We start from the raw sequence: 57,671 nt of genomic DNA on the forward strand, positions 1-57,671 counted from the left end.
GGTGCCCGCGTACAGCCAGCCGGCGTGCAGGGACAGCGCGGACACCACCCCCATGAGCTCCCCGGCGAAGCCGCCGGAGCCGCCGGAGACGGGCCACACCCCGACGGCGAAGGCGATCGGGACGGAGATCGGCGCCGTGATCAGGTCCGCCGGGCGCACCCACAGGGCGGTCACGGCGGCGACCGGCAGGAAGAGCAGCCCGTACACGAAGAGCGAGGACCCGAAGAGCAGCCAGGAGATCCCGGCGGCCAGCAGCGTGCCGGTGCACGCGAGCAGCCCGCCGCCGAGCCCCGTCAGCCGGGGCCGGGGCATCCGACGTCGGCGACCACCGGCGGGCACCCGGGGCCGGGGGCGCTGCGCCTGCGCGGGTACGCCGCCCACGGGCGCCGGGCGCCGGGGCGCCGGGGACTCCCGAGGCGGCTGGGGCGCCTGAGGGTGACGTACCGAACGCATCCTGTATTGCTCCACCCCACCAAACTAGGCGGGAGGCCCCCTGTCCGGCCGCCCGGACACGCGTACATCGAGTGGCACTCATCTGAAAGTAAACTGTCCGGTGGCCCACCTCCGGGCCGCCGCCCCCTCCAGCTACGGGAAGTCGCCAACGTGTCGCTCACGATCGGAATCGTCGGCCTGCCGAATGTCGGCAAGTCGACCCTGTTCAACGCCCTGACCAAGAACGACGTGCTGGCGGCCAACTACCCGTTCGCCACGATCGAGCCGAACGTCGGCGTCGTCGGCGTCCCGGACACCCGTCTGGCCGTCCTCGCGGGCATCTTCGGCTCGCAGAAGGTCCTCCCGGCGACGGTCGACTTCGTCGACATCGCCGGCATCGTGCGCGGTGCGTCGGAGGGCGAGGGCCTCGGCAACAAGTTCCTCGCGAACATCCGCGAGTCCGACGCCATCTGCCAGGTCATCCGTGCCTTCAAGGACGAGAACGTCGTGCACGTCGACGGCAAGGTCTCGCCCAAGGACGACATCGAGACGATCAACACCGAGCTGATCCTCGCCGACCTCCAGTCCATCGAGAAGGCGGAGCCGCGCCTGACGAAGGAGTCCCGCCTCCAGAAGGAGAAGGTCGCGGTCCTCGCGGCCGTCGTCGAGGCGAAGAAGATCCTCGAAGCCGGCGACACCCTCTTCTCCAAGGGCATCACCAAGGGCACGGAGCGCGGTGACCTCCTCCACGAGCTCCACCTCCTGACGACGAAGCCGTTCCTGTACGTCTTCAACGTCGACGAGGACGAGCTGACGGACGAGGCCTTCAAGGACGAGCAGCGCGCGCTCGTCGCCCCGGCCGAGGCGATCTTCCTGAACGCGAAGCTGGAGCAGGAGCTCATCGAACTGGAGGACGACGAGGCCCTCGAACTCCTCCAGTCGGTCGGCCAGGAGGAGCCCGGCATGGCCACCCTCGGCCGCGTCGGCTTCACCACCCTCGGCCTCCAGACCTACCTGACGGCAGGCCCGAAGGAAACCCGCGCCTGGACCATCAAGAAGGGCGCCACCGCCCCGGAGGCGGCCGGCGTCATCCACACCGACTTCCAGCGCGGCTTCATCAAGGCCGAGGTCATCTCCTTCGCCGACCTGGTCGAATGCGGCTCGGTGGCCGAAGCCCGCTCGAAGGGCAAGGCCCGCATGGAGGGCAAGGAGTACGTCATGCAGGACGGCGACGTGGTGGAGTTCCGCTTCAACGTCTGAGCGGATGAAATAACACCACGTCCTTGACGTGGCAAACATGCAGGTCAGATGGGGTCGGGCTCAGTCGAGTCCGACCCCTTCGTCGTCACCTTGCTGGATGGGTGCTGGATATTCTGACGAGGGGTCAGCGGCAATCAGGTCTCGTAAACGGTGGACCGGTGTCCCACGTGAACGACCCAGACCACCAGCTCCCCGTTGTCGATCGTGTAGACGATGCGGTAGTCGCCGACGCGCAGGCGGCGACGTTCGGGCTGGGACACGAGTGCAGTGGTGTTGAAGCCGAGAGGGTCGGTCTCCAGCTCGGTCAGCTTGGCCAGGATGCGCAGCGCCATGTCGCGAGGGATCTTCAGGAGCTCGGCCTGTGCCTCGGGGCGAAAGACGGTTCGGTACTCACTCACGCTGTGCTCATTCACTGCGTGCCAGCGTCTCCCTCATGATGCCCTCGATCGGGATGCCGGGAGTCGGGTTGGCCATGCGCTCGTCGATGATCCGGTTGATCTCGCGCTCTTCCCATTCCTGGTACTTGCGCAGCACCTCGATGGAGACGATGGCGGCGACTTCCTTGCCTCGGCGTGTGATCACCGTGGGCATGTCGTCGCGGTCTGCGCGCTCCACGACCTCCGCCAGGTGTGCACGCACGTCGCGGATGGACTCTATGGGCAGTGGCTGGGTCATGAGCTCAAGGGTACCGAGTGTCCCATGTGTACACAATGGATGTCGCGGTGGTGGGCAGGCTGCCTCGCCGCGGGTCGCGCGTGCTGGATGTGCTGGATGGATCCGCACCGTGCTGGATGGGTGCTGGATAAGGGCTCCGGAAGCCGCGCTTTCGCAGGTCGGAGCTCTGTGCTGAACGTTCAGCTTCAACGTGTAGTCGTGCGGGCCAGAAGGGGTCGGACTCTGTCGAGTCCGGCCCCTTCGCCGTCACCGTGCACGGCCCCGCCGGGATTGCGGGCGGGTCCAGCCGTCGGCGAAGTCGCAGTGGAGGTCCGTCCAGTGGCGGAGCTCGGCGGGGGAGTGGCTGGGGTGGCCGAGGCGTGCCACGCCTTCGACCCAGTGGTCCCAGAGGCCGTCGGGCTGCGTGAAACGGTCGGCGTGGTGGGTGTCGAGGAGGGCGTCGAGGCGCAGGAGGGCGCCCAGGGCGGCGGGCTGGTCGTAGTGCAGGTCGGTACGGGGGAGGTAGCGGTCGAGGTACGCGGTCAGGATGTCGGCGTCCGCGTGCGTGCCGAAGCGGGCCAGGGCGAAGCAGTAGGCGCCGCCGGAGTAGCAGACCTCGCTCGCCAGGAGCAGGTCGCCGACGCGGGCCCGGAACCGGTCGCGGCGGTCGACGCCGATCAGCCAGGCGGCGGTGAGGCGCGAGCGCCATTCGTACCCGAGGAGGGCTTCCAGTTCCTCGTCGGTGATCGCGGCGGCGTCGTTCAGCAGGTGTCGGGTGAAGCGGGTGGTGTGCCACCACCGGGGGCTCAGGAAGCGCCGGCCGTTCAGTACGAGGTAGCGCGGGAGGCCCGCGTACATCCTCGTCACGTAGCGCTCGACCACATGGCCGTAGCCGATTTCCTCGGGGCGCCGGGACGGCATCGGTCACCTCTCCGGGTGCAGGTCGGTCCGGTCGATCCAGGTGGTGGTCCCGGCGCCGGAAGGCGAAGAGCGGGCGGTCCTCGGCCTCCCCGTCCTCGAAGGCGTCGCGCGCCGGGTCGATGGGGTGCGGCGTCCAGCGCGAGGTGCCTGCGGCAGGGGGCCGGGGCAGGAGTCGCTCACCCGCGCAGTCTCGCCGCATGTCCCGTCGGCGTGCCACGGGTTTCTCCGACTCCGATCCGGTTGATCTCGTGCTCCTCCCCTTCCGGGTGCCGGCGCAGCACCTCGACGGAGACGACGGCGGCGACTTGCCGGAGTCATCGCGTGATGAGCGTGGGCACGTCGTGGCCCATGCGTGCACCGCAGCTCACGTCGTGCGGGTGTGAGAACCGTCGGGGGTCTTCGATCCCGGCGTTGGCGTCACCGGTCCGTCGGCGCAAGGGTGCTGACGTAAAGTCAGCGGGAGTCGGGCGGAAGGTGGGGGAAGGCGTGGTGGCGGGAAGGGTCGTGTCGGGGCGGGCCGCGAGGAAGTGCGAGCAGGCGTGGGTTCAGGGGGTCGGCCTCCTCGGCCGGGGGGACCGGGTGGCGGCCGGGGAGGCCTTCCGGGTGGCCGTCGGGCACGATCCGGGGGCCGCCGACGCGTGGCTGGGCCTGCACGCCGCGGGTCTGGGGCGGGGTGAGGCCGTCGAGGCGATGTACGGCCAGTCGCACGCCTTCGGCGCGCTGCGCGCGCAACTCCGTACGCCGTTGGTCTCGCGGTTCCAGATCGGCGGGTACGTCGACTTCCGCCTGGAGTCGCGCCGGGACCTGTGGCTCGCGAAGGCGGCGAAGCTGCTGGACGAGGAGCGGCCCGACGAGGCGTGGCAGATGCTGTCGTCCGCGCTGCTCGACTGCGACGAGACCCGCTTCGTGCTGGCCCGGTACGCCTTCGTCAAGCGGGACTGGCCGCTGCTGCTGCGGTTCGCGCCGGGCATCGGCGACGCCTTCCTGCTGGACGAGTCCCAGCTGTACGTCGCCGCCGGCCTGGTGGCGCAGGGCGTCCACCACGAGGCGCTCAACGTGCTGCGCCCGTTGCCGCACGCGCTGCGGGAGAACGCCGGCTTCCTCGGCGAGGTCTGCTACCTGCGCGGCCGTGCGTACGAGGAGCTCGGGCGGGCCGAGGAGGCGCTCAAGCAGTTCCAGACGGCTTTCCGCCACAGCCCCGGGCTGGCCGACGTCGCCCAGCGGGCCCGGGCGGTCACCCCGCCGCCGGCCCCTCCCGCCACGGCCCCGGCGGTTCGGCCCGTCCCCGCCCAGGCCGGCCCCCCGCCGGCGCGACCGGACGGGGTGGCGGAGCTGAGCGAGCAGGACCGTACGGCGATGCTCGACGCGGCGATGGCCGAGCTGGACGCGATGGTGGGCCTGGCCCCCGTCAAGCGGCAGGTGCGTACCCTGTCCGCCCAGCTCAGGATGGCCGCGGTGCGCCGGGCGCAGGGGATCGGCGCGGCGCCGGAGCCCGTGCACCTGGTGTTCGCGGGACCGCCCGGCACCGGCAAGACGACGGTGGCCAGGATCGTCGGCCAGATCTTCGCCGGGCTCGGCATGCTGGAGCGCGGTCACGTCGTCGAGGTCCAACGGGTGGACCTCGTGGGGCAGCACCTCGGCTCCACGGCGCTGAAGACCACCGGGGCCATCGACCGGGCGCTGGGCGGGGTCCTGTTCGTCGACGAGGCGTACGCGCTGGTCAACGACGGGTACAGCGGCGGGGACGCCTTCGGCAACGAGGCGCTCCAGGTGCTGCTGAAGCGGGCCGAGGACGACCGGCACCGCCTGGTCGTCGTGCTCGCCGGATACCCGCAGGAGATCAGGGAGCTGCTGTCCGCCAATCCCGGTCTCATCTCCCGGTTCCACACGCGGGTCGACTTCCCGGCCTACTCGGCCGAGGAGCTGGTCCTGATCGCCGAGTCCTTCTTCCGCCGGCAGAACGACGTCCTCAGCGACGACGCGGCGGCGGCGCTGCGCGGTTGCTGCGAACGCGTCGTGCTCGACGCGCTCATCGACCGGCTCGGCAACGGCCGCTTCGCCCGGGAGCTGGCGTCGAAGGCGGCCAAGGCGCGGGACCTGAGGGTCATCGACATGCTCGACGGCTCCCGGGACCCGTCGATCGACGAGGCGACCACCGTCCACGTCCACGACGTCGCGCAGGCGTACCGGGAGCTCGCGGAGGGCGCCGAGCCGGACTGGTGACGGCGGGCCCCGCCGGTCAGAAGCCGCGGACCGAGGCGATCGTGAACGTCGTCGGCGCGCCGGTGGAAGGGGTCAGCGGGCCGTCCTTGTCGAACTGCGAGCGGACCACCAGGGTGCGGCCCGGGCGGTGGGTCAGGGTCGTGGGGATCTGGAGGGAGGGGTCCGTCAGGGTGCCGGTCAGGCGGCCCCGGGTGCCGTCCGCGGAGAGCTTCCAGCGGGTCAGGGTGTTGGGCACGTTCTGGGCGACCCGCAGGGTCCCGTCGGCGGCGAGGTCCAGCCCGTCGGGGGAGGTGAGGGTCCCGCCGGTCAGGGCGACGCGGCTGACGGCGCCCGTGCGGAGGTCGACGCGCAGCAGCTCGCCCTCGGGCATGTCGACGGTGAGCAGGTAGCGGCCCGCCGGGTCCGCGACGATGCCGTTGAGGCTGAAGCCGCCGGCCGGACGGGGCCGCAGGGCGGCGGTCAGGTCGTACGCGGCGAGCAGCGGGCCGCCGCCGGAGGCCAACTGCCCCGGGGTGACCCGGTAGATCACCCCGCGCAGGCTGTCCGTGAGGTGGGCGGAGCCGTCGGGAGCGATGGCGAGGTCGTTGACGAAGCGGGGGGCGTCCCCGGGGACGTCGAAGCGGGCCAACCGGGCGCCGGTCCGGGTGTCGTACACGGTGACGCCCTTGGTGGAGTCCGTGACCCAGAGGCGGCCGCTCGCGTCGACGCGCAGGCCGTTCGCGGTGGTGCGGCCGTCGGCGCCCGCCGGCAGGAACACCTCGGCGCGGCGGGCTCCCGGCCGGGCGCGGTAGACGGTGCCGTCCGCGTACGAGCCGACGTAGACCGTGCCCGTACGGCCGTCGGTCGCTATCCCCTCGGGGTAGACCTTCGCGCCGGGCAGCGTGAAGGCGGTGGTGACGCGGACGTCGGCCCCGGACGGCGCGGGAGCCGCCCCCAGCGACAGCGCGGCGGCCAGCACGAGGGGCACGGGCAGGAGCTTCGACCACATGGGCATGGGTGTCCTCTTTCGATCAGGTGTAGGCGCACAGTAGTTAGAACCCTAATGATTGGCAAGGGTCGTAGGATGCCCCCATGACTTCCATGCCCGCCGAGGAGCGCATCGGCTCGCACGTCAAGCGCGCCGAGCAGGCGCTCCTCGGGGCGAAGAACGCCGCCCTCAAGCCGGCCGCAGTAACGGTTCCGCAGTACGCCGCCCTCTACTGGCTCGGCGAGAACGCCGGCATCTCGGCGGCCGCCCTGTCCCGGCTCTGCGGGGTCACCCCGCCGACCATGAACACGGTGCTGAAGAACCTCCAGGAACGCGGTCTCATCGAACGCACCCCCCACGCGTGGCACCGCAACGTCCTGGAGACCCGCCTCACGGAGGAGGGCCGCGCCGTACTGGACCAGGCCGACGAGGCCGCCGTACGGGTCGAGCGGGCGCTCGCCGCCGCCTTCTCCGCGGAGGAACGGGCGCAGATCGTGGTGTTGCTGGGCCGCTGCGCCGAGGTGCTCGACACCCTGAGGTAACCGCCGGGCCCCGGAGCTTCGGGGCAAGTTCTCGCCGTGTTGTGGAACTCTCCCGGGCGTTCGCCCATCTGAGCCAACGGGATGTCCAGCCGCTCTGTCCCGCCCGGGACAGCCATGATCGTTCGGAGCGAAGTTCGTGCACCAGTACCCGCAGCAGCCGCCGTCCAGCCGCGAGCCCGAGCGCGCGCCCCGGCGGTCCCGGCGCGCGATATGGATCGGCGCGGGCGTCGCCTGCGCGCTGGTCCTCGGCGGCGGCGGCTTCGCCGCCTGGAAGTACGAGTGGTTCTCCGGCAACGGCGAGGCCGTCAGCTTCGGCAAGAACAACCAGGGCGGCGCGGCCGACGCCGGGGCCAAGACCAAGTCCCCCGGCGCCTCCGCCCCGGCCACCCCGAGCGGCGACCCGGACGTCCTCATGCCCTCCGGCCCCAAGGCCGCCTTCAAGCAGACCGCCAAGCTCGACGACGGCACGGTCATCGCCAAGACCCGGCTCGCCGGAGCCAAGTCGGGCTTCGAGGGCGACGTCTGGGTCTGGGCCCCCAAGGAGTACGACGACCCGAAGTACGCCAAGAGCGCCTTCCCGGTCCTCATCGCGCTCCCCGGCGGCAACGGCTACCCGGCCAACTACTGGTCCGACCGCAGCCTCGGCCTCCAGAAGGCCGTCAGCGAGGGAGTCAAGGCCGGCACCAGCCTGCCCTTCATCCTCGTCATGCCCGTCCTCAACCCGGACGCCAAGTACTACTACGACGGCTCCGACATACCCGGGCAGCCGAAGATGGGCACCTGGATATCCGAGGACGTACCGGACTTCGCCCGCGCCAACTTCCGTACGTACAAGTCCCGCGACGGCTGGGCCTTCATGGGCAACTCCTCCGGCGCCTTCGTCGGCCTCAAGCACGTCATGCAGCACCCGGACAAGTTCAAGGCCGTGATCGCCAACGGCGGCGAGATCGTTCCCGACTCCCCGCTGTGGAAGGGCCACCAGGCGGACATGGACGCCAACAATCCGGAGAAGCTGGCGCAGAAGCTGATCGACACCAAGGGCCCCGAGGTCCTCGTCGCCTTCCAGTACGGGACCAAGGAGGGCGGTCGCGCCCGCCTCGACAAGTTCCAGCAGCAGTTCGGCAAGGGCCCCGTCAAGGTCACCATCCACGAGATCGTGGGCGGGGACCACAACGGCTGGGACTACGTCCGGGGCATGAAGGAGAGCGCCCTGGCCGAGGTCAGCAAGGTCCTGAAGGCCCCGAAGCCCGACGCGGGCTGATCGGCCCGGCCGTCCGCACCGCCCGGCCCCGCGTCGCCCGGCGAGCCGCGTCGCCCGGCCGTCCGCACCGCCGGGCGCCCCCGTTCCGGCTCCCGCTCCCGTCTCCGCCCGCCCCGTTCCCGTCCTCCCCGCGTGGCCCTCGCCACGTCGCCCCGGTCCCAGGCAACCCATACGGTCGTTCACACCTCTGTCAGGTGTGTAAGGGGGACCTATCGGTCCGACTCGCGCCCAACCAGGGCGCCGCAGAAGGAACGGGAACAATCCGTGCAGCAAGACCAGCAAGGCGACGACAGCCCCAGGGCCGACAGCCCCAAGGCCGGGGGCCCCACGACCGGGGGCCGTCGTGGCCGCCCGAAGCGCCGGCGTCGGCTCGTGATCGGCACGCTCGCGCTCCTCCTCGTCGCCGGGGGCGGCGGGGCGGCGTACATGGCCGGCCTCTTCTCCGACATAGGGGAACCGGTGTCCTTCGGGAAGATCCAGGAGTCGGCCGCCGCCGAGGACATCCGGCCGGGGGTGCTGATGCCCACCGGCCCGAAGGCCCGGTTCAGCCGCGCCAGCCGGCTGCCGGACGGCACGCAGATCGCCGTGACCACCCTGACCGGGGCGAAGTCGGGGTTCACCGGGGACGTGTGGGTGTGGGTCCCCAAGGAGTACGACGAGCCGCGGTACGCCAAGAGCGCCTTCCCGGTGCTGATCTCCCTGCCCGGAGGCCGCGGCTACCCCAAGAACTACTGGGGCACCGGCCCCGGCCTCGGCCTCCAGCAGGCCGTGATCGACGGGGCGAGGGAGGGCACCAGCCTGCCCTTCATCCTCGTCATGCCGGTGATCAACGCCGACACCAAGAACCACTTCGACGGCTCGGACATCCCCGGGCAGCCGAAGATGGGCACCTGGATGGCCGATGACGTCCCGGATTTCACGAAGGCCAATTTCCGCACCTTCACCTCCCGCGACGGCTGGGCCTTCATGGGTTCTTCCTCGGGCGGCTTCGGGGCCTTCAAGCACGTCCTGAAGTACCCGGAACGCTTCAAGGCGGTCATCGCCAGCGGCGTCGACTTCGTCCCCGATTCCCCGCTCTGGAAGGGAAACCGGCAGGCCATGGACGAGAACAACCCGGAGAAGCTCGCCGACAAGCTGATCAAGGCGGGCGGTCCGGACGTCTACATCAACTTCCAGATCGGCACCAAGGAGAGCGGCCGCGACCTGGCCGAGAAGTTCATGAAGCAGTACGGCAAGGGCCCCGTGCACACCCGGCTCCAGGTGATCCAGGATGGTGAGCACAACGGAAAGTCGTACGTACGCGGCATGAGGGAGGGTTCGCTGGCGTGGATCAGCAAGGTGTTGCGAGCGCCGACACCCGAGCCCGCCGTGGGCTGAGCCCGGTGGTGCGGAGCGTGTCGGCCGCCGCCGTCGCGGGGATCGCGGCGGTGGCCGCCGTCGTCCTCCTCAAGGCGTCCGAGGACCGGTCGGTGCACCCCTTCCCCACCGTGGGCGTGCTCATGGCGGGCGGGGAGCACTGGTGCACGGCGAGCGTCGTCGACAGCCCCCGGGGCAACGTCGTCGCCACCGCCGCGCACTGCGTGGCGCCGGCGGGCGAGGACGGACAGCCGGGCGAGGTCGCCCACGACGGCCTCGCCATCGGCGAGCTCTCCTTCGCCCCCGCCTTCTCCGGGGAGGGCGAGGGCACCCAGCCGCTCGGCGTGTGGAAGGTCAGCTCGATCCACGTGGACGAACGCTGGACGAAGTGGGGCGACGACACCGCCGACTTCGCCTTCCTCACCGTCGAGCCGGACGAGGACGGACGCAGCCTCCAGCAGCGCGTCGGCGCCGGTGAGGCCCCCCGACCCGACTGGACCTCCGGCTACGAGCGCGAGGTGACCGTGATCGGCTATCCGGAGTCCGAGCACAACCCGCAGAACAAGCCGGTCTCCTGCACCACCCGGACCCGCCACGACGACGATGACCCCGACATGCTGTACATCAGCTGCTCGGGATTCTGGACCGGCACCAGCGGCAGCCCCTGGATCGCCGACCGCGGCGGTACGGACCGACCCGGCCGGCTGATCGGGGTGCTGAGCGGCGGCGACACGGACGTGGACTCCACGGCGGCCCTGTACGACGAGCGCGCCAAGGCCCTCTACGACCGGGCGGCCGGCGGCTGATGCCCGCCGCCGGCACCGCTGCCCCTCGCGCCCCCGAGCGAACGGCGGCATGGTCTCGACGACGATCCGGGCCGTCGGCCCACGCGGGCACACCGCCTTCTCAGCCCTCGAGCAGGCCGTTCAGCTCGCCGTAGGAGAGCGAGTCGGCGAGGGAGCCGTACGTACCGCCCGCGAGCAGTTCCTCGGTGGCGCGACGGGCCACGGCGTACGCGGCCTCCGCGACCCAGGACCCGAGGCTGACCCGGGCCACCCCGATGGCGCCCAGCTCGGCGACGGACGGCGCGGCCGGGCCGACGAGGACGTTGAGCGGGGCGTCGATGCCCTTGGCGAGCTCGGCGAGGGTGTCCGGGTCGACGACGCCGGGCACGAAGATCCCCGAGGCACCGGCTTCGAGGTAGGCGGCGGCGCGGGCCAGGGTCTCGTCGAGCCGGGTCCCCGGGGCGCCGAGGCCGCGCAGGTAGGTGTCGACGCGGGCGTTGATGAAGAGCGGCACCCCGACGGCCTCCGCGGCGGCGCGGGCCGCGGCCAGTCGCTCCGCGTGGTCGGCGGGGGCGCGGTCGCCGTCCTCGATGTTGACGCCGACGGCGCCCGCGGCCAGCACCCCGGTGACGGTCTCCCCGACCCCGGCGGCGTCGGCGCCGAAGCCGCCCTCGATGTCCGCGGTGACGGGCACGGACACGGCGCCCGCCACGCGGGCGATCAGGTCGAGGGCCCGCTCGCGGGCGAGGGCGTCCCCGTCGGGCGACCCGAGGGACCAGGCCACGCCCGCACTGGTGGTGGCGACGGCGCGGGACCCGGCGGCCTCGACGACGCGGGCACTGGCGACGTCCCAGGCGTTGGCGAGGGCGAGCGGGGCGGCGGGGGTGTGCAGCGCGGCGAAGGCGGCGGCGCGGGAGGCGAGGTCACGGGTGTCGGTCATGGGTGCAGTTCACCAGAGCGGCCCCGCGGGGGCTGGCGGATTTCCGACACCATGTCACGGTGCCCGCCGGAGCCCGCGCCCGCCCGGTTACGCCTGCGGCCCCGTCTTCGCCCCCGCCCCGCACAGCGGGATCACCGCGGTGCGGCCCTGGAGGGGGTCGTCGGGGGCGCCGGGGCGGACCGCCGCCCAGCAGGCCGCCGCCGTCGGCTCGACGAAGAGGCCGCGGCCGGCCAGGTCGCGCCGGGCCTCGCGCAGCCGGTCGTCCGGGACGGTCAGGAACGTGCCGCCGGACTTCCGTACGGCCGCCAGGATCTGCCGGGCCCGTGGTGGCGCCGGGATGGCGATCCCCTCGGCCAGGGTCGGCAGTTGGGGCACCGGCTCCGCGTCCTTTGCCCCCGCGGCGAACGCGGTGGCCAGCGGGGCGACCGCCGCCGCCTGCACCGCGATCAGCGCGGGGGGCCGCACCCCGCGCCGGGCCAGCTCCTCCACCGCCAGCGCGGCGCCGAGCAACAGGGTGCCGTTGCCGACCGGGACCACCAGGACCTCGGGCAGTCGGCCCGCCATGGCCTCCCAGATCTCGTACACGTACGTCTTCGTGCCCTGGAGGAAGTAGGGATTGAAGACGTGGCTCGCGTAGAAGACCCCGGGGGCGTCCGCGGCGGCCCGGGCGGCCAGTGCGGTGGCCTCGCGACCGCCCGGCACGATCCGTACCGTCGCCCCGTGGGCCCGCATCTGCTCGGTCTTCTTCGGCGAGGTGCCCTCGGGCACGAAAACTTCACAAGTGAGTCCGGCCCGCGCGCAGTAGGCCGCCACGGACGTGCCGGCGTTGCCGCTGCTGTCCGCGACGACCCGCTCGGGCGCCAGCCGGCGGGCCAGTTCCGCGAGCATCACGGCGCCGCGGTCCTTGAAGGACAGGGTCGGCATCAGGAAGTCGAGTTTGGCGTGAACGCGTTCCGTCAGCGGCACCATCGGGGTGTGGCCTTCGGACAGGGAGACCGAGAACGCCCCCGGCAGCGGCAGCGCGGCCGCGTAGCGCCACAGGGAATGGGGGCCGGCGGACGGCTCCAGGGCGATGGCCGGATCGGGTGCGAAGTCGAGGTCCCAAGGGCCACCGCAGACCGGGCAGCACCACGGGGCGGTCCGCACGTCCGCGCGGGTGCCGTCCTCGGAGCAGACATAACCAGGGAGTGCGTGCGTCATGTGCGGAACGCCTTTGCTCAATCATGGCCGTTGTATGGCACGGATGTTACGCGTCCGTTGTCCTCTTGTGGGATGCCGCACAGGTGGGTCAACCTTTCGGAGGCGACGGCCTGTTGGGCACCGTTCATTGTCATGAACATGCCTTTCAGGGTCTTCGTGCGCCGTCGCACACCCCCCGCAGCGCACCACCTATGAGGAGGACCCCTCACATGTCCGTGATGCGTCACACCCGCCGGAAGATCGCCGGCATCAGCGCGACCGCCGTCGTGGCCCTCGCGCTCGGCGCGGCCGCCGCCCTACCCGCCTCGGCGGCCGACCGCGGCGCATTGGGCGTCATCGAGAACGCAGGTGTCGAGGGAGCGATCTCCGGCAGCTACATCGTGACCCTGAACGACTCCGCCGCCCGCTCCACCGCCGAGAGCGGCAAGGCCGTCGCCAAGCGGTACGGCGCGAAGATCGACCGGACCTACAGCGCCGCCCTCAACGGCTATTCCGTCGAGGTCTCCGAGGCGCAGGCCAGAAAGCTCGCCGCCGACCCCGCCGTCAAGTCGGTCGTGCAGAACCGCCTCTTCACCGTCGACGCCACCCAGCCCAACCCGCCGTCCTGGGGCCTGGACCGCATCGACCAGCGCTCGCTCCCGCTGGACAACAGCTACACCTACCCGGACAAGGCCGGCGAGGGCGTCACCGCCTACATCATCGACACCGGCGTCCGGATCACCCACCAGGACTTCGGCGGTCGCGCCTCCTACGGCTACGACGCGATCGACAACGACAACACCGCCCAGGACGGCCACGGCCACGGCACCCACGTGGCGGGCACCGTCGGCGGCACGGCGCACGGCGTGGCCAAGAAGGCCAAGATCGTCGGCGTCCGCGTGCTCAACAACCAGGGCTCGGGCACCACGGCCCAGGTCGTCGCGGGCATCGACTGGGTGACGCGCAACGCCGTCAAGCCGGCCGTCGCCAACATGTCGCTCGGCGGCGGCGCGGACTCCGCCCTCGACACGGCCGTACGCAACTCCATAGCCGCCGGCATCACGTACGCGGTCGCGGCGGGCAACGAGTCGACGGACGCGAGCACCAAGTCCCCGGCGCGCGTCGGCGAGGCCATCACCGTCGGCTCGACCACCAACACCGACGCCAAGTCCAGCTTCTCCAACTACGGCAGCATCCTGGACATCTTCGCGCCGGGCTCCAACATCACCTCGACGTGGGGCACCGGGGACACCGCGACGAACACCATCTCGGGCACGTCCATGGCCTCCCCGCACGTCGCGGGCGCGGCCGCGATCTACCTCTCGCAGAACCCGGCCGGCACTCCGGCGCAGGTCTCCGCGGGCCTGGTCGCCGCGGCCACCCCGAACGTGGTCACCGGTGCCGGCACCGGTTCCCCGAACCGGCTGCTGAACGTGGGCGGGGGCACCACCCCGCCCGGTCCGGGCACCCGCTTCGAGAACCTCAACGACTACGCGATCAACGACAACTCCACCGTCGAGTCGCCGATCACCGTCAGTGGGATCTCCGGCAACGCCCCGGCCACGCTGAGCGTGCCGGTCGACATCAAGCACACCTACGTCGGTGACCTGAAGGTCGACCTCGTCGCCCCCGACGGCACCGTCTACAACCTGCGCAACCGCACCGGCGGCAGCGCGGACAACATCATCCAGACCTTCACCGTGAACGCCTCCTCCGAGGTCGCCAACGGGGTCTGGAAGCTGCGGGTCGCCGACCTGGCGGGCGCCGACGTCGGCAAGATCGACTCGTGGGCGTTGCAGTTCTGACGACCTCCCGGGCGACCGGGTGGCAAGGGGCGCGATAACAGGCTGGATCGCGCGATGAACGCGGGGGCGACCGGATGGCCGGTCGCCCCCGCTGCGTACTATTTCGCGCATTCGTTCGCGCCCCCCGTGATGGAGCACCTCACCCTGTGAGCACCCCGCCCCCGCCGCAGGCCCCCGGTCCCGGCCACCACTGGCCTCCGCCGCCCCCGCAGCCGGTGTGGGGGCCGCCGGCCCACGCGTACCCGCCCGCGCTCAACGGGTTCGCCCTCGCCTCCCTGCTGGTCGGGCTGCTGTGCTTCCCGCCGCTCGGGATCGTCTTCGGGGTCGTGGCGCTGGCGCAGATCGCGCGCAAGCGGGAACGGGGCCGACCGCTGGCCGTCGTGGGCCTGGTGGTCTCGCTGGCGATGACCGTCGTCGCGGTGGTGGGCATCGACGCCTACGGCAGGGCCTTCCTGGACCGGATGGGTCCCTCCCGCGCGTACGAGGAGGTCGAGGGCGAGCCGGCCGTCATGGAGGAGCTCCGGGCGGGCGAGTGCTTCAACGTCCCCGGCGGCGACCTCCTCGACGAGGACCCCCTCGCCCACCGCATCGGCTGCGGGCAGGTGCACGACGCCGAGGTGACCTCCACGACCCTGCTCGACACGGCGGCCTTCCCCGGCACGCAGAAGCTCCAGCAGACGGTCACGGACCTGTGCTGGAAGGCGCAGGACGCGTACGCGATGGACACGTGGGCGCTGCCCGCCTACGCGGAGATGTTCTACTTCGCGCCCTCGCGCGAGTCCTGGCGGGAGGGCGACCGGCGCCTGATCTGCGTGATCGGCACCTCGGAACAGGATCACCGGGGCAGCCTGCGCCAGGACGAGGGGATGCTGACGCCCGAGCAGGTGACCCTGCTGCGTTCGCTGAACACGGCGGACCAGGCGTTGGGGCGCGGCCCCGACGCGGAGGTCGCCGACGCGCTGCCGCGGTACCGGACGTGGGCGCGGGAGGTCGAGGAGGCGCTGGGCGCGGAGGTGCGGATGCTCCAGGACGTGACGCGACGGCCGGGCACGGGTCCGGCGGCGGCCGCGCAGCTGGGGGAGATCGAGGCGGCGCGCCGGGCCTGGCAGAAGGCGTCGGGAGCCTCGCGGCCGGCCGATTTCCAGGCCGCGTGGGACCAGGCGTTGGCGGCGGTCTCCGTCGACACGGAGAAGGCGTTGCGCGGCGCCTACGGGTTGTCGACCGTGGTTCCGGAGTGGCTCGAGGACTACCCGGGCGACGCGGGCGAGGATGCGGGGGGCGCGCCTTCGGCGGAATCGGTCTGAGGGTGCCGCCGCCGGGGGAGGCGGGGTCGCGCGCGGGATCGGTCGCGGTAGTCGTGGCGGTAGTGGTGGCGGAATCGGTTCGGGGCCCGGTGGGTAACGCGTGGTGACGGGTTTGAGTGACCTGGCTTCATCACTTCGGGTGAAACTCTGGCCCGTGCTTGCGCAGTACAACCGTCGGTTGCCAGGGTGTAGCTGTCTGTCAACCTGATGGGAGTGGCCAGTGACTTTCGGTGAGCAGCCGGCCTATCTTCGCGTCGCCGGTGATCTGCGACGGAAGATCGTCGATGGGTCCCTGCCCCCGCATGCCCGGCTCCCTTCACAGGCCCGGATCCGCGAGGAGTACGGGGTCTCCGACACCGTCGCCCTGGAGGCGCGCAAAGTCCTCATGGCCGAAGGGCTGGTCGAGGGCCGCTCCGGCTCCGGCACCTACGTGCGCGAGCAGCCCGTACCGCGCCGGGTCGCGCGTTCCGGCTACCGCACGGGCGGCGCGTCGACGCCGTTCCGGCAGGAGCAGGCGGAGACGGGCGCGCGCGGCACGTGGGAGTCGAACAGCGAGCAGGCGCCGGCGCCGGCCGAGATCGCGAAGCGGCTCGGCATCGAACCGGGCGACCGGGTCATGCGCACGCGGTACGTGTTCCGCGACGCGGGGGAGGCGATGATGCTCTCCACCTCCTGGGAGCCGCTCGCGGTGACCGGCCGGACCCCGGTGATGCTGCCGGAGGAGGGGCCGCTGGGCGGCTCCGGGGTGGTCGACCGGATGGCCGCGATCGACGTCGTCGTCGACAACGTGGTCGAGGAGGTCGGCGCGAGACCGGGCCTGGCCGAGGAGATCATGTCGCTCGGTGGGGTCCCGGGCCACGTGGTCCTCGTCGTCAGCCGCACGTACTTCGCTTCAGGGCGGGCGGTGGAAACGGCCGACGTCGTCGTCCCGGCGGACCGCTACCGGCTCGCCTACCACCTGCCGGTGAGGTAGCCGCGCGACAGCCGGGCCCGGGGGCGTGCTCCGGGGCCGGCGGGGTGCGTATCGGTGAGCGGACGGCGGGTGCGGTGGTGTTTACCGGGCGGTGACGCCGGGCGGGTGGGTGTTACCCGGGGGCAACGCGCGGGAGTGACGGGCCGTCACGTGCCGGACCTAGCGTCGGGCGGCATGACCGACACCGCCACCACTCCCGCCCCCGCGCCGCCGGCCCGCAGTTACGCCAAGCTCGCGGCCGACGAGAGCCGCGAGGACTATTCGCTGCGGTACGCGCCGCACGCGTTCCGCCGGTGGGGACCCGGCACCGTCGCCGGCACCGCGCTCGGCGGGATCGCCTACCTCGCCGACTTCGCGATCGGCGCGTCCATCGTCTTCGCCTACGGATTCACCAGCGGAGCCGCCGCGATCCTGGCCGCCGCGGCCGTCATCTTCCTGACCGGCATCCCGATCGCGCGCGCCTGCGCGACGTACGGGCTGGACATGGACCTGGTGACGCGCGGCGCCGGCTTCGGGTACTTCGGCTCCACCCTGACCTCGCTCATCTACGCCTCCTTCACCTTCATCTTCTTCGCCCTCGAAGGCTCGATCATGGCCCAGGCCATGTACCAGGCCTTCGGCCTGCCCGTCGAGATCGGCTATCTGGTCACCACCCTCATCGTGATCCCGGTCGTCTTCCGCGGCATGGGCGCCCTCGCCAAGGTGCAGGCCTGGACGCAACCGGTCTGGCTGGTCGGGCTCGCGCTGCCCTTCCTGGTCCTCGCCTTCGAGGCGCCCGACGCCTGGGGCGCCTTCACCCACTTCGGCGGGACCGAAGGAGCCGGCGCCGGCTTCTCCTGGATCGGCTTCGGCTTCGGGACCGGAATCGCCCTCTCGCTCATCGCGCAGATCGGCGAGCAGGCCGACTACCTGCGCTTCATGCCGGCCAGGACCGCCGCCAACAGTCGCAGGTGGAACCTCGCCGTACTCGCCGCCGGACCCGGCTGGGTGATCATCGGCGCCGCCAAGCAGCTCGGCGGGGCCTTCCTCGCCTTCGTCGCGCTGGAGGCGGTCGGCCGGACGCACGCCCTGGAACCGATCGCCCCGCAGATCGAGGCGCTGCGCCCCTGGCTCGGCGGCTTCGCCCTGCCCGCCGCCGCGCTGTTCGTCATCGTGTCGCAGGTCAAGATCAACGTCACCAACGCCTACAGCGGCTCGCTCTCCTGGTCCAACTTCTTCTCCCGCATCACCCACCGCCACCCCGGCCGGGTCTGGTACATCTTCCTCAACCTCGGCATCGCGCTGACGCTGATGGAGCTCAACATGTTCGCGATGCTCGGCAAGCTGCTGGGCTTCTACTCCAACGTCGGCATCGCCTGGATCGCCGCCGTCGCCACCGACCTCGTGATCAACAAGCGGCTCGGACTGAGCCCGCCGTACATCGAGTTCAAGCGGGCCTATCTGTACGCCGTCAACCCGGCGGGTTTCGGCGCGATGGTGATCGCCTCCACGGTGTCGATCCTCGCCTTCTTCGGACTCTTCGGCACCTGGGCCGAGGCCTTCTCCACCTTCATCGCCGCCGGACTGGCCCTCGTGCTGTGCCCGTTGATCGCCTGGGCGACCGGCGGGAAGTACTACCTGGCCAGGCCGAACACCGTGAACGGCCCCGGCGTGGAGGTCGCGGACATCACCGCCACGCACACGTGTTCCGTCTGCGTGGCGGCGTACGAGCTCCCGGACATCGCCGACTGCCCGGCCCAGGCCGGGCCGATCTGCTCGCTGTGCTGTTCCCTCGACGCCACCTGCGGCGACGTCTGCCGCAAGGGGGCGGCGGTCGGGGCGGTGGCCCTGCCGATGCCTTCCGTACGCCGGGTCTGAACCGGCGCACACGGCCCTTTCGTACGCCTGGCCGGATGCGTACGCCCTCAAGGTACCTCTTCGTGAAAAACCGTATCCGCACAGTAAAGGTCGGGCGTAAGCTCGGGCATATGCGCAATGCGGTTTCCTGGGCAGGTACATCGGCGGAGGGTGAAGCGCGATGAACGACAGCGGTGCCCTGCTCCCATGGCTGGTCATACGTCAGGACGACAACGGCAACCGCTACCGGGTGGGTCGGTACCCCACCCGGGCCGAGGCCCAGAAGGTCGTCGACAGCCTCGACGACCGGGGACACAAGCAGCTCTACTGGGTCGAGCGGATCGGACAGGGCAGCCAGACCGCCACGACGAACTGAGGCCGCCGGAACGCCGACGGCCCTGGCATAGGCTCCGTCCATGACTGAACGCGTGGTCGTGGGCGGAGCCCTTTGTCATGACGGGCGCCTGCTGGCCGCCCGGCGCAGCGCCCCGCCCGAGCTGGCCGGGCGCTGGGAGCTCCCCGGGGGCAAGGCCGAACCCGGCGAATCCGTACCCGAGGCGCTGGTGCGCGAACTGCGCGAGGAGCTCGGGGTCGAGACCGAGGCGCTGGAGCGGATCCCGGGGGAGTGGCCGCTCAAACCGGGTCTCGTGCTGCACGTGTGGACGGCCCGGTTGCTGTCCGGGGAGCCCGCCCCGCTGGAGGACCACGACGAGCTGCGCTGGCTGGGGCCCGCCGAGCTGGACTCCGTGGACTGGCTCGACCAGGACCGGCCCGCGGTCGCCGAGGCCGGGCGCCGGCTGCGCGCCGCCGCGCTCCCGGAGCCGCACGACGGGGCGCACCGGGGCGCGTGAGGCTCGCGCGGTAGGCCGTCTGCGCCACCGTGCGCCGGTGCGTGGGGGATCGAGTGGTACGACGCCCCGAATATCGGGTATGTCGCTATTAATCCCTATCTCGTCCCCCTTTCGTCCCCGACGAACCGGACTGGGGTCACTGCTGGCCCGGGAAGTGATCGGCGTGATCGACGCAGACGGTGAACGTGCCGAATGGGCCTTCCCCGCCGAACCCGGTGCCGTCCGCACCGCCCGCCACGCCGTTCGCGGCACGCTGCGTTCCTGGGGCCTGGACTCCGTCGGCGACGTGACCGTCCTGCTGGTCAGTGAGCTGGTGACGAACTCCCTGCGCTACGCCTCCGGCCCCATCGGGGTCCGTCTGGTACGGCGCAAACCGGCCGCCGGGGACCTGGCGGCCGGCGACGCGCTGCTCGTGGAAGTTTCCGATCCGCTTCCGGATCCGCCCCGCGCGAAGGTCGCCCAGCCGGACGACGAAGGGGGCCGGGGGCTCCACCTCGTGGCCGTCTCGGCGCAGCGTTGGGGAACCCGCCACGGGAAATCGGGCAAGACTGTGTGGTTCGAGTTGGCTCTTCCTGGTGAGTAACAAGGTGAAGGGTGGCCAACGATCACCGGACGTGGCTCGAAAACAACGGGACCTTTTTGTGATCGTGAACGCCGTGCCGTCCGGGGCCGTGGTGCTGAATACTTCGGTCATGGCCGGTCCGGTTGCGGTGAGCTGGAGGGGACGGTCGCGTGAGCGAGATACCTGCGCAGGCACATCAGGGCCGAGTGCCCAGGGAGACATGGCACGACTCCTTGTGGCACAGCAGTCCGCCTGGCTCGATATATGACTACATAAAGGTCGCTTCCTTCTCGATCGGTCCGGACGGGCTCGTCGACCAGTGGAGCCTGCGCGCCGAGGAGCTGTTCGGGCTCACCGCCGCCCAGGCGGTCGGGCGCGACCCGGTCGAGGCCTTCATGCCCCCGGAGCTGCGGGCCGGTGGGCACCGCAAGGTCGCGGAGATCCTCGACGGCAAGGAGTGGACGGGCCTGGTCCCCTTCCGGATCCCCGATGGGGACGGGGCGCACGGGGTGGCCGAGATCTATGTGATGCCGACGCTGACCGAGACCGCCGAGCGGGCGGCGCTGTGCGTCGTGGTCGACGTGCGCGCGCTGCGGCGGATCGAATCCGATCTCGCGGCTTCGCAGGCGATATTCGGCCAATCTCCTTTCGGGTTCCTGCTCTTCGGTACGGACCTCACCGTGCAGCGCGCCAACCGCCGCTTCGCGACCGTGTTCGGCGGAGCCGTGGAGGAGCACCGCGGCCGGACCGTGCACGACTACCTGCCCGCCCACGAGGCAGACCGGATGGCCGACGCCCTGCGCCGGGTCCTGGAGACCGGTCAGTCCGTCACCGACCTGAGGATCACCGGCGCGGCCCCGGGCAGCCGCGAGAAGCGCCACTGGTCCATCAACCTCTACCGGGTCCACGGCGGCACCGGCCTGCCCATCGGCATCGCCGGCCTCGGCACCGACGTCACCCGTCGCCACCTCGCCGCCCGCGAGGCCGCCGGGGTGCGCCGCAACCTCGCCCTCCTCAACGAGGCCGGGCACCGGATCGGGAACTCCCTCGACCTGGAGACCACCGCCCGAGAACTCCTGGACGTCACCGTCCCGGGCTTCTGCGACCTGGCCGCCGTCGACCTCTACCAGGGGCTGCTGCTCGGGGACGACGACCGCCCCGCCCGTCCGCAGGGCCCCGGAGTGCCCTCGCTGCCCGGGCAGGGGGCCGGGCGCGCCCCGTCCGCGCCGCTGCGGCGGGTCGCCTTCGCCTCCGCCGTGTCGGACGCCCCGCTGTCGGGGCCCGGCGCGCTGGTCTCCGTAGGGGAGATCCACCGCTATCCGGCCGCCTCGCCCGGGGCACTGGCCCTGCGCACGGCGCGACCCCGGCTCGCCCCCGCAGGGGGGTCGGACGACCTCGTGCAGTCCACGCTGCTGGTGCCGATGGTGGCCCACGACACGGTGGTCGGCCTCGCCCAGTTCTCCCGTACGAAGGGCAGCGAGCCCTTCGGCGAGCGGGACCGGGCCGTCGCCGTCGAACTGGCCGCCCGGGCGGCCGTCTGCATCGACAACGCCCGCCTCTACCGGCGGGAACACGAAAGGGCCCTGATACTGCAACGCAGCCTGCTGCCCCCCGGTGACCCGGAGGCCGCCGGACTCGACATCGCCTGCCGGTACCTGCCGGGGAACGCGGCGACCGAGGTCGGTGGGGACTGGTTCGACGTCATCGAGCTGCCCGGACACCGCACGGCGCTCGTCGTCGGCGACGTGATGGGGCGCGGCCTGCGGGCCGCCGTCGCCATGGGCGAGCTGCGGACCGCCGTCCGCACCCTGGCCCTGCTGGACCTCGAACCGGCGGAGGTGCTCACCGCCCTCGACGAGGTCGCGCGCGGTCTCGGCGCCCCCGGCGGCTCCCAGCAGGCCTCACGCGCCGCCCTGCACTCGCGGGACGCCGACCGCTCCGAGGTCTACCTCGCCACCTGCGTGTACGCCGTCTACGACCCGGTCACCCGGCGTTGCACCATCGCCAACGCGGGCCACATGCCGCCCGTGCTGGTCGAACCGGCCGAGGAGGGCGGCGCCCCCCGCCCCGGCCTGCTCCTGGAGATCCCCACCGGGATGCCGCTCGGCGTGGGCGGCGAACCCTTCGAGGAGGTCGAGGTGGAACTGCCGGAGGGCGCCCTGCTGGCCCTCTACACCGACGGGCTGGTCGAATCCCGCGACCACCCGCTGGAGGAGGGGCTGCGCGGACTGCGCGAAGCCCTCGCGGATCCGGTGCGCCCGCTGGAGGACGTCTGCGACCACGTGCTGAACACCCTCGACACCCGGCACGGGGAGGACGACATCGCCCTGCTCATGGCCCGGGTGCAGGGGTTGCCCCTGGACGCGGTCGGCGACTGGCAGTTGCCCCGCGAGGCCCGCTCGGTGGGTCGCGCCCGCGAACTGGCCCGGGGCAAACTGCCCGCCTGGGGACTCGAAGGCCTGCTCGACACCACGGAACTGCTGGTCAGTGAACTGGTGACGAACGCGCTGCGGTACGGCGAGGGCGAGATCCGGCTACGGCTGCTGCTGGACCGGACCCTGGTGTGCGAGGTGTGGGACGCGAACCTGGCCCAACCCCGCCGCCGCCGGGCCCGGGACACCGACGAGGGCGGCCGCGGCCTGCAACTCGTCGGCCTGCTCTCCGCGGGCTGGGGCACCCGCCGCACCCACCGGGGCAAGACCGTCTGGTTCGAACTGCCGCTGCCCATGCCGGGCGGCCCGGGGGAGTCCGTCACCGAACTGACGGCGGAACAGCTCCTCGCCCTGTACGGATAGCCGGGCACGGGGGGTGCGAGACCGCACCCCCCGCCGCGGCACCCCCTTGCCCGCCCTCACGTGGGGCGGGCCGGGGGTCGGTCCGTGTCCGGATCAGGCCGCCCGGCCCGGCCTGCCCGCCTTGAGGGCGGCGAGGCGGTCCTCGATCTCCGCGCTCTTGCCGAGGTCCTCCAGGGACTCGAACTGCGCGTCCAGGGAGGAGGCCGCCAGCTCCTGCTTGCCCGCCGCCATGGCCTCCTCCCGGCGGACCTTCTCCTCGAACCGGTTCAGGTCGCTGGTCGGGTCCATGACGTCGATGTTCTTCACCGCGTCCATCATCGTGTTCTGCGCCTGCGCGGTCCTGGCCCGGGCCACCAGCTCGTCCCGCTTCGCCTGGAGCTCCGTCAGCTTGTCCTTCATCGAGGCCAGGCCCGACTTCAGCTTGTCGACGACCTCCGTCTGGGCGGCGATCGTCGGCTCGGCCGTCTTCGCCTCCCGCTCGGACTGCATCTGCCGGCCCAGGGCCACCTTCGCGAGGTTGTCGAACCTGTCGGCGTCCGCGACGCTCCCCGCCGCCCGCAGTTCGTCCGCCTTCCGGCTGGCCGCCAGCGCCTTGTCGCCCCACTCGGCGGCCGCGTCCCGGTCCTCCTTGTGGTCCGCCTCCAGCATCCGCAGGTTGCCGATGGTGGTGGCCACCGCCTGCTCGGCCTCCGAGATGTTGTTCGTGTAGTCGCGGATCAGCTGGTCGAGCATCTTCTGCGGATCCTCGGCCTGGTCCAGCAGCGCGTTGATGTTGGCCTTCGCGAGCTGGGTGACGCGGCCGAGGATGGTCTGCTTGCTCATGGGTCTCTCTCCTGGTGAGGGGACGTCGACGTCCTTGCACGAGGCGTTACGGGTCGCATGTCGCATGTCGCATATCGCGGTGTGCCGGTGCCGGTGCCGGTGCCGGTGCCGGTGCGGGTGCCGGTGCGGGTACGGGTACCAGGCACGGTCACGCCGGTCGGTCAGAAGCGGCCGCCACCGCCCATCCGGCCGCGCGTCCCGCCGCCGCCGAAGGATCCCGGACCGCGGCTCCCGCCGCCGCCCCCACCGCCGAAGCCGCCCCGGCCGCCGTACCCGCCCCCGCCGAAGCCCCCGCCGCCGCGCAGGATCTCGCCGAGGATGATGCCGCCGAGCACGGCCCCGCCCCGGCCGCCGCCGGCGCGGGAACCGGCGTACGGGTTCTGGTACGCCCGTACGTCCTGCTCCGCCAGCTGCTGCGCCTGCCGGGCCAGCGAGTCCGCCTGCTGCGCCTCCGTCAGCGCGCCCGCCGGGTCCGTCGCGGCCAGCGACACCGAGCGCTCCAGGTGCCGCTGCGCCTCCGCCAGCCGGGTCCGGGCCTGGCTGGCGACCGCACCCCGGCTGGTGGTGATGTAGTCCGTCGCCGCGCCGATCGCGCTGCGGGCCGACAACAGGGCCTGGTCCAGCAGGCCCACCGCGCGACGCCGGCCCGACTCCTGCTCCCGCGCCCCGGCCAGCGATTCGTCGAGGGCCGCGTCGGCCTCCTCCACGCGCCGCAGCGCGTCGATCGGGTCGTACCGCCCGGCCTCCTGCTCCCGGCGCACGTCCGCGAGTACGGCCTGCGCCCGGCCGATCCGGCCGCGCAGGTCCGCCGTCGAGACGCCCTCCGCGGTGCCCGTCAGCAGCCCGGCGGCGTCGGCGAGGTCGGACTCCGTCTCCGTCAGCGCGCCCGGCAGCTTCCCGGCGGCCTCCGCCAGCTCCTGGGCCCGCCGCTCCACCGCGTCCACCAGGGTGGCCGCCTGGTCCACCGCGCCCTCGGCCGCCCGTACGTGCACGGCCGCCCTGCCGTTCTCCTCCTCGTGGAGCGCGGCCCGGGCCTCACCGAGGTGGGTCGTCGCGAACAGCAGCCGGTCCTTGGCCTGTTCCGGGTTGGAGGCCACCGGGGCCGAAGCGGAGTCCGCGTACCGCCCGGCCAGCGCCGTCAGCGTCGCCACCGCCGTCGTCGTGCGCCCGGTCAGCTCCCCCAGGTGCGCCTCGACGGTCTCCACCGCCCGCGGGGCGTTCTTCTCCAGGTCCCGGAGCCGGTCGAAGGCCTCCGACTCCGCGTCGAGCCGACGGTTGGCCTCCGTACAGCGGGCCACGATCTCGTCCAGCATCCGGCGCCGGGTCGCGTCGTCCTCCGGGTAGGCGTCGTCGAGCTGCTGGCGCAGCCGGAAGGCGTGCGTCAGCTCGTCCTTCGCGTGCGCCACGGCCTCCGTGAAGGTGCCGACGGCCTCGTCGCCGAACTGCGCCGAGGCGAAGCCGAGTTCCTCCGTACTGGTGCGGACCGCGTCGTCCGTCCCGACCAGCAGCGCCTTCGCCCGGGCGTCGAGCTCCGGCAGCGACACCTCCGCCCGCTGTCCGTCCCAGCCCGCGTGCGAGGTCGCCGCACCGCGGCCGCCGCCCTTGCCGCGCTTGCGGCGGCTGTACGCGTACGCACCCAGCGCGCCGGCCGCGCCGACGGCGACGACCGGCAGGACGAAGTCGCCCGCGCCGCTCTCGCCGCCCGCGCCGCCACCCGGATCGGCCTCGCCGGGGGTGATGGCCGGGACCGGGACCGGCAGCCCGCCGAGCACCGCGCCGTAGCCGTTCGCCGCGCCGATCGCGGCGCCCGCCCAGTCGTTCTCCTTCAGGGCGGGCTCGATGGCGGTCCGGGCGACGTCCGCCAGCTGCTGCTCCGTGAAACCGGACTCGGTATCGGCCGAATAGGCGTACTGCCGGGCCCCGGTGGCCACCGCGAGCAGGACGTCGTTCTGCCCCAGCCCGTTCTTCTGCGCCGTGGCGTCCGCCCAGCTCTGCGCGGAGCGCCCGGAGAAGTCGTTGACGTACGTGACGAAGAGCTGGATCCGGCGGTCGGCGTACAGCTTGTCCAAAGCCGCCGTGACCGCGGGCAGCCGGTCGCCCACGGCCCCGACGCGGTCGGTGACCTGCCCCTGTCGTGACAGGGTGACGGGATCCTCGGCGCGGGCCACGGGCGCCCCGACCACCCCCCACCCGCCGAACGCCAGCAGCGCGGCGGCCAGGGCCAGTCCGGTGCGCAGGGGTATCCGGGCGGCGGAGCGCCTCTTCGTCCAGGGGGGCGGAGTCACATTTCGGAGATTATGGGCGGTTCGCCCCGCCCGCACCCGGAGTGGGCCGCCTGCCGTGGCCCCGGGCGGGCCCGGCCGGGACCGCCCGGCCCCGGCTACGGGACGGCGACGGCGGTCAGTTCCGGCAGGGCGACCGCGACGCCGCCCCCGGTCCGCACCGCGCTCCCGATGCCCGCGTGCTCCCACTGCCAGCGCAGTTCCCCGCTCAGCAGGTCCAGGGCGGCCAGGAACGGGGGCCGGGGCGTGCGGCCCAGCAGCCCGCCCCGGCCGCCGTCCGCGGCCTTCACGTACAGCAGGTCCCGCGCGCCGGGCGCGCCCCGCACGTCGTGCCGAGCCGGCCCGGCGCCCAGCAGCTCGACCGCGCAGTCCGGCCCCTGACGCCGGACCAGCGGTCGGCGCCAACGCACCGCCCCGCTCTCCGCGTCCAGCGCGCACACCGTGTCCCAGCCCTCCTGCGCCCGGTGCGCGGCCACGTGCACGGTGTCGTCGAGGGCCAGCATCCCGGTCGGCGCCGGAGTTCCCGCGTCGAAGTGCCAGACGACGTGACCCTCCCGCCGGTGCAGCGCCCGTACCGTCTTCCCGTCCGTCACGTGCACCGGACCGCCGGGCAGCCTCGGCCCGCCGCGGTGCGTGTTGCGCGGCCAGTGCCACAGCGGCTTCCCCGTGGGCAGGTGCAGGGCGGTGAGGAGCAGGCCGTCCGCCAGGACCAGGCAGTTCCCGGAGACGGTCGGCCGGCGGGAGATGGTCCCCTGGACCCCGTACCGCCACACGGTCTCCCCGCTCGCCCCGTCCAGGGCGGTGAGTCCGCCGCCCGCCCCGTACAGGACCAGCCCGCCGGTCGCGGTGAGCGCCGGAGTCCTGGCCGGTGGTTCCGGCAGGTCGCGCCACCAGCGGACCCGGCCGTCGCCGGCCTCGCGGGCCAGTACGCGGACGCCCTCGCCGTCCCGGCCCGACACGGCCACGTACACCGACCCGGTGTCCGCCGCCGAGGACACGGCCGAGACCGTGGGCAGTTCCGACGCGGGTACGCCCTCGTCGGCGCGGGCCGTCCACAGTCCCGCACCGGTGGCGGCCCACACCGAGCCCACCTCGTGCCCGCTGCGCCACACCACGCTGTCCCCGGCGGCGTGCAGGGCCTGCGGCCGGACGCGGGAGCGCCACAGCACCTCCCCGGGCGGGGCCGCGTCCCGCGTCCGGGACGGGGCGGCGCCCGCCCGATCCCCGGCGGCGGCCGGCCGGGCCGGCCGGGGCCCGCCCCCCGGCCCGGCGCTCCCGGCCCGCGCCCCGCCGACGCCCGCCCCCGCCGCCCCGGCGCCCCCGGCCCCGGCGCCCCCGGCCCCGGCGCCCCCGGCCGACCGGACCGCCGCAGTCGCCTCGGCGGTGCCCGCCGCGGCCGCCACCGGGGCCCCCGACCCCACCGCCCGTTCCAGCGCGCGCAGCGCCGCCGCGGCCTTGGCCGCCGACGCGGGGCGGTCGGTCGGGGACTTCGCCAGCAGCGTCGCCAGCAGCGCGGCCACGTCCGGTGTCACCGGCAGCGCCGCCGGGGCCTCCTCCACGTGGCGCAGCATGAGGGCGTACGGGCTGCCGGTCGAGCCGAACGGCGGCTCCCCGCTCAGCAGGGCGTACAGCACGCACCCCAGCGCGTACAGGTCGCACCGGGCGTCGACCCGCTCGCCCCGCCACTGCTCGGGCGCCATGTACGCGGGCGTGCCGAACATCCGGCCCGTGACCGTCCAGCCCGCCGTCGCGTCCGAGGAGTGCGCGATGCCGAAGTCGCAGATCTTGAGCCGGCCGCCGGGCAGCAGGAACAGGTTCCCGGGCTTGAGGTCCCGGTGCACCACGGCCTGCGCGTGCGCCGCGGACAGGGCCTCGGCCGTCTGCGCGGCCAGGTCGAGGGCCGTCGCCACCGGTAGCCCGCCCGGGGAGCGGGCCAGTACCGCCGCCAGGTCCTCGCCGGACAGCAGCTCCATGACGATGAACAGCCGGCCGTCCTGCCGGCCCACGTCGTGCACCACGGTGATCCCGGGGTGCTGGAGCCGGGCGCCGATCGTCGCCTCGCGCCGGAACCGGGCGGCCGGCTCGTCGCCCGTGGCCGCCTCCAGCAGCACCTTCACCGCGACCGACCGGTCCAGGCTCAGGTCGTGCCCGCGCCACACCTCGCCCATCCCGCCCCGACCGAGCCGCTCGTCCAGCCGGTACCGGCCCGCCAGTTCATCCCCCACCCGCACCGCGCATGCCCCCTGACTCCACGTCAATGACGTTTCCCCAGGGGGCATTGTCCACGGCGAAGTGAACGGCAGGGGGGCGGGTCGATGGGACCGCGTCGGCCCTACGGCGCGCCGCGCCTGCGGATCCGGCTCCCCAGCCACACCAGCGGGTCGTACTTGCGGTCCGCGGCCCGCTCCTTCAGCGGGATCAGGGCGTTGTCGGTGATCCGGATGCCCTCGGGGCAGACCTCCGTACAGCACTTGGTGATGTTGCAGTAGCCGAGCCCGTGCTCCTCCTGGGCCGCGCGCCCGCGGTCCAGACCGGCCTCGGCCGCCGCGTCCAGCGGGTGCATGTCGAGCTCGGCGACCCGCATCAGGAAGCGCGGACCGGCGAAGGCGCCCTTGTTCTCCTCGTGGTCACGGACCACGTGACAGGTGTCCTGGCACAGGAAGCACTCGATGCACTTGCGGAACTCCTGCGAGCGTTCCACGTCCACCTGGTCCATCCGGTACGCGCCCGCCGGCACCCCCTCCGGCGGGACGAACGCCGGTACCTCCCGCGCCTTCGCGTAGTTGAAGGACACGTCGGTGACCAGGTCCCGGACCACGGGGAACGCCCGCAGCGGAGTGATCGTGACCGTCTCGTCCCGGTCGAAGACGGACATCCGCGTCATGCACAGCAGCCGCGGCCGCCCGTTGACCTCGGCGCTGCACGAACCGCACTTGCCCGCCTTGCAGTTCCAGCGCACCGCCAGGTCCGGGGTCTGCGTCGCCTGGAGCCGGTGCACGATGTCCAGCACGACCTCGCCGTCGTTCACCTCGACGGTGAAGTCCCGCAGTTCGCCGCCCTCGGCGTCGCCGCGCCAGACCCGGAAGGCGGCATCGTAGGTAGTCACTCGTAGAGCTCCTCTTCGGCGAGGTACTTGACCAGCTCGTCCTTCTCGAACAGCGCGAGCAGGTCGGGGCGGATGGGTTCGGTCCGGGTACGGACGAGCGCGATCCGGTCGGCCGCCGGGTCCGCGGGGTCCGGCCCGGGCTCCGCCGGGACGCACAGCAGGTTCACCGCGCGCCAGTCCCGCTCCATCGCCGGACAGTCCTCGCGGGTGTGTCCGCCCCGGCTCTCGGTGCGCTCCAGCGCCGCCCGGGCCACGCACTCGCTGACCAGCAGCATGTTGCGCAGGTCCAGCGCCAGGTGCCAGCCCGGGTTGAACTGCCGGTGCCCCTCGACCCCGGCCCGGGCGGCCCGTACGCGCAGCCCCGCGAGCCTCTCCAGCGCCTCGGCCATCTCCCCCTCCCGGCGGATGATGCCGACCAGGTCGTTCATGGTCGTCTGGAGCTCCTGGTGGAGCGTGTACGGGTTCTCCGCGCCCTCGGCGGCGTGGAAGGGGGCCAGGGCCTCCGCCGCCGCCGCGTCGACCTGACCCTGGGGGACGGCCGGCCGCGCGGGCCCGGCCGCTGCGGCGTGCTCCGCCGCGTGCAGGCCGGCCCGACGGCCGAACACCAGCAGGTCGGAGAGGGAGTTGCCGCCGAGCCGGTTCGAGCCGTGCATGCCGCCCGCGACCTCACCGGCGGCGAACAGCCCGGGCACGCCCACCGTCGCCGCGGTGTCGGAGTCGACCGCGATCCCGCCCATCACGTAGTGGCAGGTCGGGCCGACCTCCATCGCCTCGGCGGTGATGTCCACGTCCGCCAGCTCCTTGAACTGGTGGTACATGGAGGGCAGCCGCCGCCGGATCCGCTCGGCCGGCATCCGGGTCGACACGTCCAGGAACACCCCGCCGTGCGGGGAGCCGCGGCCCGCCTTGACCTCGGAGTTGATCGCCCGGGCCACCTCGTCGCGGGGGAGCAGTTCGGGCGGACGCCGGTTGTGGTCCGGGTCCTCGTACCAGCGGTCGCCCTCCTCCTCCGACTCGGCGTACTTCTCCTTGAAGACGTCCGGGACGTAGTCGAACATGAACCGCTTGCCCTCGCTGTTGCGCAGCACCCCGCCGTCACCGCGCACCGATTCGGTGACGAGGATCCCCTTGACCGAGGGCGGCCAGACCATGCCGGTCGGATGGAACTGCACGAACTCCATGTTCAGCAGGGGCGCTCCGGCGAGCAGGGCCAGCGCGTGCCCGTCGCCGGTGTACTCCCAGGAGTTGGAGGTGGTCTTGAAGGACTTGCCGATACCGCCCGTGGCCAGCACCACCGCCGGGGCCTCCAGGACGAAGAAGCGGCCCGACTCGCGCTCGTAGCAGAAGGCCCCCGAGACGGCGTCCCCGTCCTTCAGGACCCGGGTGACCGTGCACTCCTGGAAGACCTTGAGCCGGGCCTCGTAGTCCCCGTGCTCCTTGAAGTCCTCCTGCTGGAGGGCGACGATCTTCTGCTGGAGCGTGCGGATCAGCTCCAGGCCGGTGCGGTCGCCGACGTGCGCGAGGCGCGGGTACTCGTGGCCGCCGAAGTTGCGCTGCGAGATCCTCCCGTCGGGGGTGCGGTCGAACAGCGCCCCCCAGGTCTCCAGCTCCCAGACCCGGTCCGGTGCCTCCTTGGCGTGCAGCTCGGCCATCCGCCACTGGTTGAGGAACTTCCCGCCGCGCATGGTGTCGCGGAAGTGGACCTGCCAGTTGTCGCCCCCGTTCACGTTGCCCATGGAGGCGGCGATGCCGCCCTCCGCCATCACCGTGTGGGCCTTGCCGAAGAGGGACTTGCAGATCACGGCCGTCCGCGCGCCCCGCTCCCGGGCCTCGATGGCGGCCCGCAGTCCGGCGCCGCCGGCGCCGACCACGACCACGTCCCACTGCTGCCGGTCGACTTGCGCCATGTCAGAAGATCCTCGGGTCGTCGAAGGTGCCGGTGGCCAGCAGGTACACGTAGAGGTCGCACAGGGCGACGCTGATCAGCGAGGCCCACGCCAGCTGCATGTGGCGGGCGTTGAGCCGGCTGACCCAGCCCCACAGGCGGTAGCGCACCGGGTGCTTCGAGAAGTGCTTCAGGCGGCCGCCCATGATGTGCCGGCAGGAGTGGCAGGACAGGGTGTACGCCCAGATCAGCACGGTGTTGGCCAGGAAGATCAAGGTGCCCAGGCCCGCGTGGCCCCAGTCGTAGTGCGCGTCGCGGAAGGTCAGCACGGTGTCGTAGGTGAGGATCGCGGCGACCGGGACCGCCGCGTAGAAGAAGTAGCGGTGCGCGTTCTGCAGGATCAGCGGGAAGCGCGTCTCACCCGTGTACGAGGAGTGCGGCTCGGCGACGGCGCAGGCGGGCGGCGACGCCCAGAAGCCCCGGTAGTAGGCCTTGCGGTAGTAGTAGCAGGTCAGCCGGAAGCCGAGCGGGAAGATCAGGATCAGCAGCGCGGGGGACAGACCCCACCAGCTGCCGAACAGGTCCAGGTTGGGGCCGCCGCGCATCCGCTCGCAGTTCTCCGCCAGGCAGGGGGAGTAGAACGGGGAGACGTACGGGGCCGCGTAGTAGTGGGCGTTGGCGAACGCCCGCCAGGTCGAGTACGCGATGAAGGCGAGCAGCCCGGCCGCGGTGCCGGCGGGCGAGAGCCACCACCGGTCGGTCCGCAGGTGCCGGGCCGCGATGGCGGCCCGGGAGGGCCCGTGGACGCCGCCGGGCCGCTGCTGGGATGGTTCCGTGCCTGTGGCCAAGGAGAACTCCGGGTGGAGTGTCGAGGGGTGGCCCAGGAGACCCGGCGCCGCGGGCGCCGGGCCAGATGGGGTGGGTACGGACGGTCCGACGCCGCGTCAGGGGGCGCGACGGTCGCGGGCGCCGAGGCCCTCGTCGTCGGAGTCCGTCCAGAGGGTGCTGTCGTACGGCGTGTCCGGGACGGTGATCATCGGGGCCTGACCGGGCGGCCGCGGCGCGTCGCCCGATGCCTGCCGGGCGACGTCTCGCTCAAGCCGCTCCACCGAGCGGACCAGCTCGTTCAGGTTGCGTCGTACGGCGGTCAGATCGTCTTGCAGGGACATGACGTGCCCTCACTTCCGCGGGTGCGGTGACCGTGCTCATGGGCGCCTGCGAGTGTCGCCCCTCCCGTCCCCGGTTGTGAAGAGACGTGCGGCGATTGCGGGCGCGCAGGCCGAAACGCGCGCCCCTCCCGCTCCCTTCCGTCCCTCGATCGGCGCAACGACCGCCCGGGCCACGGGCCGGATTGGTCCGCCCGGGTGGGGTTCGCGGCGTGGCGCGGTCCGGCTGCGGGGAGCCCGGGGGGCTGTCTATTTCAGTGGGTTTCAACACCAGTGTGATCAGCTCCATATACCGCCGAACGTGATCTTGACCCCATTTCTCGCGTCCCATCACGCCCCGCTCCGGAGGTACCACCCATGTCCCAGCGAACGCGCAGGTCCTTGGCGCTCCTGACCTCGGGAGTCCTCGCACTGCCGCTCCTCGCGGGCTGCGGCGCGGGCGACGAGGAAGGTGGACGGGCCGCAGCGGGTCCGGACATCGCGACGACGGCCCGCGACCGGGTCACCGACGGCGGTGTCCTGCGCTGGGCGGTGGACAGCCTGCCGAACACGCTGAACACGTTCCAGGCCGACGCGGACGCCACCACCTCCCGCATCGCCGGCGCGGTCCTGCCGCACCTGTTCGTCCTGGACGGCAAGGGTCGGCCCGTGGCCAATCCCGACTACCTGGAGAAGGCCGAGGTCGTCGCACGCGAGCCCAAGCAGGTCGTCCTCTACAAGCTGCACCAGCAGGCGGTCTGGAGCGACGGCCGTGAGATCGGGGCCGCCGACTTCGTCGCCCAGTGGCGGGCCCTGAACGGCAAGGACTCGGCGTACTGGACGGCCCGCAACGCGGGCTACGACCGGATCGAGAAGATCGAGAAGGGCAAGACCGACCTGGAGGTCAAGGTCACCTTCTCCAAGCCGTACGCGGACTGGCGCTCGCTGTTCAGCCCGCTGTACCCGAAGCAGGTCACCGGCACCCCGGACGCCTTCAACGAGGGCGCCCGCGGCACCCTCAAGGTCACCGCCGGACCCTTCTCCCTCGGTGCCATCGACAAGAAGACCGGCACCGCCGCGCTGACCCGCAACCCGCGCTGGTGGGGTCAGCCGGCCAAGCTCGACACCCTCGTCCTGACGGCGGTGCCCCGCGCGCAGCGGCCCGCCGCGCTGGCCGCCGGGAGGATCGACCTCGGGGAGCTCGACCGGGCGGGCGCCGACCGGATCGCCCTCGCCCACCGCGACGCCGGGCGCGCGCGGGGTGCGAACGGGGCGCACGGCCCCGGCGCCGCCCTGACGCCCGCGCAGGCCACCCTGTCCTGGGCGCTGGCCCACGGCGCGGACGAGGGCAAGGCCCGGGAGGAACAGGAACTGCGGCAGAAGAACGCCGACGCCGTCAAGAAGTACGCCGACGAGCAGGCGGCCCTGCGCACCTTCGCCGTCCGCAAGTCGCTGGAGCCCGCCTACACCCAGCTCGCCATGAACGGCGCCTCCGGCCCGCTGGCCGACGAACGGGTCCGGCGCGCCATCGCCCGCGCCCTGGACCGCAAGGCGCTGGCCGAGATCGTGCTCAAGCCGCTCGGCCTGCCCGCCGAGCCCGTCGGCAGCCACCTGGCCCTCGCCGGGCAGCAGGCGTACGCCGACAACAGCGACGCCCTCGGCGGCCGGGACCCGAAGGCCTCCCAGGCGCTCCTCGCCGACGCGGGCTGGCGCCGGGGCGGCCGGCTGACCGACCCCGCCGGCACCAAGGCGGGCCCGGAGGGCGCCGCGAAGGACGACTCGAAGACCCCCTCGGCCGCCGCGGGGCCGGGCACCGGCAACGACGGCCTGTACATCGTCGGCCAGGACGACGGCCGCAACGGCGACCTGCGCTCGGCGGCCGCCCAGCTGACCGCCCGCACCAGAGCCCTCCCGGGCCGCCCCGCCGCGGCGCCCGGCGACCACGGGGGCGAGCAGGGGCAGGACGTCCTGCCGCCGCTCCCGGACGGATCCGCGTACGGCCTCGACGGGGAGATCGTCGACGCCGACGCCTTCCTGCCGGGCGGCCCCGGAGCCGGGGAGGACCGGCCGGCCGCCGCCCTGGCCCCGGCCTCCCTCGCCGCCCAGCAGGAGGACGTCCTGCTCGCGCAGGCCGAGGCGGTGGACGACGGCAAGCGCGCCGAGGCCGCCGAAGGCACGGCCGCGGCGGACGGGGACGACGCCAAGGAGCCCGCGGAGGCCAGCCCCGCCCCCGCCCCCGTCAAGCAGACGGCCCGCACCTCCGGCACCATGCTCGCCAAGGACGGCAAGCAGCTCACCCTGCGCTTCGTGCTCCCCGCCGGCCCGGGCTCGGAGGCCCTGCGCTCGGTCGGCGAGCGGATCTCCCGGACCCTGCGCGAGATCGGCATCGGCACCGAGATCACCAAGGTCGCGGACGAGAGCTTCTTCAAGGACCACATCGCCTCGGGCCAGTACGACCTGGCGCTCTACTCCTGGCCCGCGACGGCCTACCCGGCCACCGACGCCCGGCCGATCTTCGCCAAGCCGGAGCCGGCCGCCGACGGCTCGCTCCTCGTCGAACAGAACTACACCCGCGTCGGCACCGACCACATCGACCAGCTCTTCGACGAGGCCCTCGGCGAGCTCGACGAGAAGCAGGCCCGCGAACTCATGCGCAAGGCGGACGCCCGGATCTGGGCCGCCGCCGGATCCGTCCCGCTCTACCAGCGCCCCGAGCTGGTGGCGGCCAAGCCCGGTCTGGTCAATGCCGGCGCCTTCGGCCTGGGAGCGCCCCGCTTCCAGGACATCGGTTGGAAGAAGGCCGTCCAGGCGAAGGACAAGAAGAAGTAGGGGCGGCCGGCGGGCGTACCGCCGGAGGAGAACTGGTGACAAACGGGTGCGCCACCCGGTGACCCGCGGGTCACAAGCTCAGAAGTGACTCAAGTCCCTTGCCCGCCGGACACCCGGCGGGCAAGGTCGTGCATACCCGTTGACCCGCATGAACACAGGCTCCACCGATGGCCGGGACTCCCCACCCCACACCCGGCCGTCCTCGCTCGTCCGGCCTCTTGACAGACCCCCCGGCAGCCGGTTCCCGCCAACCGACGTACGATGGGGTAAGGCCGTGGCAGGTTTTCGCCCGGTCGAGGCGCGCGTGCCAGGCCGTACGCGACGCCATCCACGATCCCGGGAGAAGCGCCGAAGTGCCCACGCGCCACGACATCCGTAACGTCGCCATCGTCGCCCACGTCGACCATGGCAAGACGACCATCGTCGATGCCATGCTCAAGCAGGCCGGTGCCTTCGCCGCCCACCAGCACCTCGACGACCGCATGATGGACTCGAACGACCTGGAGCGTGAGAAGGGCATCACGATCCTCGCCAAGAACACGGCGGTGAAGTACCACCCCAAGTCCGGCGGGGCGCCCATCACGATCAACATCATCGACACCCCCGGCCACGCCGACTTCGGTGGTGAGGTCGAGCGCGGTCTGTCGATGGTGGACGCGGTCGTCCTGCTGGTCGACGCGTCCGAGGGCCCGCTGCCCCAGACGCGCTTCGTCCTGCGCAAGGCCCTGCAGGCGAAGATGCCGGTCATCCTCTGCATCAACAAGACGGACCGCCCGGACTCCCGGATCGACGAGGTCGTCAACGAGACGTACGACCTGTTCCTGGACCTGGACGCGGACGAGGACCAGATCGAGTTCCCGATCGTCTACGCCTGCGGCCGTGACGGCGTCGCGTCGCTGACCAAGCCGGAGGACGGCACCGTCCCCGCGGACAGCGACAGCCTGGAGCCGTTCTTCTCCACCATCCTGGAGCACGTCCCCGCCCCGGTGTACGACGAGGAGGCCCCCCTCCAGGCCCACGTCACCAACCTGGACGCCGACAACTTCCTGGGCCGCATCGCCCTGGTGCGCGTCGAGCAGGGTGAGCTCCGCAAGGGTCAGACCGTCGCGTGGATCAAGCGTGACGGCACGATCTCCAACGTCCGCATCACCGAGCTGATGATGACCGAGGCGCTCACCCGCAAGCCGGCCGAGGTGGCGGGCCCCGGTGACATCTGCGCCGTCGCCGGTTTCCCCGACATCATGATCGGCGAGACGCTGGCCGACCCGGAGAACCCGATCGCGCTCCCGCTGATCTCGGTCGACGAGCCGGCGATCTCCATGACCATCGGTACGAACACCTCCCCGATGGTCGGCCGCGGCGGCAGCGGCAAGGGCGCGGACGCCAAGTCCGCGGTCAAGGACCGCAAGGTCACCGCCCGCCAGGTCAAGGACCGTCTGGACCGCGAGCTGGTCGGTAACGTCTCGCTCCGCGTGCTCGACACCGAGCGCCCCGACGCCTGGGAGGTCCAGGGTCGCGGTGAGCTCGCGCTCGCCATCCTGGTCGAGCAGATGCGCCGCGAGGGCTTCGAGCTGACCATCGGCAAGCCGCAGGTGGTCACGCAGGAGATCGACGGCAAGACGCACGAGCCGGTCGAGCGCATGACGATCGACGTCCCCGAGGAGCACATGGGCGCGGTCACGCAGCTCATGGGCGTCCGCAAGGGCCGCATGGACAACATGTCGAACCACGGCTCCGGCTGGGTCCGCATGGAGTTCGTCGTCCCGTCGCGCGGCCTCATCGGCTTCCGTACCGAGTTCCTGACCGGTACGCGCGGCACCGGCATCGCCCACTCGATCCACGAGGGCCACGAGCCGTGGTTCGGCCCGCTGGTGACCCGTAACAACGGTTCCCTGGTCGCCGACCGCTCCGGTTCGGTCACGCCGTTCGCGATGATCAACCTGCAGGAGCGCGGCGTCCTGTTCACCGACCCCGGCACCGAGGTGTACGAGGGCATGATCGTCGGCGAGAACTCGCGCTCCGACGACATGGACGTGAACATCACCAAGGAGAAGAAGCTCACCAACATGCGTGCGGCTTCGGCGGACAACACCGAGAACGTGGTGCCGCCGCGCAAGCTCTCCCTGGAGCAGTCCCTGGAGTTCTGCCGCGACGACGAGTGCGTCGAGGTGACCCCGGAGGCCGTCCGCATCCGCAAGGTCGTCCTGGACCAGAAGGACCGCTCGCGCACCGCTTCGCGCGCCAAGTCCGGCAAGTAGTCAGCAGGCGCGGCCGGCGGTAGCCGGCCGCGGTGGTGCCCCGGTGAACCCCGAGAGGGTTCCGGGGTGCTGTCGTACCGTCAGCGCGGTACCGCAGCGGGAGCCTGGCCGGCCGATCGACTGTCGAAAAGTCGTACGGCTGGAAACGGCCCCTCCCCTCGCCCGGTCGGCGAGGGGAGGGGCCGTTCGCGTTTGTCAAGCGGATTGTTGCGTTCTGGTGTCCGCATTCCGACCGTGACACTCCGGAAGGTGGGCTAACAGTCCGTTTCGCACGTGTCTGTCTCATATCCGTTTGTCCGGATATCGGGTTTTCGACATGAGGTGATGTTGTGAAAACGAGACCACTTAAGTGTGGTTTACGGTCTGGGTGTCCCCGAGGATGGCTCCATTGAGCTCGGGTCAATGGGTCACACGCTGTGGGGAGCGTCGACTCACGAGCACACACGATGGGACCGGATTTCGCTGTCAGGGGTGTCAGCGGAGCCGGGTCCTTCACGAATCGACAGTGACTCCTGAGGAGGCAATTACCCATGCGCGGAGCAACGAGCGCCAAGTGGGTCGCGGGTGCCGTCATCGTGGCGATGGCCGCCACGGCTTGCAGCACCAGCAAGGACAACGCGGGCGGCGAGGGTGGCAGCATCACCGTGCTGCTCGGCGAGCCGCAGCACGGCCTGGTGGGTCAGAACACCGCCGAGTCCGAGGGCGCCGAGGTCCTCAACGCGCTCTTCACCGGTCTGGTCGACTACGACAACAAGACCAACGAGCCCAAGCTCGCGGTCGCGGAGTCCATCGACACCACGGACTCGAAGACCTGGACCATCAAGATCAAGGACGGCTACACCTTCCACAACGGCGAGAAGGTCGACGCCCAGTCGTTCGTCCGCGCCTGGAACTGGGGTGCCAACCAGGACAACGCGGCCGAGGGCCTGCCGTTCTTCTCGAAGATCGAGGGCTCCGACGAGCTCGCGCCGGGCAAGGACAAGAAGCCCACCTCCAAGGAGCTCAAGGGCCTGAAGGTCGTTGACGAGAAGACCTTCACCGTCACGCTGAAGGAAGCCTTCTCCCAGTTCAAGACGATGCTGGGCTACAACGCCTTCTACCCGCTGCCGAAGGCGTTCGAGGCCGACCCGAAGAAGTTCGGCGAGGCTCCGATCGGCAACGGCGCCTTCCAGATGGACGGCGCCTGGGAGCACAACAAGCAGATCAAGGTCAAGCGGTACGACAAGTACCCGGCCGAGGGTCGCGCCAAGCTGTCCGGCGTCACCTTCAAGATCTACGACAACCTGGACACGGCGTACAACGACCTGCGCGCCGACAACCTCCAGATCGTCGACAAGCTCCCGATCTCCGCGATGGCCAACGTCTCGCAGGAGTTCGGCGACCGGTACCTGTACAAGCCCGAGTCGGGCGTCGGCTACCTCGGTCTCCCGCTGGAGCAGAACCCCGAGACGTACGGCAAGGTGGAGATCCGTCAGGCCATCTCCATGGCCATCGACCGGGACGCCATCACGAAGACCATCTTCAACGGCACCCGCAAGCCGGCCGACGACTTCATCAGCCCGATCATCCCGGGCTACCGCAAGGGTGCCCTGGGCGAGGTCGGGACGTACAACCCGACCAAGGCCAAGGAGATCTTCACCAAGGCCGGCGGGGTCCCCGGCAACAAGATGGAGCTCGGCTACAACGCCGACGGCGGCCACAAGGAGTGGATCGAGGCCGTCGCGAACCAGCTGAAGGCCAACCTCGGCGTGGACGTCACCACCAAGCCGTACGCCAAGTTCGGTGAGCTGCTGGACGACCTCGGTGCCTCGAAGTACAAGGGCGCCTTCCGCATGGCGTGGTCCATGGACTACCCGGCGGCGGAGAACTACCTCCGTCCGATCTTCTCGAAGGTCGCGATCGAGAACGGCTCCAACTACGGCCACTACAAGAACGACGAGTTCGAGGCCCTGATGGCGGAGGCCGACAAGGCCACCGACCCGGCCGAGGGCCTGAAGCTGTACCAGAAGGCCGATGACATCATCATCCGCGACCTTCCGTACATCCCGGTCTTCACGTACATGTCTTCTGCGGCCTACTCCAAGTCCGTGAAGAACGTTCAGGTCGACGCCCAGGGCCGCATGGACCTGGCGAACGTCGAACTCAACTAACACCCCTCTTCACTTAGGGGAACCCGGGGGCGGGCAGGCGGAGGCAGGTCTCCGCCTGCCTGCCCTTTCCCCCTGTTCTTGCTGGAGGTCTGATGGGCCGCTACCTCATCCGCCGACTCATACAGGCGATCCCTGTCCTGATCGGTGCCACGTTCCTCATCTACTGGCTCGCGTTCAAACTCCCCGGTGACCCCATCCAGGCACTCGCCGGCGAGAAGAAGGCGGACCCGATCGTCGCGGCGATGCTTCGCGAGAAGTACCACCTCGACGACTCGTTCCTGTCGCAGTACTGGAACTACATAACCAACCTGTTCCAGGGCAACTTCGGCGAGACCCTGACCGGACGCTCCGTCTGGGACAAGATCACCGAAGCCTTCCCCTACACGATGAACCTCGCGATCGTCGCGTTCGTCATCGAGGCCGCCGTCGGCGTCACCGCCGGCATCATGGCCGCCCTGCGCCGGGGCAAGTTCCTCGACCAGCTCGTCCTGCTCTCCACCCTGCTCGTCATCTCGGTCCCGGTCTTCGTGAGCGGGTTCGTCCTCCAGCTGACGCTGGGCGTCCAGCTCAAGAACAGCTGGGGCATCGACTTCTTCTCCGTCTCCTTCAACGAGAACGACGGCATCCGCGCCTACCTCCTCCCGGCGCTGGTACTCGCCTCGACCTCGCTCGCGTACGTGGCCCGACTGACCCGTACGTCGATGATGGAGACCATGCGCTCGGACTACGTGCGCACCGCGACCGCGAAGGGTCTGCCCCGTCGCCGCGTCGTCGTCAACCACGGTCTGCGCAACGCCCTCATCCCGATCGTCACCTTCCTCGGCGCCGACCTCGGAGCCCTGATGGGCGGCGCGGTCATCACCGAGAAGATCTTCAACATCCACGGGATCGGCGGCCTGTTGGCCGAGTCGGTGTACCGCAAGGAGGGCACCGTGATCGTGGGCGTCGTCTCGCTCCTGATCATCGTGTACCTCGTCGCCAACCTGATCGTGGACCTGCTCTACGCAGTGCTCGACCCGAGGATCCGCTATGCGTGACACAACTACGGTGGGGGATGAGTTGACCGACACCCAGACCGCCGAAGCTCCCTCCGCGAGCGGACCGGCCGCGGGCAAGCCCGGCCACGGCAAGCCGAAGAAGGAGCGCGAGGCCAGCCTCTGGTCCGACGCCGTCTCCGACCTCCGCCGCAACCCGATCTTCCTGATCGGTGGCGCGCTCGTCCTCATCCTGCTCGTGCTCTCCGCGGTCCCGCAGTGGTTCACGCCCGGCAGCCCCTTCGAGGCCGGCGCGTGCAAGCTGCAGGACTCGCTCAAGAAGCCGAGCGCCGAGCACTGGTTCGGCTTCGACGTCCAGGGCTGCGACGTCTACACGCGCACCGTGTGGGCCGCCCGCAACTCGATCATCGTCGGCATCGTCACGACCACCCTGGTGGTCGTCGTCGGTGGCGCGCTCGGCCTCATCGCCGGCTGGATCGGTGGATTCGTCGACAGCATCCTGTCCCGCTTCACCGAGATCTTCTTCGCCATCCCGCTGCTCCTCGGCGGCATGCTGATCATGTCGGGTCTCGGCAAGGGCAACGCCTGGACGGTCTCCGTCGTGCTGGCCACCCTGGGTTGGCCGCAGATCTTCCGCATCATGCGTTCGTCGGTGCTGCAGAACAAGAACAACGACTACGTCGTCGCCGCCCGCGCACTGGGCGCCGGCACGATGCGCATCACGCTGCGGCACATCCTGCCCAACGCGATCGCGCCCGTCATCGTGGTCGGTGCGATCAGCCTCGGTGTGTACATCGGCGCGGAGTCCGCGCTGTCGTACCTCGGCATCGGCGTCCAGCCGCCCGGCATCTCCTGGGGCCTGATGGTCAGCGACGCCTCCGTCCGCTGGCTGCAGGCACCTCACGTGCTCCTCTTCCCGGCCATCGCGCTGAGCATCACCGTGCTCGCGTTCATCATGGTCGGCGACGCGGTGCGCGACGCCCTCGACCCGAAGCTGCGCTGAGGAAGGGCGTACGTTGACCATCATCGACAAGACCTCGAACGTCCCCGCGCCCCGATCGGCGCCGGAGGGCAACACCCCCCTGCTGGACGTGCGCGACCTGCACGTCGAGTTCCACACCCGCGACGGCGTGGCCAAGGCCGTCAACGGCGTCTCGTACTCGGTGAACGCCGGCGAGACCCTCGCCGTCCTCGGCGAGTCCGGCTCGGGCAAGTCCGTGACGGCGCAGGCCATCATGGGCATCCTCGACATGCCCCCCGGCAAGATCCCGCAGGGCGAGATCCTTTTCCAGGGCACCGACCTGCTCAAGCTGTCGACCGAGGAGTTCCGCAAGGTCCGCGGCTCGAAGATCGCCATGATCTTCCAGGACGCGCTGTCCTCGCTGAACCCCGTGCACACCGTCGGCGCCCAGCTCGGCGAGATGTTCCGGGTGCACCGCGGCATGTCCAAGAAGGACTCGACGGCCAAGGCCATCGAGCTCATGGACCGGGTGAAGATCCCCGCCGCCAAGGCGCGCGTGGGTGACTACCCGCACCAGTTCTCCGGCGGCATGCGCCAGCGCATCATGATCGCCATGGCGATGGCCCTGGAGCCCGACCTGATCATCGCCGACGAGCCGACCACGGCCCTCGACGTGACGGTCCAGGCCCAGGTCATGGACCTCCTCGCGGAACTCCAGCGCGAGATGAACATGGGCCTGATCCTGATCACCCACGACCTCGGCGTCGTCGCCGACGTCGCGGACAAGATCGCCGTCATGTACGGCGGCCGGATCGTCGAGAACGCCCCGGTCCACGAGATCTACAAGCGCCCCGCGCACCCTTACACCCGCGGCCTGCTCGACTCGATCCCGCGCCTGGACCAGAAGGGCCAGGAGCTCTACGCGATCAAGGGCCTGCCGCCCAACCTGCTCGCCATCCCCTCGGGCTGCGCCTTCAACCCGCGCTGCCCCAAGGCTCAGGACATCTGCCGCACGGACGTACCCGTGCTGCACCAGGTGACCGAGCAGGACGGCACCGAGCTGCCCGGCCGCGGCAGCGCGTGCCACTTCTGGAAGGAGCAGATCCATGGCTGACCTCACCAAGCCCAAGGGTGAGCCGATCCTTCAGGTGCGCAACCTGGTCAAGCACTTCCCGCTGACCCAGGGCATCCTGTTCAAGAAGCAGGTCGGCGCGGTCAAGGCCGTGGACGGCGTCTCCTTCGACCTGTACCAGGGCGAGACCCTCGGCATCGTCGGCGAGTCCGGTTGTGGCAAGTCCACCGTCGCCAAGCTGCTGATGAGCCTGGAGAAGGCCACCGCGGGCGAGGTCTTCTACAAGGGCCAGGACATCACCCGGCTGTCCGGCAAGGCCCTCAAGGCCGTCCGCCGCAACATCCAGATGGTGTTCCAGGACCCGTACACCTCGCTCAACCCCCGCATGACGGTCGGCGACATCATCGGCGAGCCCTACGAGATCCACCCCGAGGTGGCTCCCAAGGGCGACCGGCGCCGCAAGGTCCAGGAACTCCTGGACGTCGTGGGTCTGAACCCGGAGTACATCAACCGCTACCCGCACCAGTTCTCCGGCGGCCAGCGCCAGCGCATCGGCATCGCCCGCGGCCTCGCGCTCAACCCGGAGATCATCATCTGCGACGAGCCGGTCTCCGCGCTCGACGTGTCGGTGCAGGCGCAGGTCATCAACCTGATGGGCAAGCTGCAGGACGAGTTCAACCTGTCCTACGTGTTCATCGCGCACGACCTCTCGATCGTCCGGCACATCTCGGACCGCGTGGGCGTCATGTACCTGGGCAAGATGGCCGAGATCGGCTCCGACGCGGAGATCTACGAGCACCCGACCCACCCGTACACGCAGGCACTGCTCTCCGCCGTGCCCGTGCCGGACCCGGAGGCCCGCGAGGGCCGCGACCGGATCATCCTCACCGGTGACGTCCCCTCGCCGGCCAACCCGCCGTCGGGCTGCCGCTTCCGCACCCGCTGCTGGAAGGCCGAGGCGCGCTGCGCCGAGGAGGAGCCGCTGCTGGCGATCCCGACCCGGTTCACCGGCGTGGACACCCCGGCCGCGCACGAGTCGGCGTGCCACTTCGCGGAGGAGCGGGCGGTCCTGCCCGTCTGACCCCGCGCGGCGGCCACGGCCGCGGACGCAAGGGGCGCCCGGCACCGGAATCCTCCGGTGCCGGGCGTTCCGGTGTTCGGGGCGGGGCCCTTCGCGTCCCGGCCGTCGTCGCCGGGACAAAGCCGGTTGCGGCCGGCCCCCGGCGGCGTCGAGAGTGGTCGGATGACCGACTTGCTGACCGTCCGTCCGGCGGGGCCCGGGGACGCGTCCGACATCTGCGCACTGCTCAACGCCGTCGACGTCATCGAGATCGGCAGACCCGAGACGGACCTGGGCACGGTCGAGGCCGACCTGAACCACCCCGACGTGGACCTGGCCGTCGACTCCTGGCTGGCCTTCCGCGCCGGCCGGCTCGTCGCCTACGCCCTGGTCTGGGCCGACTCCGGGCCGGGTCGCGTCGACGGCGACCACTACGTCCTGCCCGGCGAGGACGAGGCCGCCCTGCGACTGCTGACGCTGATGGAGGCCCGGGCGGCCACCCTCGCGGCCGGGTCCCCGAAGGCCCGCCTGCGGATCCAGCTCAACGTGAAGCCCACCCTCGACCTCGGCCTGCTCAGGAAGCGCGGTTACCGCACGATCCGCCGCCACCAGGTGATGACCCGCGCCCTCGGCCCGGATGCCGACACCGCCCCGGACACCGACCTGTCGCCCGCCCCGCCCGCCGGGCTCGCCCTGCGCGACTGCGCGGCCGACGAGGTCGACCGGCGCCGGGCCCACGCCCTCGTCGAGGAGACCTTCGCCGCGCACTTCGGACACGTGGAGCGGGCGTACGAGCCCTGGTTGGACCACCTCGACGCCCGCGACCTCGACTGGTCACTGGTGTGGATCGCCTCGCTGCCCGCCGAGGGCGACGTCGGCGTGCTCCTCACCCGGAACGACCGCACCAGCATGGGCTGGCTCAGCCACATCGGAGTCCGCGCCGACCTCCGGGGTCGCGGCATCGGCGGCCACCTGCTGCGCCACGGCTTCGCCGCCTACGCGGCCCGCGGCCGGCGGACGGTGGGCCTGGGCGTCGACACCCACAACGAGACGGGCGCCCTCGCGCTGTACGAGGCGCACGGCATGGCGCTGCACTACGCGGTCGACACCTGGGAGCTGCCCATGCACCCGCAGGGGTGACAGCGGCGGGACGTGCGGGTGCAATCGGTCGAACGGGAGTGTAGGGGGCCGTGCGGAGGGTGACAGTGGGCCCTAAGCGAGTCCGGGACCCATAGGAGGCACTCCATGCGCGGAGCCACCCACGTCAAGTGGGCCGCATGCGCGGCGGCCGTCGCCCTCACGGTGACGGCCTGCGGCGGTGGCAGCGACGGGGGGGACGCGGGCGGTGGCGCGGGGATCGTCAGCTCCTCGTGGGGTGACCCGCAGAACCCGCTGGAGCCCGCCAACACCAACGAGGTGCAGGGCGGCAAGGTCCTCGACATGCTGTTCCGCGGTCTCAAGCGGTACGACGCGAAGACCGGCGAGGCCAAGAACATGCTCGCCGAGAAGATCGAGACCACCGACAGCCAGAACTTCACCGTCACGCTGAAGGACGGCTGGAAGTTCAGCAACGACGAGCCGGTCACCGCCCAGTCCTTCGTGGACGCCTGGAACTACGGGGCCGACGTCCGCAACAAGCAGAACAACTCGCCGTTCTTCTCCGACATCGTCGGCTACGACGACGTGCACCCGGCCTCCGGCGAGCCGAAGACGAAGACCATGTCCGGGCTGGTCGTCAAGGACCCCAAGACCTTCACCGTCGCCCTCAAGGAGAAGTTCTCCACCTGGCCCGAGACCCTCGGCTACCAGGCCTTCTCCCCGCTGCCGAAGGCCTTCTTCACCGACCACTCCGGCTGGCTCGCCAAGCCCGTCGGCAACGGCCCGTACACGGTGGACTCGTACACCAAGGGCACCGGCATGAAGCTGCGCACGTGGGAGGGGTACCCGGGCGCGGACAAGGCGCAGAACAGCGGCGTCGACCTCAAGGTGTACACCGACAACAACACGGCCTACACCGACCTGATCTCCGGCAACCTCGACCTCGTCGACGACGTCCCGGCGCAGCAGCTGAAGAAGGTCAAGGACGACCTGGGCGACCGGTACATCAACCAGCCGGCGCTGATCATCCAGACCCTCACCTTCCCGCTGTACGACCCGCAGTGGGGCAAGGAGGGCATGGAGAAGGTCCGCCGCGGCATCTCCATGGCGATCAACCGCGACGAGATCACCAAGCAGATCTTCCGCGAGACCCGCACCCCGGCCAAGGACTGGACCTCCCCGGCCCTCGGCGAGGCGGGCGGCTTCTCCTCCACCGCCTGCGGGGACGGCTGCGTCTACGACCCGGCCCAGGCGAAGAAGCTCATCCAGGAGGGCGGCGGGCTCCCCGGCGGCAAGGTCACGCTGACCTCCAACGTGGACACCGGCTCGCACCGCGACTGGATGGACGCCGTCTGCAACAGCGTCAACAACGCGCTCGGCGAGGGTCCCGTCTGCACGGTCAACCCGGTCGGCACCTTCGCGGACTTCCGCAACCAGCAGAGCTCCTTCAAGCTCACCGGCCCCTTCCGCTCCGGCTGGCAGGCCGACTACCCGCTGATCCAGAACTTCCTGGAGCCGCTCTACTACACCGGCGCCTCCTCCAACTACGGGAAGTTCAGCAACCCGGACTTCGACAAGCTCATCGACGACGCCAACAAGGAGAACGACGCCACGAAGGCGACCGCGATCTTCCGGGACGCGGAGAAGATCCTCGCCGAGCAGATGCCGTCCATCCCGCTCTGGTACCAGAACGGCAGCGCCGGCTACTCCGAGCGCCTCTCCGACGTGGCCCTGAACCAGTTCAGCGTTCCCGTGTACGACCAGATCAAGGTCACCTGACCGCCCCCGACGGATCGAACCGGGCCTCCCACCGCCCCCGGGGCGGGGGAGGCCCGCCGCGCCCACCGACAGCATGGAGCATTCCATGGGACGTTACGTGATCCGGCGGCTGCTCCAGATGATCCCCGTGTTCATCGGCAGCACGTTCCTGATCTTCTTCATGGTGTACGCGCTCGGCGATCCGGTGGCCGCCCTCTTCGGCGACAAGGCACCGGACCCGGCCACCGCGGCCCGCATCCGCAAGGACCTGTACCTCGACCAACCCCTGTGGAAGCAGTACCTCCACTACATGGGCCAGATCTTCCAGGGCGACTTCGGCACCGCTTTCAACGGGCAGCCCGTCACCGAGCTGATGGCGAGCTCCTTCCCCGTCACCCTGCGCCTGACCATCGTCGCCATCGTCATCGAGGTCCTCGTCGGCATCACCCTCGGCGTCGTCAGCGGCCTGCGCCGCGGCAGGGCCACCGACACCACGGTCCTGGTCCTCACCCTCGTCGTCATCTCGGTGCCCACCTTCGTGACCGGCTACCTGCTCCAGTACCTCTTCGGCGTCAAATGGGGCTGGGTGCGGCCCACGGTCTCCCCGGACGCGCCGTTCAGCGAGCTGATCCTGCCCGGCATCGTCCTCGCCCTGGTCTCCCTCGCGTACGTCACCCGCCTCTCGCGCACCTCCATCGCCGAGAACGTCAAGGCCGACTACGTCCGCACCGCCGTCGCCAAGGGGCTGCCGCGCCGCCGGGTCATCACCCGGCACCTGCTGCGCAACTCCCTGATCCCGGTCGTCACCTTCATCGGCACCGACATCGGCGCCCTCATGGGCGGCGCCATCGTCACCGAGCGGATCTTCAACATCCACGGCGTCGGCTACCAGCTCTACCAGGGCATCCTGCGCAACAACTCCCCGACCGTCGTCGGCTTCGTGACCATCCTCGTGATCGTCTTCCTGCTGGCGAACCTGCTCGTCGACCTGCTCTACGCGGTCCTGGACCCGAGGATCCGTTATGCCTGAGCCCGAGCGCCCCGACCACCCCGGCGGATACGACCCCGTCGGCCCCCGGGAGGGAGAGGCCATGTCACCCACCGGTCAGGGCGGGGCCATGGACCTCGCGCTGGAGGAGGCCGAGAGCGTCGAGGGCATCGGGAAGAGCGACGGCCCCGGTGGTTCCGGCGAGAAGGCCCGCTCCCTGTGGTCCGACGCCTGGCACCAACTGCGCCGCAACCCCGTCTTCATCGTCTCCTCGCTGCTGATCCTCTTCCTCATCGTCATCTCCATCTGGCCGCAACTCATCGCGAGCGGCGACCCCCTGCAGTGCGACCTGTCCAAGTCCCAGGAGGGTTCCTCCCCGGGCCACCCCTTCGGCTACGACACCCAGGGCTGCGACGTCTACACCCGTACCGTCTACGGGGCCCGCGCCTCCATCACCGTCGGGATCTGCGCGACCGTCGGAGCCGCCCTGCTCGGCTCCGTCTTCGGCGGCCTCGCCGGATTCTTCGGGGGCTGGGGGGACTCGCTCCTCTCCCGGGTCGCCGACATCTTCTTCGGCATCCCCGTCGTCCTCGGCGGCCTGGTGTTCCTGTCCGTGGTCACCAGCACCACCGTGTGGCCCGTCGTCGGGTTCATCGTGCTGCTCGGCTGGCCGCAGATCGCCCGCATCGCGCGCGGCTCGGTCATCACCGCCAAACAGAACGACTACGTCCAGGCCGCCCGCGCCCTCGGCGCCGGCAACGGTCGGATGCTGCTGCGGCACGTCGCCCCCAACGCCGTCGCACCCGTCATCGTCGTCGCCACCATCGCACTGGGCACCTACATCGCCCTCGAAGCCACCCTGTCGTTCCTCGGCGTCGGCCTGCGCCCGCCGACGGTCTCGTGGGGCATCGACATCTCCAACGCCGCCTCGCAGATCCGCAACGCCCCGCACATGCTGCTCTATCCCGCGGGCGCGCTCAGCATCACCGTGCTCGCCTTCATCATGCTCGGCGACGCGGTGCGCGACGCCCTCGACCCCAAGCTGCGCTGAGGAGTGAGCCGTCAGATGCTGCTCGAAGTCCGCGACCTGCACGTGGAGTTCAAGACCCGCGACGGCGTCGCGAAGGCCGTCAACGGCGTGAACTACTCGGTCGACGAGGGCGAGACCCTCGCCGTGCTCGGCGAGTCCGGCTCGGGCAAGTCCGTGACGGCGCAGGCCATCATGGGAATCCTCGACACCCCGCCGGGCCGGATCGCGGGCGGCGAGATCCTCTTCCAGGGCCAGGACCTGCTGAAGATGAAGGAGGACGAACGCCGCCGGATCCGCGGCGCCCGGATGGCCATGATCTTCCAGGACGCGCTGTCCTCCCTCAATCCCGTGGTCAGCGTGGGCGCACAGCTCGGCGAGATGTACGAGGTCCACCGCGGGATGTCCCGCAAGGACTCCCGCGCCAAGGCCGTCGAGCTGATGGACCGGGTCAGGATCCCGGCCGCGAAGCAGCGGGTGGGGGACTACCCGCACCAGTTCTCCGGCGGCATGCGCCAACGCATCATGATCGCCATGGCGATGGCCCTGGAACCCTCCCTGATCATCGCCGACGAGCCGACCACCGCCCTGGACGTCACCGTGCAGGCCCAGGTCATGGACCTGCTCGCCGAGCTCCAGCGCGAACTCAACATGGGCCTGATCCTCATCACGCACGACCTCGGCGTCGTCGCCGACGTGGCCGACAAGATCGCCGTCATGTACGCGGGCCGGATCGTCGAGACCGCCCCGGTCCACGCGATCTACGGCGCCCCCGCGCATCCCTACACCCGGGGCCTGCTCGACTCGATCCCGCGCCTGGACCAGAAGGGCCAGGGGCTCTACGCGATCAAGGGGCTGCCGCCCAACCTGCTCGCCATCCCGCCCGGCTGCGCCTTCAACCCGCGCTGCCCCATGGCCCGGCCGCTCTGCCGGGCCGAGGTGCCGCCGCTGGCCGAGGTGGGCCCGGACCGGACGAGCGCGTGCTTCTTCTGGAAGGAGTGCCTCGGTGCCTGAAGCCATCCTGGAGGTCCGCGACCTCGTCAAGCACTACCCGCTGACCCAGGGCATCCTCTTCCGCAAGCAGGTCGGCGCCGTCAAGGCCGTCGACGGGGTCTCCTTCGCCCTCGCCCGGGGCGAGACCCTGGGCATCGTGGGCGAGTCCGGCTGCGGCAAGTCCACCGTCGCGAGGATGCTGGTCAACCTGGAGCGCCCGACCGCCGGCGCGATCTCGTACAAGGGCGAGGACCTCACCCGGCTGTCCGGCAAGGCCCTCAAGGCCGTCCGCCGCAACATCCAGATGGTGTTCCAGGACCCGTACACCTCGCTCAACCCCCGCATGACGGTCGGCGACATCATCGGCGAGCCCTACGAGATCCACCCCGAGGTCGCCCCGAAGGGCGACCGGCGCCGCAAGGTCCAGGACCTCCTCGACGTCGTGGGTCTGAACCCGGAGTACATCAACCGCTACCCGCACCAGTTCTCCGGCGGCCAGCGCCAGCGCATCGGCATCGCCCGCGGCCTCGCCCTCCGGCCGGAGGTCATCGTCGCCGACGAGCCCGTCTCCGCCCTGGACGTCTCCGTCCAGGCCCAGGTGATCAACCTGCTGGAACGGCTCCAGAACGAGTTCGACCTGTCGTACGTGTTCATCGCGCACGACCTCTCGATCGTCCGCCACATCTCCGACCGGGTCGGCGTCATGTACCTCGGACGCATCGTGGAGATCGGTTCCGACACCCAGATCTACGAGCACCCCACCCACCCGTACACCCAGGCCCTGCTCTCCGCCGTCCCCGTCCCCGACCCGCGGGCCCGCGCGCACCGGGAGCGGATCATCCTCTCCGGGGACGTGCCCTCGCCGGCCAACCCGCCGTCGGGCTGCCGCTTCCGCACCCGCTGCTGGAAGGCCGAGGCGCGTTGCGCCGAGGAGGTGCCGCTGCTGGCGGTCCCGGCGGTCTTCCCCTCGGGTCCGGCCGCCCACCCGTCGGCCTGTCACTTCGCGGCCGAGAAGCAGGTGGTCCCGCCGTCCCCGGAGCCGCCCGCCCCGCCGCCCCAGGCTGAGGTTTAACCCGGCCTGTCCCGGGAAGCCCGCTCCGGACACCCCGGCGGGCCGCCCGGACGGGCCCCTTCCGTCGATCATTTTTGGCCACCCGTCGGCATCGGCCGTGGATCGCGCCCCCGTGACCGCCGTAACCACAACGCGCTTAACACGGGGGCAACTTGACCGTTTCTGACCCGAGATACAGGCCGGGCACCCTGGGCGGGTGCGGCCGTGCGGGTGCCGACAGCCGGCCGGGGAGGCGCGCAGCCTCCCCGGCCGGCGTTTTCGTGCCCCCGTCCGTGGCCGCCGTACGCCCCTCGTGCTGCCGGAATTCGATCGATACGCTGGTACGGATAGTTATGATCCGTAGCGCACGGTGGGTACGACTTCGCCGCGCGCGCGAAATACGCGACCGATGTCCGCTCGACGTGGAGGTGAACCGCCGTGGCACTCTCGATCTCGGCCGTGGTGCTGCTGGCGATCGTCGTCTTCCTTCTGGTCCGGAGGTCGGGACTGAAGGCGGGACACGCGTTCGTCTGCGTACTGCTCGGGTTCTACCTGGCGAGTTCGACGATCGCTCCGACGCTCAGCCAGCTCACGTCCAACGTGGCGAGCATGATCAGTGGCCTCAAGTTGTAGGTCCTGCTCGTAGGCTGAACCCATGAACGGTCTTCCCGCCCGCCGGCTGCTCCTCGTGCACGCGCACCCGGACGACGAGTCCATCAACAACGGCGTCACCATGGCCAAGTACGCGGCCGAGGGCGCCCACGTGGCGTTGGTGACCTGCACCCTCGGCGAGGAGGGCGAGGTCATCCCGCCGGAGCTGGCCCACCTGACGGCCGACCGTGAGGACGCGCTGGGCCCCTTCCGCGTCGGTGAACTCGCCGCCGCCATGAAGGAGCTCGGGGTCGCCGACCACCGCTTCCTCGGCGGCCCGGGCCGCTTCCGGGACTCCGGGATGATGGGCGCGCCCCAGAACGTGCGCCCCGGCGCCTTCTGGTCCGCCGACCTGGACGAGGCCGCCGGGTACCTCGTGGAGGTGATCCGTGAGCTGCGGCCGCAGGTCCTCGTCACGTACGACCCGGACGGCGGGTACGGACACCCCGACCACATCCAGGCCCACCGCGTCGCCGTACGCGCCGCGGAACTCGCCGAGCAGGCCGGGTACCGGCCGGAGCTGGGTGCCCCGCACGCCATCGGGAAGATCTACTGGAACCGCGTCCCGCGCTCCGTCGTCGACGAGGGCTTCGCCCGGCTCGGCGCGGCCCGGGACGGGGTGCCCTTCGCGGGGGTCGCGACGCCCGAGGACATCCCCGGGGTGGTCGCCGACCGGCGGATCACCGCCGAGATCGGCGACGACGCGGGGGAGGCCTTCGCCGCGGCCAAGGCGGCCGCGATGCGGGCGCACGTCACCCAGGTCGCCGTCGACGGGCCCTTCTTCGCCCTCTCGAACGACCTGGCCCAGCCGCTGTTCACCCGCGAGTACTACGAGTTGGTCGCCGGTGAGCCGGGCGCCCCGGCGGGGCAGCGCGAGCGCGACCTCTTCGCGGGGGTGGACGCGTGAGCACCGCCTGGACGCCCGCACGGATCGTCGTCCTGCTCGGCCTGCTGGTCCTCGGCGCGCTCACCGGCGCGGCCGGCTGGCTCGTGGTGGACCTGTGGTTCCCCGGCGGGCTGCTGCTCGCGCTGCTGGCCCTCTTCGGGCTCTTCCTCGCCGGCAGGATCTCGACCGGCACGGGGATCGGGGTGGGCGCGGCGGCGGTCGGCTGGTTCCTCTCGTACGTGGTGCTCAGCCTTCCGCGCCCCGAGGGCGATTTCCTGCTCGGTTCATCCGGAATCGGTATGTACGCATACCTTTTGGGTGGTAGTGCGATCGCTGTGATCTGCGCCACGATGCGACTGTCCCCGGACCGTCCCGTTTCGGCCGTGCGACCGCGGGGTTGACGGTCCGTCCCACTCCTCGGGACTCCGATCGGGGACGGCTTGAGGGGGTTTGACGGGCCCTCGGACCGCGCCCCGGGGAGGGTCAAGAGGAACCTGGGATTCCTGGGGGACAGTTGTGCGGTGGCGACGGCCAGTATGGTGGACGGGCCGCCGAGCTGCCCGCGCACGGTATGACGGGCGGCGGAGCCAACCGGGAGAACCTGCCTTGAGTCGTGAAACCGACAGTTCGCCCCCCGGGCCCCACGGGCACGGTGGAGCCGTCTACCCCTCGGGTACACCGCCGTACGGAACCGGCCACTACCCGTCCACGGACGCCGCGGCGACCGCCCCGGAGGAGAACCCTGTGACGTCGAACCCGTCCACGCCCGACAACGACGGGCCGAAGACCGAGACCACCCTGACGACCCGTATCCGGATCAACATTCCGGGTTCGCGGCCGATCCCGCCCGTGGTCGTGCGCAAGCCGGTGCGGGACACCGGTCAGCCCGCCGGGCCCGAGCCGATCCAGGCCGCGCCCGCGCCGGCTCCGGTGCGTTCCGCGCCGCCCGTGCGCTCGGCCCTGCCACCGGCCGCGCCGGCCCCGACCCCGCCGGCGCCCCCGGCCCCCGGGCCCGCCGAGCCGGAGGAGGCGGCGAACAGCAACTGGTTCGCCCCGCGCAAGTCCGGCCCGCCGCCGGCCGCCGCCGGCCAGGGACCCGTGCCGGGCGCGAGCTACGGCTCCGAGCCCGGACGTCCCGCCGGACCGGGTGCCCCGGCCGGACCGGGCGCTCCGGCCGGACCCGGCGCACCGGGCCCCGGCGCCGGCTTCGTGCCCCCCGCGGCCCAGGGCATGCCTCAGCCGCCCGTGACGCACGGCAACGGGGCGGGCTTCGCGCCGCCCCCGAACCTCGGCGGCCCCGGTGTCGGTACGCCGCCGCAGGGCTACCCGGCGTACGACGCCGGGCCCGTCACGGAGGCCTTCCCCGCCTGGACGGAGCCCGCCGGGCCGACGGGCGGGCCCGCGATGGGGACCGTACCCGTACACGCCGACGAGGCCCCGCGCTGGCCGGGCCCCGAGGCCGGAGGCGCGCCGGCCCCGGCGCCCGGGCCCGTCGCACCGGTGCCCCCGCCCGGACCGCAGCCGCCGAAGCAGACCCGGCCGACGCCGCCCGCGCCCCCGGCGGGCAAGCAGACCAAGGGCGCCAAGCCGGCCGGCAAGCCCGCCAAGAAGGGCCGCTCCAAGCTCGTCCTCCTCGGCGGCGGCGTCATCGCGCTGGTCGGCCTGGCCTACGGCGCAGGCCTGCTGCTGAACCACTCCGACGTTCCCAAGGGCACCACCGTCCTCGGCGTCGACATCAGCGGCAGCCGCGACGAGGCCGTCAACAAGCTGGAGAAGGCCTTCGGCACGCGCGCCGCGACCCCGCTCCAGCTCAGCGTCGGCGGCAAGCAGGTCGAGCTGAAGCCGGAGAAGGCCGGGCTCACCCTCGACGCGCAGACCACCGTCCGCAACGCGGCCGGCAGCGACTACAACCCCGTCACCGTCATCGGCACCCTCTTCGGCGTCGAGCGCACGGCCGACGCGGTGATGCCGGTCGACGAGGAGAAGCTGCGCGACGCGCTCCAGGAGCTGGCGGGCGGCGCCGGCGGCGTCACCGAGGCGACCATCAAGTTCGACACCGGCAAGGCCGTCGCGGTCCCCGGCAAGGCGGGCGAGGGCCTCGACGTCGACGGTTCGGTGGACCTGGTCCGCAAGGCCTTCGGCGCGCTCGTCGGCGGCGGCAAGGCCGCCCCCGTCGAACTGCCCGTCACCACCCGGGAACCCACCATCACCCCGGCCGAACTGGACCGGGCGATGAAGGAGTTCGCCGAGCCGGCGATGGCCTCCCCCGCGACGGTCAAGGCGGGCGGCAAGTCCCTCCCGTTCGGCGCCAGGTCCCTGCCCAAGATCCTGAGCATGACGGCCGTGGACGGCCGCCTCGTCGAGAAGTACGACCTGGAGGCCCTCAAGGCCACCTACGGGAACTCCTTCGACGGAGTCATGATCACGCGGGGCACCGGCGCGAAGACCGCCGTGACCCCCGAGGACGTCGCGGGCGCCCTCGGCAAGGCCCTCAAGGGCAAGACGCCCGCCGAGCGGATCGCGGTCATCGACACCAACGTCGGCTGACCGCACGCGCCCGGCCGCCGTGCCGACGCGCGGGCGAGCCCCTTCCCCCGGCCGGGGGAAGGGGCTCGCCCGCACGTGGACTCAGTTCAGCAGCGCGCGGGCCGACACGGCCTCACCGCGGATGCGGGCCGCCGACTCGGTGTCCACGGCGTCCATCACCTCGGCGTACGCCTCCAGTTCGCCCGCGCCCTCGGTGAAGGCGCCCCGCTCCACCAGCAGCCGCGCCCGCTCGTAGCGCAGCGCCGCCGGGTGCGAGGGCAGCAGCAGCGCCAGGTCCAACGACCACAGGGCCACCGCCGAATGCTCCGGCCGGGCCGACGCCCAGGCCCGGATGTTGTTCAGGATCCGCAGCACGATGTCCGAGGTCCGGGCCGGCGTCCGGGGCCCCGAGGCCAGCTCCGCCGGGCCCGCGCCGAGCGAGGCCCCGCCCGCGAAGGGGTCCGCGACGACACCGTCCTCCGGGTCGCCGAAGCCCACGACGAAGTGCCCGGGCAGCCCCAGCCCGTACACGGACGCGCCCGCCCGCCGCGCCACCTCCATCCAGACCACGGACAGCAGGATCGGCAGCCCCCGCCGGCGCCGCAGCACCTCGTGCAGCAGGGAGGAGGAGAGCCGGTCGTAGTCCGCCGGGGTGCCGTGGAAGCCCATCCGGCCACCCAGCAGCTCCGTCAGCGCCGAGGCCCAGGCCTTCCCGCCGCGCAGTCCGTACGGCAGCATCCCCGCCAGCCGGTCCAGCTCGATCTGCGCCCAGTCCATGGCGCGTTCGTCCAGCTCGGGGTCCGCCTCCGCCGCCAGCAACAGGCACAGCTGCGCCAGGTCGGGCCGCTCCGCCCGGGCCTCCGCCGCGAACAGCTCCCGCGTGCGCGCGCTCATCGAGCCGCCCCGGCCCGGAAGTGGTGGTACGCGTGGTGCGTCGCGAAGCCCATGCCGTCGTACAGCGCCCGCGCCCCGGGGTTGTCCGTCTCCACCTGGAGCCACGCCGCGGAGGCGCCCTCCTCCAACGCCCGCCGGGCCAGCGCCGTCATCACCGCCGTGGCCAGACCCCGCCGCCGGTGTTCCGGTGCGACCGTGACGGCCGCGAAGCCGGCCCAGCGCCCGTCCACCACGCACCGGCCGACCGCCCGGCCGTCGGAGAGGGAGGCGAACCACACGGAGGGACCCGCCACGAGCATCCGCCGGGCCAGGTCCGGGTCCCGGACCTTGCCGTAGCGGCCCAGCCACGCCTCGTCGGGCGCGCGGGTCAGGCGTACGTCGGTCACGTCGGCGTCCAGATCGGCGACCGGGGCCAGGCCACCGGTGCGGACCTCCGCCGAGACCTCGTTCACCCAGCCGCGCCGTTCCAGTTCCGCGCAGAGCAGCTCCTGCGTGCCCGCCGAGCCGGTCGAGGCCTGCACGTACGCCGGAAGGCTGCGTTCCGCGTACCAGGAGGTCACCCGGCCGAGTGCTTCGTCCAGGGGTATGCCGGGATCGCCGAGCGGCAGGACGGAGTTGGCCCGCCGGGTGAAGCCCCCCGCGGCCCGCAACGTCCACTGACCGAGCGGCTCGCTCTCCAGGGGCACCCAGGCCCGCGCCGTGATCCGGGCCAGCTCCTCGAAGGAGGTCGCGGGCCCCCTGCGCCGGGCCGGCGCCGGAGGCACCGTCTTGCCCGCGACCAGCGAGGATTCCGGGATGTGGACGGACACGCCGTCCTTGCGTGTGATCGTGAGCACACCCTCGTTCCAGGATGTGAGAACCCCTACGGCGTCGGCGAAGACGGGGGACCGCCCCGACTCCTCCTCCACCCGTCGTACAGAGACTCGTTTACCCACGTCAGCCGGGGTGATACGGATCTCCAGCAGCCCACCGGCAGTGATTTCCACAGCTCTGTCCGCCCCTCCTGTTCGGATCGTGCCCGGGAACGGAGATACTAGGTGCGGGCATCGACGACGCCGCGCTCCCGCGCGAATGGACAGCCCTACCGAGGAGGAACGAGAGCGTGACCTACGTCATCGCGGAGCCTTGTGTCGACGTCAAGGACAAGGCATGCATCGAAGAGTGCCCCGTCGACTGCATCTACGAGGGCCAGCGGTCCTTGTACATCCACCCGGACGAGTGCGTCGACTGCGGCGCGTGTGAGCCGGTCTGCCCGGTCGAGGCCATCTTCTACGAGGACGACACCCCGGAGGAGTGGAAGGACTACTACAAGGCGAACGTCGAGTTCTTCGACGAGCTCGGTTCGCCCGGTGGTGCCTCCAAGCTCGGCCTGATCGAGCGCGATCACCCCTTCGTCGCGGCGCTGCCGGCGGACATCAACCCGCAGCACTGACCGTTCACGGCAGACGCTCCTCGGTCCCGTCCGGCATCCGTGCCGCGCGGGACCGAGCCGTTTCACCACCCGCACCCAGCGCGTACCCAGAGAGAGCAGAGACCCCCGTGGCCGCAGTATCCGACCGCCTTCCCGCCTTTCCCTGGGACAAGCTGGAGCCGTACAAGGCGACGGCCGCGGCCCACCCCGACGGCATCGTCGACCTGTCGGTCGGCACGCCCGTCGACCCGGTCCCGGAGCTGATCCAGCGCGCCCTGACGGGCGCCGCCGACTCCCCGGGCTACCCGACGGTGTGGGGGACGCCCGCGCTGCGCGACGCGATCACGGGCTGGCTGCGCGAGCGGCTCGGCGCGAGCGCCGCCGGACACCGCAACGTCCTGCCGGTGGTCGGCTCCAAGGAACTGGTGGCCTGGCTGCCGACCCAGCTCGGCCTCGGCGCCGGCGACAAGGTCGCCTACCCGCGCCTCGCCTACCCGACGTACGAGGTCGGCGCCCGCCTGTGCGGCGCCGAGGCCGTGGTCTACGACGACCCGACCGACCTCGACCCGACCGGCGTGAAGCTGCTGTGGCTCAACTCCCCGTCCAACCCGACCGGAAGGGTCCTCCCCAAGGAGGACCTGATCCGGATCGTGGCCTGGGCGCGGGAGCACGGCATCCTGCTCTTCAGCGACGAGTGCTACCTGGAGCTCGGCTGGGAGGCGGAGCCCGTCTCGGTCCTCCACGACGAGGTCTGCGGCGGCTCCTACGAGGGCATCGTCGCCGTCCACTCCCTCTCCAAGCGGTCCAACCTGGCGGGCTACCGGGCCGCCTTCATCGCCGGAGACGCCGACGTGCTCGGCGAACTGCTGGAGATCCGCAAGCACGGCGGCATGATGACCGCCGCGCCCGTGCAGGCCGCCGTCATCGCGGCCCTGGGCGACGACGCCCACGTCACCGAGCAGCGCGGCCGCTACGCCGCCCGCCGCGAGGCGCTGCGCACGGCCCTGGAGGCCCACGGCTTCCGCGTCGAGCACAGCGAGGCGAGCCTCTACCTCTGGGTGACCCGGGACGAGCCCTGCTGGGACACCGTCGCCCACCTCGCGGAACTCGGCATCCTGGCCGCGCCCGGCGACTTCTACGGCGAGGCGGGCGCCCGGTTCGTCCGCGTGGCCTTCAC

The 57,671-nt window shown here is 71.6% G+C and carries 49 protein-coding genes (2 of these 49 cut by a window edge); 33 read left to right on the forward strand and 16 right to left on the reverse strand.

Annotated features, from left to right (window positions below):
- Positions 1-312, reverse strand: the 5' portion of a protein-coding gene (locus ACFY0I_RS01905) for a DUF6542 domain-containing protein (protein WP_388888760.1). 87 nt of this gene lie to the left of the window's left edge; 312 of the gene's 399 nt are visible here — the first part of the coding sequence; the start codon lies at positions 310-312; the stop codon falls past the left edge of the window.
- Positions 313-603: 291 nt separating this feature from the next.
- Here ACFY0I_RS01905 and ychF point away from each other — a divergent pair, with 291 nt between their 5' ends.
- Positions 604-1,692 carry a redox-regulated ATPase YchF gene (ychF, locus tag ACFY0I_RS01910; protein WP_281207433.1) on the forward strand — a complete coding sequence of 363 codons (1,089 nt, stop codon included), beginning with the start codon at positions 604-606 and terminating at the stop codon, positions 1,690-1,692.
- Positions 1,693-1,826: 134 nt separating this feature from the next.
- Here the strand turns inward: ychF and ACFY0I_RS01915 are convergent, their stop codons facing one another.
- The 3 genes from ACFY0I_RS01915 to ACFY0I_RS01925 form a co-directional block, all read right to left on the reverse strand.
- The gene (locus tag ACFY0I_RS01915) at positions 1,827-2,090 is read right to left on the reverse strand and encodes a type II toxin-antitoxin system RelE/ParE family toxin (RefSeq protein ID WP_388888764.1); all 264 of its coding nucleotides are present in this window, start codon (positions 2,088-2,090) and stop codon (positions 1,827-1,829) included.
- A 7-nt stretch (positions 2,091-2,097) separates the two neighbouring features.
- Complete coding sequence (locus tag ACFY0I_RS01920; protein ID WP_388888767.1) at positions 2,098-2,367, reverse strand: type II toxin-antitoxin system Phd/YefM family antitoxin; 270 nt, start codon at positions 2,365-2,367, stop codon at positions 2,098-2,100.
- 246 nt (positions 2,368-2,613) lie between these two features.
- Positions 2,614-3,267, reverse strand: coding sequence for a DUF6000 family protein (locus ACFY0I_RS01925; protein ID WP_388888770.1), 654 nt, complete (start codon positions 3,265-3,267; stop codon positions 2,614-2,616).
- A gap of 486 nt (positions 3,268-3,753) precedes the next feature.
- Here ACFY0I_RS01925 and ACFY0I_RS01930 point away from each other — a divergent pair, with 486 nt between their 5' ends.
- The gene (locus tag ACFY0I_RS01930; RefSeq protein ID WP_388888773.1) at positions 3,754-5,490 is read left to right on the forward strand and encodes an AAA family ATPase; all 1,737 of its coding nucleotides are present in this window, start codon (positions 3,754-3,756) and stop codon (positions 5,488-5,490) included.
- A gap of 16 nt (positions 5,491-5,506) precedes the next feature.
- On the opposite strand, the gene ACFY0I_RS01935 is transcribed toward ACFY0I_RS01930, so the two are convergent.
- Positions 5,507-6,484, reverse strand: coding sequence for an SMP-30/gluconolactonase/LRE family protein (locus ACFY0I_RS01935; protein WP_388888776.1), 978 nt, complete (start codon positions 6,482-6,484; stop codon positions 5,507-5,509).
- A gap of 77 nt (positions 6,485-6,561) precedes the next feature.
- Here ACFY0I_RS01935 and ACFY0I_RS01940 point away from each other — a divergent pair, with 77 nt between their 5' ends.
- The 4 genes from ACFY0I_RS01940 to ACFY0I_RS01955 all read left to right on the forward strand — a co-directional run bounded on the left by ACFY0I_RS01940 (position 6,562) and on the right by ACFY0I_RS01955 (position 10,422).
- Positions 6,562-6,999: a MarR family winged helix-turn-helix transcriptional regulator gene (locus tag ACFY0I_RS01940; protein ID WP_388888779.1), complete on the forward strand. Its 438-nt coding sequence runs from the start codon at positions 6,562-6,564 to the stop codon at positions 6,997-6,999.
- Positions 7,000-7,135: 136 nt separating this feature from the next.
- Complete coding sequence (locus tag ACFY0I_RS01945; protein ID WP_388888782.1) at positions 7,136-8,260, forward strand: alpha/beta hydrolase-fold protein; 1,125 nt, start codon at positions 7,136-7,138, stop codon at positions 8,258-8,260.
- Between the two features lie 264 nt (positions 8,261-8,524).
- Positions 8,525-9,637, forward strand: coding sequence for an alpha/beta hydrolase (locus tag ACFY0I_RS01950; RefSeq protein WP_388888785.1), 1,113 nt, complete (start codon positions 8,525-8,527; stop codon positions 9,635-9,637).
- 17 nt (positions 9,638-9,654) lie between these two features.
- The gene (locus ACFY0I_RS01955; RefSeq protein ID WP_388888787.1) at positions 9,655-10,422 is read left to right on the forward strand and encodes a trypsin-like serine peptidase; all 768 of its coding nucleotides are present in this window, start codon (positions 9,655-9,657) and stop codon (positions 10,420-10,422) included.
- A 100-nt stretch (positions 10,423-10,522) separates the two neighbouring features.
- Here ACFY0I_RS01955 and ACFY0I_RS01960 read toward each other — a convergent pair whose 3' ends face one another.
- Positions 10,523-11,341: an isocitrate lyase/phosphoenolpyruvate mutase family protein gene (locus tag ACFY0I_RS01960; protein WP_388888789.1), complete on the reverse strand. Its 819-nt coding sequence runs from the start codon at positions 11,339-11,341 to the stop codon at positions 10,523-10,525.
- A gap of 87 nt (positions 11,342-11,428) precedes the next feature.
- On the reverse strand, positions 11,429-12,541 hold the full coding sequence (locus ACFY0I_RS01965; RefSeq protein WP_388888791.1) for a pyridoxal-phosphate dependent enzyme: 1,113 nt from the start codon (positions 12,539-12,541) through the stop codon (positions 11,429-11,431).
- 209 nt (positions 12,542-12,750) lie between these two features.
- Between ACFY0I_RS01965 and ACFY0I_RS01970 the strand changes: the two genes are divergently transcribed.
- From ACFY0I_RS01970 to ACFY0I_RS02005, 8 genes are all read left to right on the forward strand, one after another.
- Entirely contained in the window at positions 12,751-14,325 is a 1,575-nt protein-coding gene (locus ACFY0I_RS01970) for a S8 family serine peptidase (RefSeq protein ID WP_388888793.1), read from the forward strand.
- 146 nt (positions 14,326-14,471) lie between these two features.
- Positions 14,472-15,629 (forward strand): DUF4190 domain-containing protein, encoded by a 1,158-nt coding sequence (locus ACFY0I_RS01975; RefSeq protein ID WP_388888796.1) that lies wholly within the window; start codon positions 14,472-14,474, stop codon positions 15,627-15,629.
- Between the two features lie 220 nt (positions 15,630-15,849).
- Positions 15,850-16,602 (forward strand): GntR family transcriptional regulator, encoded by a 753-nt coding sequence (locus ACFY0I_RS01980; RefSeq protein WP_388888798.1) that lies wholly within the window; start codon positions 15,850-15,852, stop codon positions 16,600-16,602.
- A gap of 174 nt (positions 16,603-16,776) precedes the next feature.
- Positions 16,777-18,459 carry a purine-cytosine permease family protein gene (locus tag ACFY0I_RS01985; protein WP_388888801.1) on the forward strand — a complete coding sequence of 561 codons (1,683 nt, stop codon included), beginning with the start codon at positions 16,777-16,779 and terminating at the stop codon, positions 18,457-18,459.
- A gap of 160 nt (positions 18,460-18,619) precedes the next feature.
- Positions 18,620-18,814, forward strand: coding sequence for an SPOR domain-containing protein (locus tag ACFY0I_RS01990; RefSeq protein WP_267012425.1), 195 nt, complete (start codon positions 18,620-18,622; stop codon positions 18,812-18,814).
- A gap of 40 nt (positions 18,815-18,854) precedes the next feature.
- A complete protein-coding gene (locus tag ACFY0I_RS01995; protein ID WP_388888803.1) occupies positions 18,855-19,289 on the forward strand; it encodes a (deoxy)nucleoside triphosphate pyrophosphohydrolase in 435 nt (144 codons plus the stop codon).
- A gap of 154 nt (positions 19,290-19,443) precedes the next feature.
- The gene (locus tag ACFY0I_RS02000) at positions 19,444-19,872 is read left to right on the forward strand and encodes an ATP-binding protein (protein WP_388888806.1); all 429 of its coding nucleotides are present in this window, start codon (positions 19,444-19,446) and stop codon (positions 19,870-19,872) included.
- 149 nt (positions 19,873-20,021) lie between these two features.
- A complete protein-coding gene (locus ACFY0I_RS02005) occupies positions 20,022-22,646 on the forward strand; it encodes a SpoIIE family protein phosphatase (protein ID WP_388888809.1) in 2,625 nt (874 codons plus the stop codon).
- Between the two features lie 93 nt (positions 22,647-22,739).
- Here ACFY0I_RS02005 and ACFY0I_RS02010 read toward each other — a convergent pair whose 3' ends face one another.
- From ACFY0I_RS02010 to ACFY0I_RS02040, 7 genes are all read right to left on the reverse strand, one after another.
- Positions 22,740-23,468 (reverse strand): PspA/IM30 family protein, encoded by a 729-nt coding sequence (locus ACFY0I_RS02010; RefSeq protein ID WP_388888812.1) that lies wholly within the window; start codon positions 23,466-23,468, stop codon positions 22,740-22,742.
- Between the two features lie 161 nt (positions 23,469-23,629).
- Positions 23,630-25,753: a TPM domain-containing protein gene (locus ACFY0I_RS02015; protein WP_388888814.1), complete on the reverse strand. Its 2,124-nt coding sequence runs from the start codon at positions 25,751-25,753 to the stop codon at positions 23,630-23,632.
- A 95-nt stretch (positions 25,754-25,848) separates the two neighbouring features.
- Positions 25,849-27,981 (reverse strand): protein kinase, encoded by a 2,133-nt coding sequence (locus tag ACFY0I_RS02020; RefSeq protein ID WP_388888817.1) that lies wholly within the window; start codon positions 27,979-27,981, stop codon positions 25,849-25,851.
- A gap of 101 nt (positions 27,982-28,082) precedes the next feature.
- A complete protein-coding gene (locus tag ACFY0I_RS02025) occupies positions 28,083-28,856 on the reverse strand; it encodes a succinate dehydrogenase/fumarate reductase iron-sulfur subunit (protein WP_388888820.1) in 774 nt (257 codons plus the stop codon).
- A complete protein-coding gene (locus ACFY0I_RS02030) occupies positions 28,853-30,763 on the reverse strand; it encodes a fumarate reductase/succinate dehydrogenase flavoprotein subunit (RefSeq protein ID WP_388888823.1) in 1,911 nt (636 codons plus the stop codon). Before ACFY0I_RS02030 ends, ACFY0I_RS02025 begins: the two co-directional genes overlap by 4 nt.
- Before the next feature lies 1 nt (position 30,764).
- On the reverse strand, positions 30,765-31,589 hold the full coding sequence (locus tag ACFY0I_RS02035; RefSeq protein WP_388888825.1) for a hypothetical protein: 825 nt from the start codon (positions 31,587-31,589) through the stop codon (positions 30,765-30,767).
- Positions 31,590-31,685: 96 nt separating this feature from the next.
- Positions 31,686-31,910, reverse strand: coding sequence for a hypothetical protein (locus tag ACFY0I_RS02040; RefSeq protein ID WP_388888828.1), 225 nt, complete (start codon positions 31,908-31,910; stop codon positions 31,686-31,688).
- A 354-nt stretch (positions 31,911-32,264) separates the two neighbouring features.
- Here ACFY0I_RS02040 and ACFY0I_RS02045 point away from each other — a divergent pair, with 354 nt between their 5' ends.
- The 17 genes from ACFY0I_RS02045 (at position 32,265) to ACFY0I_RS02125 (ending at position 54,210) form a co-directional block, all read left to right on the forward strand.
- Positions 32,265-34,715: an ABC transporter family substrate-binding protein gene (locus ACFY0I_RS02045; protein ID WP_388888831.1), complete on the forward strand. Its 2,451-nt coding sequence runs from the start codon at positions 32,265-32,267 to the stop codon at positions 34,713-34,715.
- Positions 34,716-35,068: 353 nt separating this feature from the next.
- A complete protein-coding gene (typA, locus tag ACFY0I_RS02050; RefSeq protein ID WP_388888833.1) occupies positions 35,069-36,973 on the forward strand; it encodes a translational GTPase TypA in 1,905 nt (634 codons plus the stop codon).
- Positions 36,974-37,503: 530 nt separating this feature from the next.
- Complete coding sequence (locus tag ACFY0I_RS02055) at positions 37,504-39,123, forward strand: ABC transporter substrate-binding protein (protein WP_388888835.1); 1,620 nt, start codon at positions 37,504-37,506, stop codon at positions 39,121-39,123.
- 92 nt (positions 39,124-39,215) lie between these two features.
- Positions 39,216-40,160 carry an ABC transporter permease gene (locus ACFY0I_RS02060; RefSeq protein WP_281209514.1) on the forward strand — a complete coding sequence of 315 codons (945 nt, stop codon included), beginning with the start codon at positions 39,216-39,218 and terminating at the stop codon, positions 40,158-40,160.
- Positions 40,153-41,121, forward strand: coding sequence for an ABC transporter permease (locus ACFY0I_RS02065; RefSeq protein WP_281209515.1), 969 nt, complete (start codon positions 40,153-40,155; stop codon positions 41,119-41,121). The genes ACFY0I_RS02060 and ACFY0I_RS02065 overlap by 8 nt, the downstream gene beginning before the upstream one ends.
- A gap of 13 nt (positions 41,122-41,134) precedes the next feature.
- Positions 41,135-42,193: an ABC transporter ATP-binding protein gene (locus tag ACFY0I_RS02070; RefSeq protein WP_281209516.1), complete on the forward strand. Its 1,059-nt coding sequence runs from the start codon at positions 41,135-41,137 to the stop codon at positions 42,191-42,193.
- Entirely contained in the window at positions 42,186-43,232 is a 1,047-nt protein-coding gene (locus ACFY0I_RS02075) for a dipeptide ABC transporter ATP-binding protein (protein ID WP_362877436.1), read from the forward strand. The genes ACFY0I_RS02070 and ACFY0I_RS02075 overlap by 8 nt, the downstream gene beginning before the upstream one ends.
- 162 nt (positions 43,233-43,394) lie before the next feature.
- Entirely contained in the window at positions 43,395-44,351 is a 957-nt protein-coding gene (locus tag ACFY0I_RS02080) for a GNAT family N-acetyltransferase (RefSeq protein ID WP_388888840.1), read from the forward strand.
- A gap of 105 nt (positions 44,352-44,456) precedes the next feature.
- Complete coding sequence (locus tag ACFY0I_RS02085) at positions 44,457-46,088, forward strand: ABC transporter substrate-binding protein (RefSeq protein ID WP_388888842.1); 1,632 nt, start codon at positions 44,457-44,459, stop codon at positions 46,086-46,088.
- An 85-nt stretch (positions 46,089-46,173) separates the two neighbouring features.
- On the forward strand, positions 46,174-47,097 hold the full coding sequence (locus ACFY0I_RS02090) for an ABC transporter permease (RefSeq protein WP_388888844.1): 924 nt from the start codon (positions 46,174-46,176) through the stop codon (positions 47,095-47,097).
- Entirely contained in the window at positions 47,090-48,106 is a 1,017-nt protein-coding gene (locus ACFY0I_RS02095; RefSeq protein ID WP_388888847.1) for an ABC transporter permease, read from the forward strand. Before ACFY0I_RS02090 ends, ACFY0I_RS02095 begins: the two co-directional genes overlap by 8 nt.
- 15 nt (positions 48,107-48,121) lie before the next feature.
- Entirely contained in the window at positions 48,122-49,096 is a 975-nt protein-coding gene (locus ACFY0I_RS02100) for an ABC transporter ATP-binding protein (protein ID WP_388888849.1), read from the forward strand.
- A complete protein-coding gene (locus tag ACFY0I_RS02105) occupies positions 49,089-50,147 on the forward strand; it encodes an ABC transporter ATP-binding protein (protein WP_388888852.1) in 1,059 nt (352 codons plus the stop codon). The genes ACFY0I_RS02100 and ACFY0I_RS02105 overlap by 8 nt, the downstream gene beginning before the upstream one ends.
- Before the next feature lie 417 nt (positions 50,148-50,564).
- Positions 50,565-50,759 (forward strand): hypothetical protein, encoded by a 195-nt coding sequence (locus tag ACFY0I_RS02110; RefSeq protein ID WP_030226073.1) that lies wholly within the window; start codon positions 50,565-50,567, stop codon positions 50,757-50,759.
- 22 nt (positions 50,760-50,781) lie between these two features.
- A complete protein-coding gene (mshB, locus tag ACFY0I_RS02115; protein ID WP_388888857.1) occupies positions 50,782-51,684 on the forward strand; it encodes an N-acetyl-1-D-myo-inositol-2-amino-2-deoxy-alpha-D-glucopyranoside deacetylase in 903 nt (300 codons plus the stop codon).
- Positions 51,681-52,064, forward strand: coding sequence for a DUF6113 family protein (locus ACFY0I_RS02120; RefSeq protein ID WP_388888860.1), 384 nt, complete (start codon positions 51,681-51,683; stop codon positions 52,062-52,064). The genes mshB and ACFY0I_RS02120 overlap by 4 nt, the downstream gene beginning before the upstream one ends.
- A 343-nt stretch (positions 52,065-52,407) precedes the next feature.
- A complete protein-coding gene (locus tag ACFY0I_RS02125; RefSeq protein ID WP_388888863.1) occupies positions 52,408-54,210 on the forward strand; it encodes a hypothetical protein in 1,803 nt (600 codons plus the stop codon).
- 81 nt (positions 54,211-54,291) lie between these two features.
- Here ACFY0I_RS02125 and ACFY0I_RS02130 read toward each other — a convergent pair whose 3' ends face one another.
- On the reverse strand, positions 54,292-55,083 hold the full coding sequence (locus ACFY0I_RS02130) for a tetratricopeptide repeat protein (protein ID WP_388888866.1): 792 nt from the start codon (positions 55,081-55,083) through the stop codon (positions 54,292-54,294).
- A complete protein-coding gene (locus ACFY0I_RS02135; protein ID WP_388888868.1) occupies positions 55,080-56,069 on the reverse strand; it encodes a GNAT family N-acetyltransferase in 990 nt (329 codons plus the stop codon). Before ACFY0I_RS02135 ends, ACFY0I_RS02130 begins: the two co-directional genes overlap by 4 nt.
- A 116-nt stretch (positions 56,070-56,185) precedes the next feature.
- Here ACFY0I_RS02135 and fdxA point away from each other — a divergent pair, with 116 nt between their 5' ends.
- Complete coding sequence (gene fdxA / locus ACFY0I_RS02140; protein WP_281211214.1) at positions 56,186-56,515, forward strand: ferredoxin; 330 nt, start codon at positions 56,186-56,188, stop codon at positions 56,513-56,515.
- Positions 56,516-56,622: 107 nt separating this feature from the next.
- Positions 56,623-57,671 carry the 5' portion of a succinyldiaminopimelate transaminase gene (dapC, locus tag ACFY0I_RS02145; RefSeq protein WP_388888871.1) on the forward strand. 46 nt of this gene lie beyond the right edge of the window, so the window shows 1,049 of its 1,095 coding nt (coding positions 1-1,049); its start codon is at positions 56,623-56,625; its stop codon lies off the right edge, out of view.

The organism is Streptomyces sp. NPDC001568, from assembly GCF_042893755.1.
Classification (GTDB): domain Bacteria; phylum Actinomycetota; class Actinomycetes; order Streptomycetales; family Streptomycetaceae; genus Streptomyces.

Bases quoted from the DNA above. Each gene is read 5' to 3' on its own strand.
- ACFY0I_RS01985 (WP_388888801.1), top strand. From the start codon at position 16,777: ATGACCGACACCGCCACCACTCCCGCCCCCGCGCCGCCGGCCCGCAGT.
- mshB (WP_388888857.1), top strand. From the start codon at position 50,782: ATGAACGGTCTTCCCGCCCGCCGGCTGCTCCTCGTGCACGCGCACCCG.
- ACFY0I_RS02095 (WP_388888847.1), top strand. From the start codon at position 47,090: ATGCCTGAGCCCGAGCGCCCCGACCACCCCGGCGGATACGACCCCGTC.
- ACFY0I_RS01935 (WP_388888776.1), bottom strand. From the start codon at position 6,484: ATGCCCATGTGGTCGAAGCTCCTGCCCGTGCCCCTCGTGCTGGCCGCC.
- ACFY0I_RS02030 (WP_388888823.1), bottom strand. From the start codon at position 30,763: ATGGCGCAAGTCGACCGGCAGCAGTGGGACGTGGTCGTGGTCGGCGCC.
- ACFY0I_RS01925 (WP_388888770.1), bottom strand. From the start codon at position 3,267: ATGCCGTCCCGGCGCCCCGAGGAAATCGGCTACGGCCATGTGGTCGAG.
- ACFY0I_RS01965 (WP_388888791.1), bottom strand. From the start codon at position 12,541: ATGACGCACGCACTCCCTGGTTATGTCTGCTCCGAGGACGGCACCCGC.
- ACFY0I_RS02055 (WP_388888835.1), top strand. From the start codon at position 37,504: ATGCGCGGAGCAACGAGCGCCAAGTGGGTCGCGGGTGCCGTCATCGTG.
- ACFY0I_RS02090 (WP_388888844.1), top strand. From the start codon at position 46,174: ATGGGACGTTACGTGATCCGGCGGCTGCTCCAGATGATCCCCGTGTTC.
- ACFY0I_RS02010 (WP_388888812.1), bottom strand. From the start codon at position 23,468: ATGAGCAAGCAGACCATCCTCGGCCGCGTCACCCAGCTCGCGAAGGCC.
- ACFY0I_RS02080 (WP_388888840.1), top strand. From the start codon at position 43,395: ATGACCGACTTGCTGACCGTCCGTCCGGCGGGGCCCGGGGACGCGTCC.
- ACFY0I_RS02045 (WP_388888831.1), top strand. From the start codon at position 32,265: ATGTCCCAGCGAACGCGCAGGTCCTTGGCGCTCCTGACCTCGGGAGTC.
- ACFY0I_RS01920 (WP_388888767.1), bottom strand. From the start codon at position 2,367: ATGACCCAGCCACTGCCCATAGAGTCCATCCGCGACGTGCGTGCACAC.
- ACFY0I_RS02040 (WP_388888828.1), bottom strand. From the start codon at position 31,910: ATGTCCCTGCAAGACGATCTGACCGCCGTACGACGCAACCTGAACGAG.
- ACFY0I_RS01995 (WP_388888803.1), top strand. From the start codon at position 18,855: ATGACTGAACGCGTGGTCGTGGGCGGAGCCCTTTGTCATGACGGGCGC.
- ACFY0I_RS02085 (WP_388888842.1), top strand. From the start codon at position 44,457: ATGCGCGGAGCCACCCACGTCAAGTGGGCCGCATGCGCGGCGGCCGTC.
- ACFY0I_RS02075 (WP_362877436.1), top strand. From the start codon at position 42,186: ATGGCTGACCTCACCAAGCCCAAGGGTGAGCCGATCCTTCAGGTGCGC.
- ACFY0I_RS01990 (WP_267012425.1), top strand. From the start codon at position 18,620: ATGAACGACAGCGGTGCCCTGCTCCCATGGCTGGTCATACGTCAGGAC.
- ACFY0I_RS01970 (WP_388888793.1), top strand. From the start codon at position 12,751: ATGTCCGTGATGCGTCACACCCGCCGGAAGATCGCCGGCATCAGCGCG.
- ACFY0I_RS02100 (WP_388888849.1), top strand. From the start codon at position 48,122: ATGCTGCTCGAAGTCCGCGACCTGCACGTGGAGTTCAAGACCCGCGAC.
- ACFY0I_RS01940 (WP_388888779.1), top strand. From the start codon at position 6,562: ATGACTTCCATGCCCGCCGAGGAGCGCATCGGCTCGCACGTCAAGCGC.
- ACFY0I_RS01960 (WP_388888789.1), bottom strand. From the start codon at position 11,341: ATGACCGACACCCGTGACCTCGCCTCCCGCGCCGCCGCCTTCGCCGCG.
- ACFY0I_RS02060 (WP_281209514.1), top strand. From the start codon at position 39,216: ATGGGCCGCTACCTCATCCGCCGACTCATACAGGCGATCCCTGTCCTG.
- ACFY0I_RS02130 (WP_388888866.1), bottom strand. From the start codon at position 55,083: ATGAGCGCGCGCACGCGGGAGCTGTTCGCGGCGGAGGCCCGGGCGGAG.
- ACFY0I_RS02065 (WP_281209515.1), top strand. From the start codon at position 40,153: ATGCGTGACACAACTACGGTGGGGGATGAGTTGACCGACACCCAGACC.